Origin of the sequence: Janibacter terrae NBRC 107853 (genome assembly GCF_001591405.1) — a bacterium.
Lineage (GTDB): Bacteria > Actinomycetota > Actinomycetes > Actinomycetales > Dermatophilaceae > Janibacter > Janibacter terrae.
This window is the reverse complement of sequence record NZ_BCUV01000007.1, coordinates 57,064-113,162: the sequence shown is the minus strand read 5'-3', so window position 1 is coordinate 113,162 and position 56,099 is coordinate 57,064. Positions and strand designations below refer to the sequence as shown.

The 56,099-nt window shown below is 72.1% G+C and carries 54 protein-coding genes and 2 pseudogenes (2 of these 56 only partly in view); 37 read left to right on the top strand and 19 right to left on the bottom strand.

Annotation, left to right across the window (positions count from 1 at the left end; genetic code table 11):
• The 4 genes from JT1_RS10010 to JT1_RS09995 all read left to right on the top strand — a co-directional run.
• Positions 1 to 841 carry the 3' portion of an HpcH/HpaI aldolase/citrate lyase family protein gene (locus tag JT1_RS10010; RefSeq protein WP_068325717.1) on the top strand. It extends 230 nt beyond the left edge of the window, so 841 of the gene's 1,071 nt are visible here — the last part of the coding sequence; its start codon lies beyond the left edge, outside the window; it ends in the stop codon at positions 839 to 841.
• 3 nt (positions 842 to 844) lie between these two features.
• Positions 845 to 1,714 carry an HpcH/HpaI aldolase/citrate lyase family protein gene (locus JT1_RS10005; RefSeq protein ID WP_082807607.1) on the top strand — a complete coding sequence of 290 codons (870 nt, stop codon included), beginning with the start codon at positions 845 to 847 and terminating at the stop codon, positions 1,712 to 1,714.
• 168 nt (positions 1,715 to 1,882) lie between these two features.
• Complete coding sequence (locus JT1_RS10000) at positions 1,883 to 2,587, top strand: L,D-transpeptidase family protein (RefSeq protein WP_068325715.1); 705 nt, start codon at positions 1,883 to 1,885, stop codon at positions 2,585 to 2,587.
• Positions 2,588 to 2,753: 166 nt separating this feature from the next.
• On the top strand, positions 2,754 to 3,953 hold the full coding sequence (locus JT1_RS09995) for an acyl-CoA dehydrogenase family protein (RefSeq protein ID WP_068325713.1): 1,200 nt from the start codon (positions 2,754 to 2,756) through the stop codon (positions 3,951 to 3,953).
• Between the two features lie 53 nt (positions 3,954 to 4,006).
• Here JT1_RS09995 and JT1_RS18700 read toward each other — a convergent pair whose 3' ends face one another.
• Positions 4,007 to 4,495 (bottom strand): DUF7586 domain-containing protein, encoded by a 489-nt coding sequence (locus JT1_RS18700; RefSeq protein ID WP_218005582.1) that lies wholly within the window; start codon positions 4,493 to 4,495, stop codon positions 4,007 to 4,009.
• On the bottom strand, positions 4,432 to 5,373 hold the full coding sequence (locus tag JT1_RS09990) for a serine hydrolase domain-containing protein (RefSeq protein WP_218005581.1): 942 nt from the start codon (positions 5,371 to 5,373) through the stop codon (positions 4,432 to 4,434). The genes JT1_RS18700 and JT1_RS09990 overlap by 64 nt, the downstream gene beginning before the upstream one ends.
• Positions 5,374 to 5,452: 79 nt before the next feature.
• On the opposite strand from JT1_RS09990, the gene JT1_RS09985 reads away from it, so the two are divergent.
• The 3 genes from JT1_RS09985 to JT1_RS09975 all read left to right on the top strand — a co-directional run bounded on the left by JT1_RS09985 (position 5,453) and on the right by JT1_RS09975 (position 7,946).
• Entirely contained in the window at positions 5,453 to 6,040 is a 588-nt protein-coding gene (locus tag JT1_RS09985) for a YflT domain-containing protein (protein ID WP_068325711.1), read from the top strand.
• 18 nt (positions 6,041 to 6,058) lie between these two features.
• Positions 6,059 to 6,799 (top strand): PIG-L deacetylase family protein, encoded by a 741-nt coding sequence (locus JT1_RS09980; RefSeq protein ID WP_068325709.1) that lies wholly within the window; start codon positions 6,059 to 6,061, stop codon positions 6,797 to 6,799.
• Between the two features lie 160 nt (positions 6,800 to 6,959).
• A complete protein-coding gene (locus JT1_RS09975; protein WP_068325707.1) occupies positions 6,960 to 7,946 on the top strand; it encodes a hypothetical protein in 987 nt (328 codons plus the stop codon).
• 115 nt (positions 7,947 to 8,061) lie between these two features.
• On the opposite strand, the gene JT1_RS18935 is transcribed toward JT1_RS09975, so the two are convergent.
• From JT1_RS18935 to JT1_RS19155, 3 genes and pseudogenes are all read right to left on the bottom strand, one after another.
• A complete protein-coding gene (locus tag JT1_RS18935) occupies positions 8,062 to 8,226 on the bottom strand; it encodes an HNH endonuclease (protein ID WP_255218343.1) in 165 nt (54 codons plus the stop codon).
• Positions 8,227 to 8,265: 39 nt separating this feature from the next.
• Positions 8,266 to 8,550, bottom strand: a pseudogene (locus JT1_RS18930) (DUF222 domain-containing protein); the annotation flags it as partial.
• 64 nt (positions 8,551 to 8,614) lie between these two features.
• Positions 8,615 to 8,875, bottom strand: a pseudogene (locus tag JT1_RS19155) (DUF222 domain-containing protein); the annotation flags it as partial.
• 752 nt (positions 8,876 to 9,627) lie between these two features.
• Between JT1_RS19155 and JT1_RS09960 the strand changes: the two are divergent.
• Positions 9,628 to 10,143: a SigE family RNA polymerase sigma factor gene (locus tag JT1_RS09960; RefSeq protein ID WP_068329011.1), complete on the top strand. Its 516-nt coding sequence runs from the start codon at positions 9,628 to 9,630 to the stop codon at positions 10,141 to 10,143.
• On the top strand, positions 10,140 to 11,207 hold the full coding sequence (locus JT1_RS09955; RefSeq protein ID WP_068325700.1) for a hypothetical protein: 1,068 nt from the start codon (positions 10,140 to 10,142) through the stop codon (positions 11,205 to 11,207). Before JT1_RS09960 ends, JT1_RS09955 begins: the two co-directional genes overlap by 4 nt.
• 8 nt (positions 11,208 to 11,215) lie before the next feature.
• Here JT1_RS09955 and JT1_RS09950 read toward each other — a convergent pair whose 3' ends face one another.
• Together JT1_RS09950 and JT1_RS09945 are read right to left on the bottom strand one after the other, a co-directional pair.
• Entirely contained in the window at positions 11,216 to 12,313 is a 1,098-nt protein-coding gene (locus JT1_RS09950) for a MaoC family dehydratase (protein WP_255218303.1), read from the bottom strand.
• Between the two features lie 58 nt (positions 12,314 to 12,371).
• Positions 12,372 to 13,874 carry an aminopeptidase P family protein gene (locus tag JT1_RS09945; RefSeq protein WP_068325698.1) on the bottom strand — a complete coding sequence of 501 codons (1,503 nt, stop codon included), beginning with the start codon at positions 13,872 to 13,874 and terminating at the stop codon, positions 12,372 to 12,374.
• Positions 13,875 to 14,012: 138 nt separating this feature from the next.
• On the opposite strand from JT1_RS09945, the gene JT1_RS09940 reads away from it, so the two are divergent.
• The 5 genes from JT1_RS09940 to JT1_RS09920 all read left to right on the top strand — a co-directional run bounded on the left by JT1_RS09940 (position 14,013) and on the right by JT1_RS09920 (position 19,301).
• Positions 14,013 to 14,723: an SDR family oxidoreductase gene (locus JT1_RS09940; protein ID WP_068325696.1), complete on the top strand. Its 711-nt coding sequence runs from the start codon at positions 14,013 to 14,015 to the stop codon at positions 14,721 to 14,723.
• The gene (locus JT1_RS09935; protein WP_068325694.1) at positions 14,720 to 15,598 is read left to right on the top strand and encodes a 3-hydroxyacyl-CoA dehydrogenase family protein; all 879 of its coding nucleotides are present in this window, start codon (positions 14,720 to 14,722) and stop codon (positions 15,596 to 15,598) included. The genes JT1_RS09940 and JT1_RS09935 overlap by 4 nt, the downstream gene beginning before the upstream one ends.
• On the top strand, positions 15,595 to 17,142 hold the full coding sequence (gene paaZ / locus JT1_RS09930; RefSeq protein WP_068325692.1) for a phenylacetic acid degradation bifunctional protein PaaZ: 1,548 nt from the start codon (positions 15,595 to 15,597) through the stop codon (positions 17,140 to 17,142). Before JT1_RS09935 ends, paaZ begins: the two co-directional genes overlap by 4 nt.
• A gap of 120 nt (positions 17,143 to 17,262) precedes the next feature.
• On the top strand, positions 17,263 to 18,759 hold the full coding sequence (boxB, locus tag JT1_RS09925) for a benzoyl-CoA 2,3-epoxidase subunit BoxB (protein WP_068325690.1): 1,497 nt from the start codon (positions 17,263 to 17,265) through the stop codon (positions 18,757 to 18,759).
• Complete coding sequence (locus JT1_RS09920; protein ID WP_068325688.1) at positions 18,756 to 19,301, top strand: GNAT family N-acetyltransferase; 546 nt, start codon at positions 18,756 to 18,758, stop codon at positions 19,299 to 19,301. Before boxB ends, JT1_RS09920 begins: the two co-directional genes overlap by 4 nt.
• A gap of 28 nt (positions 19,302 to 19,329) precedes the next feature.
• Here JT1_RS09920 and JT1_RS09915 read toward each other — a convergent pair whose 3' ends face one another.
• The 5 genes from JT1_RS09915 to JT1_RS09895 are packed head-to-tail and all read right to left on the bottom strand — an operon-like array spanning position 19,330 to position 23,420.
• Complete coding sequence (locus JT1_RS09915) at positions 19,330 to 20,178, bottom strand: PaaX family transcriptional regulator (RefSeq protein WP_218005580.1); 849 nt, start codon at positions 20,176 to 20,178, stop codon at positions 19,330 to 19,332.
• Between the two features lie 12 nt (positions 20,179 to 20,190).
• Positions 20,191 to 20,604 (bottom strand): RidA family protein, encoded by a 414-nt coding sequence (locus JT1_RS09910; RefSeq protein ID WP_068325684.1) that lies wholly within the window; start codon positions 20,602 to 20,604, stop codon positions 20,191 to 20,193.
• On the bottom strand, positions 20,601 to 21,392 hold the full coding sequence (locus JT1_RS09905) for an SDR family NAD(P)-dependent oxidoreductase (protein WP_068329006.1): 792 nt from the start codon (positions 21,390 to 21,392) through the stop codon (positions 20,601 to 20,603). Before JT1_RS09905 ends, JT1_RS09910 begins: the two co-directional genes overlap by 4 nt.
• Positions 21,392 to 22,219, bottom strand: coding sequence for an enoyl-CoA hydratase family protein (locus JT1_RS09900; protein WP_068325682.1), 828 nt, complete (start codon positions 22,217 to 22,219; stop codon positions 21,392 to 21,394). Before JT1_RS09900 ends, JT1_RS09905 begins: the two co-directional genes overlap by 1 nt.
• Positions 22,220 to 22,229: 10 nt before the next feature.
• Positions 22,230 to 23,420, bottom strand: a complete 1,191-nt coding sequence (locus JT1_RS09895) for an acyl-CoA dehydrogenase family protein (RefSeq protein ID WP_068325680.1) — start codon at positions 23,418 to 23,420, stop codon at positions 22,230 to 22,232.
• Between the two features lie 78 nt (positions 23,421 to 23,498).
• Between JT1_RS09895 and JT1_RS09890 the strand changes: the two genes are divergently transcribed.
• Both JT1_RS09890 and JT1_RS09885 read left to right on the top strand, forming a co-directional pair.
• On the top strand, positions 23,499 to 25,865 hold the full coding sequence (locus JT1_RS09890; protein WP_068325678.1) for a bifunctional salicylyl-CoA 5-hydroxylase/oxidoreductase: 2,367 nt from the start codon (positions 23,499 to 23,501) through the stop codon (positions 25,863 to 25,865).
• Between the two features lie 56 nt (positions 25,866 to 25,921).
• Positions 25,922 to 27,559 carry an AMP-binding protein gene (locus tag JT1_RS09885; RefSeq protein ID WP_255218302.1) on the top strand — a complete coding sequence of 546 codons (1,638 nt, stop codon included), beginning with the start codon at positions 25,922 to 25,924 and terminating at the stop codon, positions 27,557 to 27,559.
• A 51-nt stretch (positions 27,560 to 27,610) separates the two neighbouring features.
• On the opposite strand, the gene JT1_RS09880 is transcribed toward JT1_RS09885, so the two are convergent.
• Entirely contained in the window at positions 27,611 to 28,468 is an 858-nt protein-coding gene (locus JT1_RS09880) for a PaaX family transcriptional regulator (protein ID WP_211596776.1), read from the bottom strand.
• Between the two features lie 170 nt (positions 28,469 to 28,638).
• On the opposite strand from JT1_RS09880, the gene JT1_RS09875 reads away from it, so the two are divergent.
• The 14 genes from JT1_RS09875 (at position 28,639) to JT1_RS09810 (ending at position 42,010) form a co-directional block, all read left to right on the top strand.
• Positions 28,639 to 29,823 (top strand): ABC transporter substrate-binding protein, encoded by a 1,185-nt coding sequence (locus JT1_RS09875; protein WP_068325674.1) that lies wholly within the window; start codon positions 28,639 to 28,641, stop codon positions 29,821 to 29,823.
• A gap of 33 nt (positions 29,824 to 29,856) precedes the next feature.
• Entirely contained in the window at positions 29,857 to 30,762 is a 906-nt protein-coding gene (locus tag JT1_RS09870) for a branched-chain amino acid ABC transporter permease (protein ID WP_068325672.1), read from the top strand.
• On the top strand, positions 30,759 to 31,721 hold the full coding sequence (locus JT1_RS09865) for a branched-chain amino acid ABC transporter permease (protein ID WP_068325670.1): 963 nt from the start codon (positions 30,759 to 30,761) through the stop codon (positions 31,719 to 31,721). Before JT1_RS09870 ends, JT1_RS09865 begins: the two co-directional genes overlap by 4 nt.
• Positions 31,718 to 32,533 carry an ABC transporter ATP-binding protein gene (locus tag JT1_RS18695; RefSeq protein WP_068325668.1) on the top strand — a complete coding sequence of 272 codons (816 nt, stop codon included), beginning with the start codon at positions 31,718 to 31,720 and terminating at the stop codon, positions 32,531 to 32,533. The genes JT1_RS09865 and JT1_RS18695 overlap by 4 nt, the downstream gene beginning before the upstream one ends.
• The gene (locus JT1_RS18690; protein WP_068325665.1) at positions 32,530 to 33,243 is read left to right on the top strand and encodes an ABC transporter ATP-binding protein; all 714 of its coding nucleotides are present in this window, start codon (positions 32,530 to 32,532) and stop codon (positions 33,241 to 33,243) included. The genes JT1_RS18695 and JT1_RS18690 overlap by 4 nt, the downstream gene beginning before the upstream one ends.
• Before the next feature lie 114 nt (positions 33,244 to 33,357).
• Positions 33,358 to 35,085 (top strand): 2,3-epoxybenzoyl-CoA dihydrolase, encoded by a 1,728-nt coding sequence (gene boxC / locus JT1_RS09850; RefSeq protein WP_082807604.1) that lies wholly within the window; start codon positions 33,358 to 33,360, stop codon positions 35,083 to 35,085.
• A gap of 5 nt (positions 35,086 to 35,090) precedes the next feature.
• Positions 35,091 to 36,674 (top strand): benzoate-CoA ligase family protein, encoded by a 1,584-nt coding sequence (locus JT1_RS09845; protein WP_068325664.1) that lies wholly within the window; start codon positions 35,091 to 35,093, stop codon positions 36,672 to 36,674.
• Positions 36,671 to 37,684 carry an NAD(P)/FAD-dependent oxidoreductase gene (locus JT1_RS09840; protein WP_068325662.1) on the top strand — a complete coding sequence of 338 codons (1,014 nt, stop codon included), beginning with the start codon at positions 36,671 to 36,673 and terminating at the stop codon, positions 37,682 to 37,684. The genes JT1_RS09845 and JT1_RS09840 overlap by 4 nt, the downstream gene beginning before the upstream one ends.
• A 23-nt stretch (positions 37,685 to 37,707) precedes the next feature.
• Positions 37,708 to 38,037, top strand: coding sequence for a ferredoxin (gene fdxA / locus JT1_RS09835; protein ID WP_068325660.1), 330 nt, complete (start codon positions 37,708 to 37,710; stop codon positions 38,035 to 38,037).
• Between the two features lie 8 nt (positions 38,038 to 38,045).
• Complete coding sequence (locus tag JT1_RS09830) at positions 38,046 to 38,903, top strand: amidohydrolase family protein (protein ID WP_068325658.1); 858 nt, start codon at positions 38,046 to 38,048, stop codon at positions 38,901 to 38,903.
• Position 38,904: 1 nt separating this feature from the next.
• The gene (locus JT1_RS09825; protein WP_068325655.1) at positions 38,905 to 39,426 is read left to right on the top strand and encodes a gamma carbonic anhydrase family protein; all 522 of its coding nucleotides are present in this window, start codon (positions 38,905 to 38,907) and stop codon (positions 39,424 to 39,426) included.
• Positions 39,427 to 39,463: 37 nt separating this feature from the next.
• Entirely contained in the window at positions 39,464 to 40,000 is a 537-nt protein-coding gene (locus tag JT1_RS18390; protein WP_068325654.1) for a DUF6158 family protein, read from the top strand.
• Positions 39,997 to 41,205 carry a 3-oxoadipyl-CoA thiolase gene (gene pcaF, locus JT1_RS09815; RefSeq protein WP_068325653.1) on the top strand — a complete coding sequence of 403 codons (1,209 nt, stop codon included), beginning with the start codon at positions 39,997 to 39,999 and terminating at the stop codon, positions 41,203 to 41,205. The genes JT1_RS18390 and pcaF overlap by 4 nt, the downstream gene beginning before the upstream one ends.
• A 19-nt stretch (positions 41,206 to 41,224) precedes the next feature.
• On the top strand, positions 41,225 to 42,010 hold the full coding sequence (locus JT1_RS09810; protein ID WP_068325652.1) for an enoyl-CoA hydratase/isomerase family protein: 786 nt from the start codon (positions 41,225 to 41,227) through the stop codon (positions 42,008 to 42,010).
• Positions 42,011 to 42,028: 18 nt separating this feature from the next.
• On the opposite strand, the gene JT1_RS09805 is transcribed toward JT1_RS09810, so the two are convergent.
• Positions 42,029 to 42,832, bottom strand: coding sequence for a GNAT family N-acetyltransferase (locus tag JT1_RS09805; protein WP_068325651.1), 804 nt, complete (start codon positions 42,830 to 42,832; stop codon positions 42,029 to 42,031).
• A 75-nt stretch (positions 42,833 to 42,907) separates the two neighbouring features.
• Here JT1_RS09805 and JT1_RS09800 point away from each other — a divergent pair, with 75 nt between their 5' ends.
• From JT1_RS09800 to JT1_RS09780, 5 genes are all read left to right on the top strand, one after another.
• Positions 42,908 to 43,753 (top strand): PHP domain-containing protein, encoded by an 846-nt coding sequence (locus JT1_RS09800; protein WP_068325650.1) that lies wholly within the window; start codon positions 42,908 to 42,910, stop codon positions 43,751 to 43,753.
• A gap of 38 nt (positions 43,754 to 43,791) precedes the next feature.
• Positions 43,792 to 45,105 carry a DUF2252 domain-containing protein gene (locus tag JT1_RS09795; RefSeq protein ID WP_068325647.1) on the top strand — a complete coding sequence of 438 codons (1,314 nt, stop codon included), beginning with the start codon at positions 43,792 to 43,794 and terminating at the stop codon, positions 45,103 to 45,105.
• A gap of 88 nt (positions 45,106 to 45,193) precedes the next feature.
• Positions 45,194 to 45,967 carry a ParA family protein gene (locus JT1_RS09790; RefSeq protein ID WP_068325645.1) on the top strand — a complete coding sequence of 258 codons (774 nt, stop codon included), beginning with the start codon at positions 45,194 to 45,196 and terminating at the stop codon, positions 45,965 to 45,967.
• Between the two features lie 7 nt (positions 45,968 to 45,974).
• Positions 45,975 to 48,059 (top strand): glycosyltransferase family A protein, encoded by a 2,085-nt coding sequence (locus tag JT1_RS09785; RefSeq protein ID WP_068325642.1) that lies wholly within the window; start codon positions 45,975 to 45,977, stop codon positions 48,057 to 48,059.
• Positions 48,056 to 49,759: a glycosyltransferase gene (locus JT1_RS09780; protein WP_068325640.1), complete on the top strand. Its 1,704-nt coding sequence runs from the start codon at positions 48,056 to 48,058 to the stop codon at positions 49,757 to 49,759. The genes JT1_RS09785 and JT1_RS09780 overlap by 4 nt, the downstream gene beginning before the upstream one ends.
• A 72-nt stretch (positions 49,760 to 49,831) precedes the next feature.
• On the opposite strand, the gene JT1_RS09775 is transcribed toward JT1_RS09780, so the two are convergent.
• Together JT1_RS09775 and JT1_RS09770 are read right to left on the bottom strand one after the other, a co-directional pair.
• Entirely contained in the window at positions 49,832 to 51,505 is a 1,674-nt protein-coding gene (locus tag JT1_RS09775; protein WP_068325639.1) for a glycosyltransferase family 4 protein, read from the bottom strand.
• Between the two features lie 56 nt (positions 51,506 to 51,561).
• Positions 51,562 to 53,106 (bottom strand): DEAD/DEAH box helicase, encoded by a 1,545-nt coding sequence (locus JT1_RS09770; RefSeq protein ID WP_068325636.1) that lies wholly within the window; start codon positions 53,104 to 53,106, stop codon positions 51,562 to 51,564.
• Positions 53,107 to 53,324: 218 nt separating this feature from the next.
• Between JT1_RS09770 and JT1_RS09765 the strand changes: the two genes are divergently transcribed.
• The gene (locus JT1_RS09765) at positions 53,325 to 54,026 is read left to right on the top strand and encodes a ferritin-like fold-containing protein (RefSeq protein ID WP_082807603.1); all 702 of its coding nucleotides are present in this window, start codon (positions 53,325 to 53,327) and stop codon (positions 54,024 to 54,026) included.
• A 105-nt stretch (positions 54,027 to 54,131) separates the two neighbouring features.
• Here JT1_RS09765 and JT1_RS09760 read toward each other — a convergent pair whose 3' ends face one another.
• The 3 genes from JT1_RS09760 to JT1_RS09750 all read right to left on the bottom strand — a co-directional run bounded on the left by JT1_RS09760 (position 54,132) and on the right by JT1_RS09750 (position 55,468).
• Entirely contained in the window at positions 54,132 to 54,401 is a 270-nt protein-coding gene (locus JT1_RS09760; protein WP_068325634.1) for a GlsB/YeaQ/YmgE family stress response membrane protein, read from the bottom strand.
• Positions 54,402 to 54,555: 154 nt separating this feature from the next.
• Positions 54,556 to 54,774 carry a DUF3107 domain-containing protein gene (locus tag JT1_RS09755; protein WP_068325632.1) on the bottom strand — a complete coding sequence of 73 codons (219 nt, stop codon included), beginning with the start codon at positions 54,772 to 54,774 and terminating at the stop codon, positions 54,556 to 54,558.
• Positions 54,775 to 54,814: 40 nt separating this feature from the next.
• On the bottom strand, positions 54,815 to 55,468 hold the full coding sequence (locus tag JT1_RS09750) for a TetR/AcrR family transcriptional regulator (protein ID WP_068325630.1): 654 nt from the start codon (positions 55,466 to 55,468) through the stop codon (positions 54,815 to 54,817).
• Between the two features lie 122 nt (positions 55,469 to 55,590).
• Here JT1_RS09750 and JT1_RS09745 point away from each other — a divergent pair, with 122 nt between their 5' ends.
• Positions 55,591 to 56,099, top strand: the beginning of a protein-coding gene (locus JT1_RS09745) for an ATP-dependent helicase (protein WP_255218301.1). The gene runs 2,665 nt beyond the window's last position; the window shows 509 of its 3,174 coding nt (coding positions 1–509); it begins with the start codon at positions 55,591 to 55,593; its stop codon lies off the right edge, out of view.

The window sequence follows — 56,099 nt, the reverse complement described above, 5'->3', positions numbered from 1 at the left end:
CGCCCGGGACACCGACTTCGGCGAGCACACGCAGCTGTGGACCCGCGTCAACTCCCTCGACAGCCCGTGGGTCCTCGACGACCTCACGACGCTCGTCACCGAGATCGGCGACAAGCTCGACGTCATCATGGTCCCCAAGGTCCAGGGCCCCGAGGACATCCACTACGTCGACCGTCTCCTCGCGCAGCTCGAGGCGAAGGGGGGCGTCCAGCGCCCGATCCTCGTCCACGCGATCCTCGAGACCGCGCGCGGCGTCGCCAACGTCGAGGCGATCGCGGGCGCGAGCCCGCGCATGCAGGGCATCTCGCTCGGTCCGGCCGACCTCGCCGCCGACCGCCGGATGAAGACCACCCGCGTCGGTGGCGGCCACCCCGGCTACCTCGTCCGCCAGGACCCGACGCGTGGTGACGACGGGACGCCCGACTACCAGGGCCAGCGCGCCGTCTTCCAGCAGGACCTGTGGCACTACACGATCGCGCGGATGGTCGACGCCTGCGCGACGCACGGGATCTTCCCCTTCTACGGCCCCTTCGGCGACATCAAGGACGTCGTGGCCTGCGAGGACCAGTTCCGCAACGCCTTTCTCCTCGGCTGCGTCGGCGCGTGGAGCCTGCACCCGGTGCAGATCGACATCGCCAAGAAGGTCTTCAGCCCCTCCGCGGAGGACGTCGCGCACGCACGCCGGGTCAAGGAGGCCATGCCGAGCGGCGGCGGCGCCGTGATGCTCGACGGCAAGATGGAGGACGACGCCAGCTACAAGCAGTGCATGGTGATCCTCGAGCTCGCCGAGCGACTGTCCGCCAACGACCCGGAGCTCGCGAAGCTCTACGCGGAGGCCTGAGCCGTGGCCGACAGCGCCTACACCCCCCGCCGCTCGGTCCTCTACATGCCGAGCTCCAACGCCCGCGCGCTGGACAAGGCCAAGACCCTGCCCGTCGACGCGCTGATCCTCGACCTGGAGGACGCGGTCGGTCCCGACGACAAGCCGGCCGCGCGCGAGGCCGCCTGCGCCGCGGTGCAGTCCGGTGAGTACGGCGACCGGGAGCTGACGATCCGGGTCAACGGGATCGGTACCCAGTGGCACGACGAGGACATCGCCGCCGCGTCGAAGGCCGGCCCGCACGGCATCGTCGTGCCCAAGGTCGACAGCGCGGACCAGGTGCGACAGCTCGTCGCCGCGATGGAGGCCGCCGGCGCCCCCGAGCACACCAAGCTCTGGGCGATGATCGAGACCCCCGCGGCCATCTTCAACGCCCGCGAGATCGCGCACGCCTCGGACCGCCTCGTCGCCTTCGTCCTCGGCACCAACGACCTGGTCAAGGAGCTGCAGGCGGCGCACGTGCCCGGGCGCACGCCCCTGGTCACCTCGCTGTCGCTGGCGCTGCTCGCCGGTCGCGAGGCCGGCATCGCCGTCCTCGACGGCGTGTACAACGCGGTCAAGGACATCGAGGGCTTCACCGCGGAGTGCGAGCAGGGCCGCGACATGGGCTTCGACGGCAAGACGCTGATCCACCCCGGTCAGGTCGAGGTCTGCAATGCCACCTTCGCGCCGAGCCAGGAGGCCGTCGAGGAGGCGCAGGGCATCCTGCAGGCCTGGGAGGACGGCGCCGGCACCGGTGTCGTGACCTTCAACGGCAAGATGATCGAGAACCTGCACGTCGACATCGCCCACCGCGTCCTCGCGACGCACGAGGCCATCGTCGCCCGCGGCTGATCCTACGACGGGTCCGTCACGGCTCGGACACGACACGCGCTCGCCGGTGTGGAAACCCTGTGGTTCCCACGCCGGCGAGCGCTATGTTTTCCTCCACCACCGCGCAACCGAGCGGACGTCCCGGGCGTCTGAGCCGGTACCAGCGCCCACTTCATCCAGGGGGAAACCATGGACAGCATCTCGCTCGATCGCCGCGACCTCTTCCGCGCCGCTGCCGCCACCGCCGTCGCCGGCGGGCTCGTCGTCACCGCCGGGGAGGACGCCCGCGCCGCTCGGCCCAGGACGCTGCGCCAGGGTGACACCGGCTGGTGGGTCCAGAACATCCAGCGACGCCTACTCGCCGCGCGCTTCTGGCTGCGCCGGGCGAACGGCGCCTTCGACGACACGACCCAGCAGGCCGTCATGGCCCTGCAGAAGGCGCACGGCCTGAGCCGTGACGGCATCGTCGGCCCCGACACGTGGGCGGCGATCTACAACCCGAGGACCCCCCGCCCGCGCACCCGCTCGGCCTGGGAGATCGACAAGACCCGCCAGCTGCAGATCGTCGCCCGCTGGGGCTGGGCCCAGTGGGTCTTCAACACGAGCACCGGCAACGGCGAGCGCTACTGGTCCTCCGCCTCCGGCCGCTACCTCTACGCGACCACGCCGTCGGGTACCTTCCGCTTCTACCGTCGGGTCAACGGCATGCGCATCGCCCCGCTCGGCGAGCTGTGGCGCCCGATCTACTTCAACGGCGGCATCGCCATCCATGGGTCCCCGTCCATCCCGGGCTACCCGGCCTCGCACGGCTGTGCCCGCCTGAGCAACCGCGCCATCAACTACATCTGGTGGAAGAACCTCGCCCCGAACGGGCGCGTGGTCAAGGTCTACTGACCCCGCACGGGCGAAGGGGGGAGAGCCGCGACTCTCCCCCCTTCGTCGTCCTCGGGGGCGGCGACCGACGTGGCCCAGCCCACCATGGACACCACGGCGTCCCGGGCGAGGTGCTGGGATACTGGCGCAGATCCCTGTTCCCCCGACGCAACGAGGTAGCACGCGCATGTCACGACTGCAGACGACCGACGGACTGACCGAGGAGCAGGTCGACCTGCTGGGCCTGGTCAAGGAGTTCGTCGACGAGCAGATCATCCCGGTGGCCCAGGAGCTGGAGCACGCCGACGAGTACCCGCAGAAGATCGTCGACCAGATGAAGGAGATGGGGATCTTCGGCCTGATGATCCCCGAGGAGTTCGGTGGCCTCGGCGAGTCCCTGCTGACCTACGCGCTCTGCGTCGAGGAGATCGCGCGCGGCTGGATGCCCGTCTCCGGCATCATCAACACCCACTTCATCGTGGCGTACATGATCCTCAAGCACGGCACCGAGGAGCAGAAGCAGCACTACCTGCCCAAGATGGCCACCGGCGAGATCCGCGGCGCCTTCTCGATGAGCGAGCCGGGCCTGGGGTCCGACGTCGCCGGCATCAAGACCAAGGCCGTGCCGGGCGAGGGTGACGAGTGGACCATCACCGGCCAGAAGATGTGGCTGACCAACGGCTCCACGGCCAACCTCGTCGCGGTGCTCGTCAAGACCGACCTCGGTCACGACGGTGCGCACAAGAACATGACGACCTTCCTCATCGACAAGACCGAGGGCTTCGGCGAGACCGCCCAGGGCGTCACCGTCCCCGGCAAGATCGAGAAGATGGGCTACAAGGGCGTCGACACGACCGAGCTCATCCTCGAGGGCCACAAGACCTCGACCGGCCAGATCCTCGGTGGCGAGCCGGGCAAGGGCTTCTACCAGATGATGGACGGCGTCGAGGTCGGCCGCGTCAACGTCGCCGCCCGCGCCTGCGGCCTGGCGATGCGCGCCTTCGAGCTCGGTGTCGCCTACGCGCAGCAGCGCGAGACCTTCGGCAAGAAGATCGTCGACCACCAGGCGATCCTCTTCCGCATCGCCGACATGGCGAGCAAGGTCGAGGCCGCGCACCAGCTGATGGTCAAGGCCGCCCGCCTGAAGGACAAGGGCGAGCGCAACGACCTCGAGGCCGGCATCGCCAAGTACATGGCGGCCGAGTACTGCGCCGACGTCGTGGGCCAGTCCTTCCGCATCCACGGTGGCTTCGGGTACTCCAAGGAGTACGAGATCGAGCGGATCTACCGTGAGGCCCCGATGCTGCTCATCGGTGAGGGCACCGCCGAGATCCAGAAGATGATCATCGGCAAGAGCATCCTCAAGGACTACCCCGTCAAGGGCTGAGTCCGCACGCCCCACGGCCGGTCACCCCTCGGGGTGGCCGGCCGTGACGCGTCTCAGGCGATCGGCCAGCCGCCCGCGTCCATCCCTCCGGGGATGACGGCGCCGGGCTCGTACGGGCGCCGGGTGAGGACCCAGGTGCCGATGTCGAGGTGGGTCGGGTCGCCCTGCGCGTCGCGCACCACGCGCATCGTCTCCCCGCGGAAGTAGTCCGCCAGCCCGACCCACGTGTCCTCGCCCGCCGGGCGGAAGCCGCTCGTCGGCAGCATCCCGGAGACGTGGTCGAGCCGGAGCCTGCCGTCCGGCAGCACCCGCAGGGTGCCCTCGGAGGTGCCCCAGAACCATGTGCCGGTGAGGGCGAGCAGGTCGGCCGGGACGGACGCCTGCGGGGTCCAGACGTCCGGCAGGACGGGCTCGCACGCGTCGAGCACGTCGAAGGGGTCCTCGACGTCGGTCACGGCGGTGGGGGTCGTGCAGTTCATCAGCAGGACGTGGCCGGTGCGGGTCTCCCGGTGCACGCGCACGCCGGCCTGGAAGCCGGGCATCGACCCGCCGTGGCCGACGAGCCGACGCCCCCGCTCGCGCCAGGTCTCGAAGCCGAGACCCTTGGCGACCTCCCGTCGCCCGGCCCGGTCGCCAGGGCGATCGGCTCGCACATCTCCTCGAGCGAGTCGGCCGATATGACGTCGCCGGTGTCGCCGGCGACGAAGGCCGCCCAGCGGCCGAGGTCGGGCACCGTCGACCAGAGCTGGCCGGCCGGCCCCATCGCGCGGGTGTCCTGCACGGCCTCGCTCAGGAGCACGTCGGCGTGCGGGTGGACGGCGTACCCGGTGGCGGAGGGCGTCACGGGGGCCGCCCCCGTGCGGGTCATGCCGAGCGGGGCGAGGACCTCGTCCGCGACGACCTCGTGCCACGCGCGACCGGTGAGCCGCTCGACGAGCTCCCCGAGCACCGCGAAGCCGAGGTTGGAGTAGTGCACGAAGCGCCCGGGCCGCTCCTGCGCCGCACCGGCCATCGCTGCGCGCAAGCCCTCGCGGTCGGTGCCGGGGGAGCGCTCCCACCAGGCGCCCGCAGGTTCGGCAGCGATGCCTCCCGTGTGCGTGAGCAGCGCGGCGATGCTCCGGTCGGCGAAGGGGGTCCCCGGCACGTGGTCGCCGACCGGATCGTCCAGGCGGAGCCGACCGGCGTCGCGCAGCCGCATCACGGCGACCGCGACGAAGGTCTTGGTGATCGACCCGATGCGGTACTGCACCTGCATCGGGTCGACGTCGGGAGCGAAGCCGCCTCTCGCACAGGCGTGCACGAGCGCGCCGTCGCGGACGACGGCGGTGACGAGCGAGGGGATCCGCCCACGGGCCTGGCGGACGGCGGTGATCCGGTCCAGTCGTCGGGTCGTCGCGGGCAGCAGCTGCGGGCCGGTCATGTCTCGACACCCTGCCAGACCCCCTTCGTCCCGTCGTGGGCCATTATGCCGCCGCGCGCCGGGGTGGGACAATCGGGGCATGAGCACCCAGCCGCAGATGTCCGCCCTCCTCGAGAACCAGCTCGGCCTCGACTACCCGATGTCGCTGGGGACGTACGACAGCTACCGCGAGGCGCAGCGGGCCGTCGACTACCTGGCCGACAACGAGTTCCCGGTGCAGGACGTCATGATCGTCGGCACCGACCTGAAGCAGGTCGAGCGCGTGCGCGGGCGGCTCACATCGGGCAAGGTCGTGCTCGGCGGCGTCCTCTCCGGCATCTGGATCGGTGTCTTCGTCGGCCTGATCTTCGCGATGTTCGAAGGGGGCGAAGGCCTCCTCGTGCGCATGATCTCGACGATGGCCATGGGCGCCGTCTTCGGGGCCGTGTGGGCGTGGCTGGGGTACCGCTCGACAGGTGGCCAGCGGGACTTCACCTCGGTCAGCCAGGTCGTCGCCTCCCGGTACGAGGTGCTGACCGAGCACAAGCACGTGCAGGCGGGCCGCGAGCTGATGACGAAGCTGGACCCGATGCGCGCCGCGCAGGAGCGGCTGCGCCGCAACCAGGAGCAGGCGCGCGCCGAGCACGAGCGGCAGCAGCAGCGCGGGGGTACCGACCCGGTGGCCTGACCCGTTAGCGTCAGTGCCATGAGCACGCAGCCCGAACTGGCCGTCCTCGACGAAGACACCTTCGACTCCGTCCTGTGCGTCGTCGCGCATCCCGACGACATCGAGTACGGCACCGCCGCCGCGGTCGCCAGGTGGACGGCGGCGGGCAAGCGGGTGCGCTACTTCCTCCTGACCCGCGGTGAGGCGGGCATCGACACCATGGACCCGGTCGACGCCGCCCCCGCGCGCGCCGACGAGGAGCGCGCGGGCGCCGCGGTCGTCGGCGTCGAGCAGGTCGAGTTCGGCGACCACCAGGACGGGGTTGTCGAGTACGGTCTGCCGCTGCGCCGCGACATCGCCGCGGCGATCCGGCGCGCCCGGCCCGACCTCGTCATCGGCACGACCTTCGACATCGCCTTCGCCGGCGGGTTCCTCAACCAGGCCGACCACCGCGCGGTCGGTCTCGCGACCGTCGACGCCGTCGCCGATGCCGGCAACCGCTGGATCTTCCCCGAGCTCGTCGCCGACGGGCTCGAGCCGTGGAACGTCAAGATGCTCGCGATCGGCGGCAGCCAGCGGCCCACCCACTACGTCGACGTCACCGGCCACCTCGACGACGCGATCGAGTCCCTCGAGGAGCACCGTCTCTACAACTCGGCGCTGCCCGACGAGTTCCCCAAGCCGCCCGAGCTGCTCGGCCGCATCCTCGGCGGTGGTGGCCAGGCCGTGGCCGACCCCGCGGTCGAGCATGCCCTCCTGCTCGAGGTCTACCCGAGGTAGCGGAACCCGTGCTCCCCGCGCTGCGTCCGAGGACCATGACGAAGGGAGCGACCGTGCGAGGTGTCGTGTGGGCGGGTGCGGTCGCCCGGGTCCGGACACGGGGCTGCGGCACCGACCTGCTGGCGGCTTGGAGGTCCGGCCGGTGGGAGGGGGTGACGCGATGAACGGGATGGGGACCGGGGGGGCGCTGCGGCTCGGCGCCGTGATCGCCGCGGGGCTGGCCGTCGTCGTCCCGGCCGGGTCGCGAGGGGACCCATCGCCCGTGCCGCTCACGTGCCCGGCGGCGTACACGGGCGATGAGCACGTGCCGAGCGGGTGGACGGGGCTGCTCGGACGCACGGGTGACCCGGACCTGCCGAGGGTCCACGGCCCGTCGGGCTTCGACCCCCACGACACGCTGGCCCCGCGCCGCACGCCGACCCGGGTCCTGGTCTGCAGCTACGCAGCCGGCCCCAACAGCGACATCACCCCGGCGCCCAACCCGCTGACGAGCACGTGGGAGGTGCAGGACGGGCTCGCCCAGGTGGCCACGGACCTCTCGTCGGTCCACGCGGAGGACGCGGAAGGGTGCACCGACGCCGGCGGCGACGTCACCCGGCAGCTCGTCGGTCTCGAGTACGACGAGACCGCCGTGTGGGTCTCCGTGACCGACGAGCCCAACGGGTGCATCCCGGCCTCCAACGGCAGCTTCCGCGGCAGGGGCGGGATCGGGCACCTCGTTGCGGAGGCGGTCGACGAGCGGGCCTGGGTGCACCCCACGCACGGACGCCGCCGGGTGTGCGGCGAGCCCATCGCGGACGGTCGGGACGAAGGGCGGACCGCGCTCGTCCCCGGGACGCCGAGCCGGGTGGCGATCTGTCGGTCTGACGACGAGGCGGCCGGGACCTTCGGCGTCCAGAGCGGGCTGCGGGGGCAGCTGCTGACGGAGCTCGCCACGCTCGACACCCGACCTGCCTCGGGCGAGGTCCCTGCCTGTGGCGAGGGCTCACGGCAGTACGACCTCGTGCTGCGGTACGGCCGCGGCGCCGACGTGGTGATCCGGGCGAGCATCGGGTGCGACCGCGACGAGGTGGGCAATGGTGACCTCGTGGCGACGGCGACCCCCGGGCTCGCCGCGCTGCTGGAGACCGCGACCACGCACCCGTGAGGTGGGGCAGATGACCGTCTGGGCGGAAGGCGGCGTGCCTGTGGCCCGGCCTGTGGGGGCCGGGTCCGGAGCCCTTCGAGGCTCCTTCGTCGCACCTCAGGACAGCGCGTGGTCGCTAGGTGTGCCAGGTGACGCCGCGGGGGGTGGTGGTGGCGGTGAGGTCGTGTTGGTGGACGTGGGTGTGGTGGCGTTCGCAGAGGAGGGCGGCGTTGGACAGGTCGGTGGCCCCGCCTCGTGCCCAGTGGGTGATGTGGTGGGCGTCGGTCCATTGCGGGGGCATGGTGCAGCCGGGGTAGGTGCAGCCGCCGTCGCGCAGCCACAACGCTTTGCGTTGGCCGGGGGTGAACAGTCGGGTGGTGCGGCCGAGCTCGAGGGGTTCGTGGTCGGTGCCCAGGATCGCGGGGATGATCCCGGCGGTGCAGGCGAGCTTGCGGACGGTGGTGGGGGTGAGGACCTGCCCGGTGGCGGTCAGGCCGCCGGCGTGCCCCCCCGCTGGGAGGGTCGAACGCGCTGGTCGGGACTCCGAAGGCCCGGCCGGTGGCGTCGGGGGCGTGGCCGGGCAGGTCCTGCCCGCAGGCGACGCAGCAACCGTCGGTGACCGCACTGGCGAGGGCGTGGAGGCTGATGGTCACCAGGATCTGGGCCTTGTCGGCCCGTGGGACGCCTTCGGGGGCGGCGACGCCGCGGCTGATGATCGACAGCAGCGCGTCGGCGCGGCGCCGGGCAGGGGTCCGCTCGTCCGGGGCGCCGTCGGGCCCTTTGACGGGTGCGGCCAACGCGGCCAGCGCGGCGTCGACGATGGCGGCGCCCTCGGGGTCGAGGTCGACGCGGTAGCGGGTCATCCCGCACGGGCCGGGGGCCTTGGTCAACGAGCGGGAGGCCTTGGCTGCGGCGTCCTCGTCGTCCAGGTCCTGCTCCGGGCGCAGCATCCGCCCGGTCTGGGTGATCGCGGCCGCGAGCTTCTTCTCGTCCAACCCGCCGACCCGGTCGGTGACCCGCCCTCCGGGGCCGGAGGTCACGACCTCGTCACGGGCGACCCCCAGCAGGATCCCCAGGTCCTCCTCGAGGAGGACCGGGTCGGCGACCCGGCGCACCGACTCGTGGAAGCGCACCAGCTGGTCGGCCTTGCCCAACGGCAGACGACCCTCGGAGACCGCGGCCCGCACCTCCTGCGTGGCCGGGCCTGCCGATGCCACCCGCACCACCTGCGCGACGTGCTGGGTCGAGGGGCGGGGCGCGCGGCGCCCTTCGCTGACCCCGACCCAGTCGTGCGCCGACCACGACGACTCGCCCGGCAGGCCCCGGCAGATGCCCTCGGCGACCAGCGCGACCTCGGCCGACTCCAGCAACTGACGCGCCTGCCCGATCGCCGACAACGCGTCCGCGATCTGCCCGTCAGCGGCCTGCCAGGCCGTGGACTCATCCGTGTACAGCAGCGCGCGCACCGCGTCCCGCAGGCCCGTCACGAGGCCCCGATCGCGGTACTGCACGTCCCCCACTGACATGACTCGATCATACGTTCGATGATGTGCATCACACGAGACTGACACGCCGTGTGGACAAGAACCTGCGATCGCGGGGTCTGTGGACCGGACCTGGGCTGCGCCGCGCATCCGGTGGTGCGACCGCGGCAACCGAACCGCCGGCCCAACCGGTATACCTCGTGGAGGAGGTGACCGACGTGCGCGAGCCAGAGGGTCTGCGCGAGTTCGTCGAGGCGAGCTCGCCCTCGCTGCTGCGCACGGCGCGTCGTCTCACCGGCGACGAGCACCTGGCCCACGACCTCGTCCAGGCGGCGCTGGCGCGGTGCTGGCCGAAGTGGGAGCAGATCCGCGACCGTTCGCCCGAGGCCTACGTGCGCACGACGATGGTGCGGCTGCAGGCGTCGTGGTGGCAGCGCCGATGGCGCGGCGAGGTGCCGACCGAGGTCCTCCCGGACGCGGGTTCGCTCGGCGGCGAGGAGGCCGTCGCCGACCGGGACCTGCTGGGTCGAGCGCTGCAGCTCCTGCCGGTCGGGCAGCGCCAGGTCGTCGTGCTTCGCTACGTCGAGGACCGCTCCGTCGACGAGGTCGCGGCCCTGTGCGGGATCGCGTCCGGCACCGTCAAGAGCCAGTCGGCCAAGGGCCTGGCCGCGCTGCGCCTGCTCCTCGACGACGAGGGACGACCGGCCCACGACGACGAGGAGGTCGCGCGATGAGCGAGCACGAGCTGGAGGAGCAGCTGCACCGATGGGGCGAAGGGGGGTCCGCCCACCGCGACGAGCCGGTCTCCTTCGCCGGGGTGCGGGCGCGCGTGCAGCGCCGTCGGCGCCAGCGCCTGGTGGGTGTGGCCGCCGCCGCTGCCGTCGCCGTCGCGGTGCCCTTGGGCTGGGCGGCCGTCGCCGGGACCGGCGGGGCGTCGACCGCTCCGGCGACGGAGCTCGACCGGCCGGCGTGCCCGCAGAAGGCGCCGCAGCGCAGGGGCGGTGGGCTGGGCGCGCCGACATCGTCAAAGGTCGATCCGGGAGCGCTCGTCCCGGACGGCGAGGTTGTCGCGGTGACGGTGTGCCGGTACGACAAGGTGCGCTTCGGCCGACAGACGACGTCGGCCCTGGAAGGTACGCGAACCCTCGACCACGATCTCGATGCCCTCGTCGCTGACCTGCGTGAGGTGGCCTCCTTGGAGGACGTCCAACGTGGAGGATGCCTGATCGGGTCGGCTTCCACGCCCTACCTCGCCCGCCTCGACTACCCGGACGGTCACGCATGGATCGCGGCGGGGGAGGACAACACCTGTGGGTACGCGTTCCGCGACACGACGAACGGTGTCGAGGTCTTCGACCACGTGGGCCACGAGCTTGCCCAGGCGTATCGCGATCGGGCATGGCCGGGCCTGCGTGGCTCGGCCTGCGAGGCGCCGACCGCCCTGCGGCGCGGCCAGGCCGACCAGCTGGTCCCGGGCGACCCGGTCGAGGCGACGGTCTGCTGGTCGGTGGGACAGGACGAGCGGCACGAAGAGATCGACGACGTCGACGCACTCGTCGAGGCGCTCCGAGCGGCCCCGGTGCGCGCCACCCACGACTCGAAGGGCCGACCCATCTCGGCCTGGAACGGCAGCTGTGGCTTCGGTGGCGACGAGCGCCAGCTCCTGCTGCGCTACGACTCCGGTCCCGACCACATGGTGTGGGTCCGGCCGCGCTGCCGTACGCAGCTCAACTCGGACTCCCTTCGGGCGCAGCTGACTCCAGAGCTGGCGACGATCCTCGGCGTCGACATCGACTGAGACCGGGCTCAGCGACGCGGCATGAGCACCGTGTAGTCGAGGTCGAGCACGACCTCGGGCAGGTATTTGCCGTCCTCACCCTTGTACGGGAAGTCCGCGCACGGGGTGTCCTTGGTCGCGACGGTGCGCAGGCGCAGCGCGGCGACGTCGGTGCGGCCGGGGATCTCGATGCGCTCGAGGACCTCGGACCAGGCGTAGACCGTGTCGCCGGCGAAGGTCGGGTTGGCGTGCGCGCCGGCGTTGATGGCGGCGATCATCTGCCCGTTGGCCAGGCCGTTGAAGGACAGGCCGCGGGCGAGGCTGATGATGTGGCCCCCGTAGATGAGCCGGCGCCCGATCCTGGACGAGGACTGGGCGTGCTGGTTGAAGTGGACCTTCGCGGTGTTCTGGTACAGCCGCGTGGCGAGCATGTGGTCCGACTCCTCGATGGTCATGCCGTCGATGTGGTCGATCCGCTCACCCACCTCGTAGTCGTCCCAGAGGAAGGGGGAGCCCGCCAGCTCGACGTCGTAGTCCCGCCCGGTGAGGTCGAAGGGGACGAGCAGGTCCTCCGCCGCGACCGCACCCGGCAGGTCGGGGACGACGGCCTCGGGGGCGGGGGAGGACGGGTCCTGCTTGTGGACCATGACCCAGCGGACGTAGTCGACGACCATCTCGTCGTGCTGATTGACGCCGACGGAGTTGACGTAGACGACGCCCGTCCTGCCGTTCGAGTTCTCCTTGAGCCCGATGACCGTCGAGGTCGTCGTCACCGTGTCACCGACGTGCAGCGGCGCCCCGAAGCGCCCGCCCGCGTAGCCGAGGTTGGCCACGGCGTTGAGCGAGATGTCGGGGACAGACTTGCCGAAGACGAGGTGGAAGGCGAGCAGGCTGTCCACGGGCATCCGCTCGAAGCCCATCGACTTCGCGAAGGTCGACGCGCTCGTCGCCGCGAAGCGCGAGCCGTAGAGACCTACGTACAGCGCGATGTCGCCGTCGGTCACCGTCCGCGGCGTGGCGTGCCGGATCTGCTGACCGATCGAGAAGTCCTCGAAGTAGTTGCCGGGGACCGTCTTGGTGGACATGATCGGGGCCTTTCGGTCGACGAAGGGGGATGCTGCGGTCATCCTCCCCCTTCGTCCCGGGCCGCGACGGCCGGTCCGGCTGTTGGCCCGGCCACACCACTCAGCGGGCCTGGACGTCCTTGATCCAGGCCTCGATCTCGTCGGCGGCGTGCGGCCAGCCACCGGAGAGGTTCAGGTGGCCGTCCGGCGTGACGACGACATCGTCCTCGAGGCGCACGCCGATGCCGCGGAAGCGCTCGGGGACCTTGAGGTCGTCGGCCTTGAAGTACAGGCCGGGCTCGACGGTCAGCACCATGCCGGGCAGCAGCTCGGCGTCCGAGTACTCCTCGCGGGTGGCGAGCGCGCAGTCGTGGACGTCGATGCCGAGGTGGTGGCTCGTGCCGTGGACCATCCACCGGCGGTGGTACTGGCCGTGCTCGGTGTCGAGGGTGTCCTCGACGGAGACACCCTCGGGGAGCAGGCCCCACGCGTGCAGGTGCTCGGCGATGACGCGGATGGACGCGGCGTGGATGTCGGAGAACTTCGCGCCGGGCCGGACCGCCGCGATGCCGGCCGCCTGGGCCGCGACGACGGCCTCGTGGATCTCGCGCTGGGCGTCGGTGAAGGTGCCGCTCACCGGCAGCGTGCGGGTGATGTCGGCGGTGAAGAGCGAGTCCATCTCGACGCCGGCATCGAGGAGCAGGAGGTCGCCGTCCCGGACGTCGCCGTCGTTCTTGATCCAGTGGAGCGTGTTGGCGTGGTCACCGGCGGCGCAGATCGAGTCGTAGCCGACCCCGTTACCCTGGTGGCGGGCGTGCAGGCCGAACATCCCCTCGACCCAGCGCTCCCCGCGCCCCCGCTCGGCGAGCGTCGGCAGCTCCCGGATCACGGCCTCGAAGCCGACGCGGGTCGCGTCGACCGCGGCCTGCATCTGCTCGATCTCCCAGTCGTCCTTGACCATGCGCAGGTGCGACAGCGCGTGCGCGAGGGCGGCGTCGCCCTCGGCGAGCGTCTCCTGCTCCGCACCGCCCTGGGTGCGCACGGTGTCGAGGCGGGCGGTCAGGTCGCGGTCGGCGTCGCGGACGAGGCGCACGGTGACCTGCCCCGCGTCCTTGCCGACGGCGTCCTCGAGCTGGTCGACGTGGCGGCCGGTGAGGCCGAGCTCGTCCTCGACGTCCTCGATCGAGGGGCGCGCGCCGACCCAGAACTCGCCGTAGCGGCTGTCGGCGAAGAACTCGTCGGAGTCGCGGGGCGCGAGCGGACGGAAGTAGAGGACCGACTCGTGGCCGGCGTCGTCGTCGGGCCCCCCGAGGGGCTCCATGACGAGGACCGCGTCGGGCTCGCGGTCGGCACCCAGCCCGGTGAGGTGGGCGAAGGCGGAGTGCGGCCGGAAGACGTAGTCGCTGTCGTTGCTGCGGACCTTGAGCCCGCCCGCGGGGATGACGAGGCGCTCGCCGCGGTGGGCGGCGGAGACGGCCTCGCGACGCACGGCTGCGCGGGTGGCGGCCTCGGTCAGCCCGGTCCGGTCCTGCAAGCGCGGCGCCCAGTCCTCGGCGACGAAGGCCCGGAACTCGTCCGTCGTCGGCCGCTTGCGGTTCTCTGCCTGCTGCTGCTCCTCGCTCATCGGGACATCGTCTCACCACGCGCGACGCAGGACGAAGGGGACGGGGCGCGACCCCCTTCGCCGGCGGAAGTTCTACACGACTACTAGCGTCGCGACATCGATGTGTGGCATGTTGGTCGACGACGAAGGGAGTCGACGATGACCACTGCCCTGGTGCTGGGCGGAGCCGGCGGGATCGGCGCCGCCGTGACCCGCCGCCTCGCGGCCGACCACGACGTGACGATCACCCACCACGGCCACCCCGAGCGCGCGGACGCGCTCGTCGCGGAGCTGGGGGAGCGGGTGCGCTCGATCGCAGCGGATGCGACGACCGAGGAGGATGTGGTCGCGGCCTTCGACGCGGCGCAGGAGCGTGGTGAGCTCACCGTCGTCGTCGACTGCGTCGGCGGCTGGGACTACCCGCGGATCACCGAGCTGACCCGCGAGCAGATCGACGCCTCGCTCTCCCTCAACCTCGTCTCCGCCCTCCTCGTCCTGCGCGAGGCGACCGCCCGGGTGGCCGACGGCGGACGCATCGTCATGGTCTCCAGTGCCGCCGCCCGGGTCGCCCCGGCACGGCAGAGCACCTACGCCGCGGCCAAGGCGGGGCTCGAGGCCGCGAGCCGGGTCGCCGCGAAGGAGGTCGCCGGGCGCGGGGTGACGGTCAACGTCGTGCGCCCCGGCGCCACCGACACCGAGTACCTGCGCTCGATCACGAGCGACAAGGCCATCGACGCGATGGCCGCGAGCAACGCGATGCGCCGTCTCGGCACCCCCGAGGACATCGCGGGGGCGATCGCGCTCCTGCTCTCCCCGGACGCCGGGTGGATCACCGGCGACATCATCGACGCCACGGGAGGCCTGGCATGACCGACGGACACATCCCCGACCGGACCGGGGTGGTGGGCGGTGGCCAGATGGGCGCCGGCATCGTCCACGGGCTGCTGCTCGCCGGCAGCGAGGTCGTCCTGCTCGAGCGCGACGACGCGGCGGCGCAGGGGGCGGTGGCGCGGGTCCAGCGCTCCTGCGACAAGAGCGTCGAGCGGGGCAAGATCGCCGACGCGGCCGAGCCCATGGGGCGCCTCACGACGACGACCGATGCCGCCGACCTCGCCGGATGCGGCCTCGTCATCGAGGCCGTCCCCGAGGACGAGCAGCTCAAGCGCGACACCCTCCAGCGCGTCGAGGCGGTCATCGCCGACGACGCGGCGCTGGCCACCAACACCTCGAGCATCTCGCTCGACGCGCTGGCGACCTCCCTGCGCCACCCCGAGCGACTCCTCGGGCTGCACTTCTTCAACCCCGTGCCCGCGAGCCGTCTCGTCGAGATCGTCATCGCGACGGCGACCGACGAGGTCTGGCGCGAGCGGGCGGTCGAGTGGGTGCGCGAGGGCCTGGGCAAGACGCCGGTCGTCGTCGCGGACTCGCCGGGTTTCGCCAGCAGCCGTCTCGGTGTCGCGATCGGCCTCGAGGCGATCCGCATGCTCGAGGCCGGCGTCGCGTCGGCGGAGGACATCGACGCGGCCATGTCGCTCGGCTACGGCCACCCGATGGGCCCCCTTCGCCTCACCGACCTCGTCGGCCTCGACGTGCGTCTGGGCATCGCCCGCTACCTCGAGCGCGAGCTCGGTCCCCGATTCGCCCCGCCGCAGCTGCTCATCGACCTCGTCGAGCAGGGCCACCACGGCCGCAAGACCGGACGCGGCTTCTACGACTGGAACGACCCCAAGGAGCAGACAGCATGAGCGAGACCCTGCAGAGCTATGTCGCCGGCCGATGGGTCGCCGGCAGCGGTGAGGGCCGCGAGGTCCGTGACGCCGTGACCGGCGAGACCGTCACCCGGGTGACGAGCGAGGGCATCGACCTCGGCGCCGCCGTGGCCCACGCCAGGACGAAGGGGGGTCCCGCCCTGCGTGCGATGACCTTCCACGAGCGGGCCGCCGCGCTCAAGGCCGCCGCGGCCGCGGTGCAGGAGGGCAAGGACCGGCTCTACGAGCTGTCCGCCCGCGCCGGCTGCACGACCCGCGACGCGGCCGTCGACGTCGACGGCGGCATCGGTACCGCGATGGTCTACTCCTCGCTGGGCCGCAAGGGGCTGCCGGAGGGCACCGTCATCGTCGAGGACGACTTCATCCAGCTCGGCAAGGAGGGCGTCTTCGGCGGGCGGCACGTGCTGACGAGCCCGCACGGGATCTCGCTGCAGATCAACGCCTTCAACTTCCCGGTGTGGGGCATGCTCGAGAAGCTGGCGCCCGCACTCCTCGCCGGCGTGCCGACGATCGTCAAGCCCGCGACGCCGACGGCCTACATCGCCGTCGAGGCGGTGCGGATGATGGTCGAGTCCGGGGCGCTGCCCGAGGGGGCGCTGCAGGTCGTCGCCGGCTCGATCCCCGGGCTCTTCGACGAGCTCGGCGGCCAGGACCACATCGGCTTCACCGGCTCCGCCGACACGGCCGCGAGCCTGCGCGCGGATGCCGCGGTGACGCGTCGCTCCGCGCACTTCAACGCCGAGGCCGACAGCCTCAACGCCTCCGTCCTCGGCCCCGACGCGGCGCCGGGCGAGCCGGAGTTCGACCTCTTCGTCAAGGCGCTCGTCACCGAGATGACGGTCAAGGCGGGGCAGAAGTGCACGGCCATCCGCCGCGCCCTCGTCCCCGCCGAGCGGGTCGACGCCGTCGCGGAGGCCGTCGCGCAGCGGCTGGGCGGCATCGGCATCGGTGCGCCCGGTGCAGAGGGCGTCCGGATGGGCGCGCTCGTTGGCACCGCCCAGCGTGACGACGTGCGCGATGCCGCCCGTCGCATCGCCGGGGCCGGCACCGTCGTCTTCGGCGACGTCGACCGCGTCGACGTCATCGGCGCCGACGCCGAGCGGGGGGCCTTCATGTCGCCCGTCCTCGTGCGGGTGGACGACGCCGACCGCAGCGAGCCGCACGAGGTCGAGGCCTTCGGCCCGGTCAGCGCGCTCATGGGTTACCGCGACCCCGAGCACGCCGTCGCGCTGCTCGCCCGGGGCGAAGGGAGCCTCGCCGGCTCCGTCGTGTCGGCCGACGCCGACTTCGTGACCCAGGTGGTCACCGGTGCGGCCCCCTTCCACGGCCGCGTCCTGGTGCTCGACCGCGACAGCGCCCCGGAGTCCACCGGCCACGGCACGCCCATGCCGCAGCTCGTCCACGGCGGTCCCGGCCGCGCCGGCGGCGGCCAGGAGGAGGGCGGCCTGCGCGCCGTCCACGCCCACCTGCAGCGCACCGCCGTGCAGGGCAGCCCGGCCGTCCTGGGCCGGCTCGGCTGAGGCGCGGGGGACCCCCTTCGTCCCCCGCTCGGCGAAAAACGTTCGACAAACTCTTGTCGTACCGACAGATAGCCTGTAGAACATAAGTGACCTCGCAGTGACGCGACCCAAGGAGATGGCATGACGACCACCGACGACCGCATCGGCTCCGCTCCCGACCCCTCGGGGCCGACGAGCCCGATCGACTACAGCCAGCGGATCCCCAACAACGTCAACCTCAACGACAACCGTCGCCTGCAGCGCGCGCTCGAGGGCTGGCAGCCGAAGTTCCTCGACTGGTGGCGCAACCTCGGCCCCGAGCTGCCGACCAAGGACGTCTACCTGCGCACCGCGGTCGCGGTCGGCCGCGACGGCTGGGCGCACTTCGAGCACGTGCCGATGGAGGAGTACCGGTGGGGCATCTTCCTCGCCGAGGGCGACCCGGACCGCACGGTCAACTTCGGCAAGCACAAGGGGGAGAAGGCCTGGCAGGAGGTCCCCGGTGAGTACCGGGCCGACCTGATGCGCCTCATCGTCATCCAGGGCGACACCGAGCCGGCCTCCGTCGAGCAGCAGCGGGTCCTCGCCAACACGGCGCCCTCGATCTACGACATGCGCAACCTCTTCCAGGTCAACGTCGAGGAGGGCCGTCACCTCTGGGCGATGGTCTACCTGCTCCACGCGTACTTCGGTCGTGAGGGACGCGAGGAGGCCGAGCAGCTCCTCAAGCGCAACTCGGGTGACTACGACAACCCGCGCATCCTCGGTGCCTTCAACGAGGAGACCACCGACTGGCTGCAGTTCTTCATGTTCACGTACTTCACCGACCGGGACGGCAAGTACCAGCTCGGCACCCTCAAGGAGAGCGGCTTCGACCCGCTGGCCCGCACCTGCGAGTTCATGCTCAAGGAGGAGGCCCACCACATGTTCGTCGGCACCACCGGCGTGCAGCGCACGGTGGAGCGCACCGCCGAGGAGATGGCCAAGCACGGCACCGACGACGTGTGGGAGCACGGCGTCATCCCGCTGAGCGTCATCCAGAAGTACCTGAACTTCCAGTTCTCCGTCTCCATGGACCTCTTCGGGTCGGAGCAGTCGACCAACGCGGGCAACTACTACACCTCCGGCCTCAAGGGCCGCTGGCAGGAGACCCGCCGCAAGGACGACCACACGCTGCTCGACGGCGAGCGGGAGATGTCCTACGTCGAGGACGGCGAGATCCGCACCAAGACGGTCCCGATGATCTCGGCGCTCAACCTCGACCTGCGCGACGAGTACGTCGCCGACTGCGCCAACGGCGTCAACCGGTGGAACCAGGCGCTCGAGGACGCCGGTCTGGACGAGCGCCTGTATCTGCCGCACGAGGGCTTCCACCGCCAGGTCGGCGTCTACGCCGGTCACCACGTGAGCCCCGACGGCGAGGTCCTGGACGACGCGACGTGGGAGGCCCGCAAGGACGAGTGGATCCCGAGCGAGGAGGACCGCGCCAAGGTCGCCGCCCTCATGGTCCCGGAGTACGAGCTCGGCAAGTTCGCCAGCTGGATCGCCGAGCCCCCGACGGGCATCAACGGCCAGCCGGTCGAGTACGACTACGTCCACCTCTACGAGCAGGGACTGCGCGAGGAAGGCCTGTCGTGACCTCTCTGACCTGGGAGCACGAGGCCCGACCCGTCTGGGACGCGGACAAGGCGCGCATCGCCGCCTCCGCCCCGGACGGTGCCCTCGTCCTCGACTTCGCGGACGGGGCCGAGCTCCCGGGCGACTGGTTCGTCGCCCGGGACGGCGCCGAGGTCGTCGGCCTGGGCGTCCTGGACACCACGTGGGGCGGTGACGCCGAGATCACCCTGGCCGTCGACGCCGCACGCCAGGGGCAGGGCGTCGGCTCCTGGGTCATGGAGCACCTCGAGCAGGAGGCCCGCTCGCGCGGGATCAACTACGTCTACAACACCGTCCCCGACGCCCACCCGCAGCGCGACGACGTGCACGACTGGCTCCTCGTCCGCGGCTACCGCGGCAACGAGGGCGACGCGTCGCTGCGCAAGCGGGTCGGTGCCGTGGAGGAGGAGGCCACGGCCGCGCCACGGTCCGTGCCGGCCACGACGGCGCCGCCGGCCGACTCGCGTTCGCAGGGTGAGGAGGAGAGCGGCGACTACGTCGACGTGGAGAAGCACCGCTACTGAGACGGCGCAGTACGAGCGCAGGTGTCGATCACCCGCGCACCTGCGGGTCGAAGGTCACCTCGGGAGCCTTCGTCGCGGCATGTCGGCGAGCGGGCAGCGCTATCCGGTCGCGCAGCTCGAAGAAGATGTCGGCGGCTTCGACCCCACGCCAGTCATCGGGTAGCAGGTCTCTCGGAAGTCCCGGATCGAGGTACGGGAGTCTGCGCCAGCTGGTGAGCAGCCCGACGTAGTCGACGAAGGCCGTGGCGTCGTCCTGGGTCGAATCCCTCCACGCATCCAGGGTCGATCGGTACGTCCCCACGATCTCCGAGTGCATCAGGTCCAAGGTCTCCAGGTCCCACCAGCGAGCCACCTGCTCGGGCAACGGGCGGAAGCCCAGGTGCTCGGACCGGAAGAGGTCGAGGTACTCCGCCAGGCCGGCCTCGTCGAGGGTCTCGCGGGTGAGACCCTCGACGTGAGCCGGCGCGATCCACGCGCCTGCCGAGACGGTGCCGAACCCCAGCTGGGTCAGCAGGCTGCGCAGCTTGTGTCGCTGGTCGCGCTCGGACTCGGGCACGCTGAAGACTGCGAGGAGCCACTGGTGGTCGCCCTCGGCTCGCGGCCGAGCGAAGATGCGCCGGTCCCCTTCGAGCAACACGTCGCGGGCCCGCTCGGAGAGTGTGTAGCCCGCGAGACCGTCCCACTTCTCGGGGACCAGGAGGCCGCGCTGCTTCAGCCGTGAGACTGCCGAGCGGACTGCCTGGCCGTCGACGCCCACCTCACCGAGCAGCTGGATCAACGACCGGACGCTCAGCCAGCCGCCGGTCTCTCGGGCGTAGAGACCGTAGAGGGTGAAGATCAGGGCGCGTGGGGGACTCGTCCCGAGGGTGCGCGTCACCTGCACCAGCCCCTACTCACCGGATCGGTCGGGCAGCTGGGCCACGCCCTGCACCTCCACGAGCGCCTCGACATCCCAGAGTCGGGCCACACCGATGCCAGCCATCGCGGGGTAGTGGGCTCCCACGAGACGCTTCCACACCCGACCGATGTCACGGGATCGTGCCTTGTAGTCGTCCATGTCGACGATGTAGACGGTCATCGACACGAGGTGCTCAGGTGTCCCGCCAGCGGCCTCCAGGGCGGCGAGGAGGTTGGTCAGGGCCCGCTCGAACTGCTCCACGACGTCGTCGCCGACGATCATCCCGTCCGCGTCGAGCGCGGTCTGGCCGGCGAGGTGGACCGTGGCCCCACCGGTCACGCGGACCGCGTGGGAGAACCCCGCGGCCGGCGCGAGGTGGGATGGGTTGATCCGCTCGGGACTCATGACTGGACTGCTCCTCCGTCGACGTTGATGCCTTGGGCGTTGATCGCGCCGTTGGCCACGCAGAGCGCCACGACGTCGGCGACTTCCTGGGCCGTCACCAGCCGCCTGATCGGCTGCTTGCGCTCCAGCAGCCGCCGGACCTCCTCCTGGGACCGGGCGCTCCGCTCGGCGATGTCGGCCACCGACTGGTCGGTCATCGGGGTGTCGACGTAGCCGGGGCACACCGCATTGACCGTCACCCCGGTGCTGGCGAGCTCGGCCGCGGCCGACCGGACGAGGCCGAGGACACCGTGCTTGCTGGCGGTGTAGGCCGCGACCTGCTTGTCGCCGACCTTGGCTGCGATCGAGGCGACCACGACGACCCGGCCCCACCCGCGCTCGAGCATGCCGGGCAGCGCTCGCCGCAGGCACCGGAACGGTGCGGTGAGGTTCAGGTCGAGCATGCGCTGCCAGTCCTCTTCGGTGGTCTCGGCCAAGGGGGCGCCGATGCCGTTGCCGGCGCTGAGCACCAGTACCTCCACCGGCCCCCAGGTCTGCTCGACGGTCCGGTAGGCCGCGTCCAGCTGCTCGCTGTCGGTGACGTCGGTGGGCAGGACCAGCGATTCCCCGGGCAGGGTGGCCGCGGCGTGGGTCAGGGCTGCTTCGCTCCGGGCGAGCAGCGCGACCCGCATCCCGTCGCGAGAGAGCCGCTGGGCAGCCGCGAGGCCGATCCCCGTGCTGGCCCCGGTGACCAGGGCGACCCGGCCGCTGAGCGGCCTGGTGGTGGTCTCGACTGCGCCGTCGCTCATCAGCGTCCCGTCCACTGCGGGGGGCGACGTGCGTTGAAGGCGGCGTGGAACTCGGTGTGGTCCTGGGTGGTCATCAGCAGTGCCTGCGTCGAGGCATCGAGCTCGACGGCCGCAGCGAGGCTCATGTCGAGCTCCCGGGTGATCAGCGACTTGGTCTCGGCGTAGGCCAACGTCGGACCGTCGGCCAGGCGTCGGGACAGGTCCTGGACCGCGTCGTCGAGCTCGGGGTCCTCGACCAGCCGGCTGACCAGTCCGTACCGGTCTGCGGTCTCGGCATCGATGGTCTCGCCCAGCATGAGCAGCTCGGTGGCGCGGCCCGCGCCCACGATCCGGGGGAGCAGGTAGGCGGCGCCCATGTCTCCTCCGGAGAGTCCGACCTTGGTGAACAGGAAGGCGAACTTGCCCGACCGGGCCACGACTCGGAAGTCGGCGGCCAGTGCCAGCACCGCACCCGCTCCGGCGGCGATGCCCTGGACGCCGACGACGATCGGGATCGGGCACTCTCGCATGGCCCTGATGACGTCGCCGGTCATCCGCGTGAACCCGATCAGGTCACGGGCGTCCATCTGGATGAGCTCGCCGATGATCTCGTTGACGTCCCCGCCGCCGCAGAAGCCCCTCCCTTCGCCACGGATGACGAGTACCGACACGTCCTCACGGGTGGGCAGCTCGTGGAGCAGGTCGCGCAGGTCGGCGTAGCTCTCGAAGGTCAGCGCATTCATCTTCTCCGGACGGTCGAGGGTCACGGTGGCGACGCCGTCGGCGACCTCGAAGCGGAAGTGTCGCCACTCCTGGGTGAACTCGGCTGATGCGCGGAATCGGGTCATCGCGTGCTCCTCATGGGCGCTCGTCGGTGTGGGTGGTCCGAGCCTCTCGGACGAGAGCTCGGCCGATGATGGTGCGTTGGACCTCCGAGGCGCCTTCGTAGATCCGGGGCGCGCGGACCTCGCGGTAGAGGTGCTCCAGCAGATGGCCTCGCTGCAGGGCGCGGGCACCGTGCAGCTGCACTGCCTGGTCGACGACCCGCTGAGCGGATTCGGTGGCGTACAGCTTGGCCATGGCGGCCGCCTTGGTGACATCCGCGGCGGGGGCCCCTGAGTCGTAGGCGGAGGCCGCCGCGCGGACCAGCAGTCGCGAGGCCTGGACCTGCGTGGCCATCTCAGCGAGTGCGTGGGACACCGCCTGCTGCTCGTGCAGCGGGCCGCCGTGGACCTCACGCTCGATCGACCAGCGGACTGCGCTCTCCAGCGCTGCCTGGGCCATGCCGACGGCGAAGGCGCCGACGCTCGGGCGGAAGAGGTCGAGGGTGCGCATGGCTACCCGGAAGCCCGCGTCGACCTCGCCCAGCACGTCCGCACGCTCCACCCGGACACCGTCGAAGGTGAGCCGACCGATCGCGTGGGGTGTCAGCAGGTCGAGGTGCTCGCCCCCGAGACCTTCGGCGTCGCCCGACACCGCGAAGGCGGTGACCCCCCTGGCGCCTGCATCGGAGGTGGTCCGGGCGAAGACGGTGTAGACGTCGGCCTCTGGCGCGTTGGAGATCCAGGTCTTCTCCCCGAACAGCCGCCAGCCGTCGCCATCCGGCTGGGCGCGCAGCGCAAGGGCCGCGGCATCGGACCCTGCGCCCGGCTCGGAGAGGGCGAATCCGGCCACCACCTCGCCGGTGATGACACCGGGGAGCCAACGCTCGGCCGTCTCGCGGGCGCCGGACTGGAGGATCGGGTAGCTGCCGAGCCCCTGCAGGGCGAGGGCGGTCTCGGCCGCGGTGTCCACGCCGGCGAGGGTCTCGCGCAAGACGCACAGCTGCATCGCTGCCGCATCGTGCGGGGCTTCCTCCGGCTCGCCTCCGAAGAGACCGCGGAGGAGGCCGAGGTCACCGAGCCGGCGGAGCAGTCGTCGGTCCACATGTCCCTGCTCGCCCGGCTCGTGGCTCTGCCGGAGGTCGCGGCCGGAGAAGTGGGTGCGCGCGAGGTCGCGAACGCGGTCGGCGTACTCGTGCTGATCAGCAGTCAGACCGAAAGACGTCATGACGGCGACGCTATAACGCATTGACAACGACCGTCAACGTTCCAATACACTGAGTCCGATCACACGAAGGGACATCGCATGCGCATCGCTGTCGTCGGTGGCGGGCCGGGTGGGCTCTACTTCGCCCTGCTGGCCAAGCAGCTGGGGCCGGACCACGAGATCACCGTCTGGGAGCGCAATGCCGCCGATGACACCTTCGGGTTCGGCGTGGTCTTCTCCGACGAGACGCTGGGTGGCATCGAGCACGCCGACCCGGCGATCCACGAGGCGATGAAGGCCGAGTTCGCGCTCTGGGACGACATCGACGTCCACTACCGCGACGAGGTCATCACCAGTGGTGGGCACGGCTTCGCGGCGCTCTCCCGCAAGCGGCTGCTGCAGATCATGCAGGCGCGCGCAGCCGCGGTCGGTGTCGCCGTCCACTTCGAGACCGCGGCCCCCGACGTCGAGGAGCTGTCGCGCACCCACGACCTCGTGGTGGCCGCCGACGGACTCAACTCGCCGATCCGGGAACGTTACTCGGACACGTTCGGCCCGTCACGGGACGTGCGGGACTGCAAGTACATGTGGTTGGCGACCGACAAGGTCTTCGACGCCTTCAAGTTCTACATCCGCCAGACACCCCACGGGGTGATGCAGATCCACGGCTACCCCTTCGACGCCACCGGCAGCACGTTCATCGTGGAGATGAACTCGCGGGTGTGGGAGCGGGCGGGGTTCAGCCACGGCGACTTCGGGCCGGGCGAGTCCGACCTGGCCTCGATCGAACGGGTGCGCGAGCTCTTCGCCGAGGAGCTCGAGGGTCATCAGGTCATGTCCAACAACTCCAAGTGGATCACCTTCACCACGATCCGCAACGAGCAGTGGCGCCATCGCAACATCGTCCTGCTCGGCGATGCCGCCCACACCGCTCACTTCTCCATCGGGTCCGGCACCAAGCTGGCGATGGAGGACGCGCTCGCCCTCGCGGCCTGCCTGCACGAGCAGACCGACCTCGACGCGGCCCTGACGGCGTACGAGGCGGAGCGCAAGCCGGTGGTGCAGTCGACCCAACGAGCAGCGCAGGCGAGCCTGGAGTGGTTCGAGAACCTCGGGCAGTACACCCACCAGGAGCCGCTGCAGTTCGCGTTCAACATCCTCACCCGCAGCCGCCGGGTCACCCACGACAACCTTCGGGTGCGTGACCCGGAGTTCGTCCAGCGGCTGGACGAGTGGTTCGCCGAGCACGAGCAGCGGCGCGGCCACGGCTGCGGGGACCACCGGCCGCCGATGTTCCAGCCCTTCGTGCTCGGCGGGCCGGGCAAGGGCGAGCTCGAGCTGCCCAACCGCGTCGTCGTCTCACCGATGGACATGTACAAGGCCGTCGACGGGATGCCGACGGACTTCCACTTCGCGCACCTCACCGGCAAGGCGCTCGGTGGTGCGGGACTGGTCATGACCGAGATGGTCTGCGTGTCCCCGGAGGGGCGGATCACCCCCGGCTGCACCGGCTTGTGGACTGACGCGCAGGCTGCCCGGTGGCGCCGGATCACCGACTTCGTCCACGCAGAGACGCCGACGAAGGTGGGCCTGCAGCTCGGGCACTCGGGGGCCAAGGGGTCGACGAAGCTGATGTGGGAAGGGATCGACGAGCCGCTGGACGTCGGCAACTGGGACGTCGTCGCGGCCTCCCCGCTCGCCTACGACCCGGACCGCAACCAGGTCCCGCGCGAGCTCGACCGAGCGGGTATGGACGAGATCCGCCAGCAGTTCGTCTCGGCGGCCCGGCGCGGGGCCGAGGCCGGCTTCGATCTGCTGGAGCTGCACTGTGCGCACGGCTACCTGCTCTCCGGTTTCCTGTCGCCGTACACCAACCGGCGCACCGACGAGTACGGCGGCGACGTCCACGGCCGGCTGCGCTTCCCCCTCGAGGTCTTCACCGCCATGCGCGAGACATGGCCCGAGGACCGGCCGATGACGGTGCGGATCTCGGCGACCGACTGGGTCGAGGGTGGGATCTCGACCGAGGACACGATCGCCGTTGCCGAGGCCTTCTCCGCCGCCGGCGCCGCAGCCATCGATGTCTCCACCGGCCAGGTCACCTCCGCTGAGAAGCCGGCCTTCGGCCGCTCGTACCAGACCCCCTACGCCGACGCGATCCGCAACCGAGTGGACATCCCCACCATCGCCGTCGGGGTGATCTCGTCGTGGGACGACGTCAACTCGCTCGTGCTGGCCGGGCGGACCGACCTGTGCGCCATCGGCCGAGCGCACCTCTACGACCCCAGCTGGACCCTGCATGCGGCCGTCGAGCAGGACTACGACGGCCCGGGGGCGAGCTGGCCGGACCCGTGGCGGGCCGGCCGCCGCAAGCCGCAGACCGGACGCTCCGACGGACCGAAGCCCCGTCTGGAGCTCGTCAGGCAGGGCGGTCCGGCGACCGCCCACCGCAGGTGGCGACCGTGACCTCCCGTCGCGCAGCCACACGCATCTCGCCACGTCCCTGCGAGTGAGGAGACCCCGTGCCCACGTCAATGACCCCGTCCCCGGAGACGCTGTCCCCGTCGGCCCACACCGACACCTTCTGCCGCGACAACCTGCCCGATCCTGCCGACTGGCCCGAGATCGTGCTCGGACCCGACACCAGCTACCCCGATCGGTTGAACTGCGCCACCGCCCTGCTGGACGACGTCATCCGAGAGCACGGTGGGGACCGTCCGTGCCTGCTCAGCCCCGATGGTGAGGAGTGGTCCTACGAGGAGCTGCGCACCACGGCCAACCGGATCGCGAACCTGCTGGTCGAGGATCTCGGTCTCGTGCCCGGCAACCGGGTGCTGCTGCGCGGCCCGAACAACCCGTGGACGGTGGCCTGCTGGTTCGGCGTCCTCAAGGCCGGCGGTGTCGTCGTCGCCACGATGCCGTTGCTGCGCGCGGGAGAGCTCGCCGCCGTGGACGAGATCGCTCGGATCGACCTGTCACTGTGCGACCACCGGTTCCTCGACGAGCTGCAGGCGGCGGGGACTTCGGCGCCCGTCGTCGCCTACGGCGGGTCGTCGGCCGACGACCTGTGCCAGAGGATCGCCGAGGCATCCACCGAGCACGACGACGTGGTCACCGCTGCCGACGACGTCGCCCTGCTGGCCTTCACCTCCGGGACAACCGGCCGGCCGAAGGCCACGATGCACTTCCACCGCGACGTGCTGGCGATCGCCGACACCTTCTCGCGCCACGTGCTGCAGCCCACCCCCGAGGACCGGTTCACCGGGACACCCCCGATCGCCTTCACCTTCGGCCTCGGTGGGGCAGTGGTCTTCCCCCTGAGAGTCGGCGCGAGCACGCTGCTGGTGGAGAAGGCGACCCCGGCGGAGCTGGCGGGCCACATCGAGACCCACGGCGTCACGATCTGCTTCACGGCACCGACGGCCTACCGGGCGATGGTCTCCGGAGGGCACACCGGTTCGCTCGGTTCGCTGCGCCGGGCCGTGTCCGCGGGCGAGCACCTGGACGAGGCGACGTGGCGGACCTTCCACGAAGGCACGGGGATCCGCATCATCGACGGCATCGGGTCCACCGAGATGCTGCACGTCTTCATCGCGGCGGCCGACGACGACATCCATCCGGGCTCGACCGGTGTCGAGGTGCCGGGGTACACCGCCAGGGTCGTCGACGAGGACGGCCGGACGGTCCCCGACGGCACCCCCGGCCGGCTCGCCGTCAAGGGCCCGACCGGGTGCCGCTACCTGGCCGATCCCCGCCAGCAGGTGTACGTGGAGAACGGCTGGAACATCACCGGCGACACCTTTGTCCGCGACGACGAGGGGTACTTCTGGTACCGGGCCCGCAACGACGACATGATCATCTCCTCCGGGTACAACATCGCCGGACCCGAGGTGGAGGAGGCGGTGCTCTCGCACCCGGACGTCTCCGACTGCGCCGTGGTCGGGCAGGCCGACCCGAGCCGGGGCCAGCTGGTCGTCGCCTACGTCGTGCTCCGGGACGGGGCGCAGGCCGGCCCGGAGCTGGCTGCCGCCATCCAGGACCACGTCAAGAGCCGAATCGCTCCCTACAAGTACCCGCGCCGGGTGGAGTTCATCGACGCGCTGCCCCGCACGGCCACCGGCAAGGTGCAGCGGTACAGGTTGCGCGACCAGACCGCATGACGTGTCGCCCTCGTCGTGGCGGGGTTCGGGACCACCTCCACCCGCGGCGGGTCAGGTGCGTTCGCCGGCCGCGGTCTCCATGCGCTCCCACTCGCGCTGGGCGAGCCGGTGCCAGCGGTCCCGACGGGTGTGGAAGAGGGTCGCGGCCTGCGGTCCGGGCCAGTCCGGCGGGAGCAGCTCGGCCGGGAGGTCCGGGTCGACGAAGGGGAAGGCGCGCCAGGCCTGGATGAGCTCCACCTGCGCGACGAAGGCCGCGTCGTCGCCGGCGACCTCCCGCTCGCCGAAGTCGTCGGCGAAGTCCCGGTAGCGGGCGCGCACCTCGTCGAGGTCCCAGGCCGCGTCGATGAGCGCGGTCGGGTCGGTGCCGGCGGCCCGGCGGCCGACCCACGCGAAGGCCCGGTCGCCGAGGTCGAGGTCGGCGAGGGTGTGCTGGACCTCGGTCTCCTTGTCGGCGTCGGGGATGATCCACAGCCCCGGGGTCGGGCAGCCCAGGCCCAGCCAGGTCATCCGGGTGCGCAACCGGTGCCGCGTGCTGCGTTGCGACTCGGGGACGGCCGCGGCGACCACGAGCCACTGGCCGTCCCAGGCGCGCGGGCGACGCAGGAAGCCGTAGATCCGGTCGGTGCCCTCGGCGAGCAGGGCGCGTCCGTGCTCGGTCAGCTGCCACCGCACCCGGCGGCCGTGCCGTTCCGACTCGATGATCCCCTGGCTCGCCGTGCGGGCGATCGTCTGCCGCGCGGACTTCTCCTCGACGCCCAGGGCGCCGAGCGCGGACACGAGCGTGCCCGTCCACGCCGCCCCGTCGCGGGGGTGGACGAACTCGCCGAGGATCGTCAGCAGGAGCGAGCGAGCGCTTGCCGGGGTCGATCGATCGCCCACCTCGGTGGGGGCCTGCAGATTGGTCGTCACTCGTCCTCCTCGGGGTGAAGCAGACCTTAACCCAATTTGCTACGAAATTGTTTCGAGGCGCCTATTGACTGTAGAACAATTCCCCACCATTCTCGGTGTCACCGACGACGGGGTCGGATCCCACCGACCCGTCGTGCCCTCAATGACGAGACCGCACCCCTGGAGTCCCGATGCGCGCCACCCGTACCCTCCCGCTGGCCCTCACCATGACCTTCGCCCTCACCGCCTGCGGTGGGTCGGCCCTCTCCGGCGGAGGGGGTGACGAAGGCGGCGACGACGACAAGGTCAAGATCGCCCTCCTCGTGCCGCAGTCCGGCGTCTACGCGCCCCTCGGCAAGGACATGGAGGCCGGCTTCCGCCTCTATCTCGACGAGAACGACAACAAGCTCGGCGGCAAGGAGGTCGAGCTGACCGTCGTCGACGAGGGGTCCGGTCCCGAGGACGGCGTCCCCGCCGGCACCAAGCTGGCCCAGGACGAGTCCGTCGACGCCGTGGTCGGCATCGTCAACTCCGCCGTGGCGCTCGGCCTGACCGACTCCTTCACCGAGGCGAAGAAGCCGCTCATCATCACCAACGCCGGCGCCAACGACATCACCGGCAAGTCCTCCTCCCCGTACGTGTGGCGGACCAGCTTCTCCAACGGTGAGGTCAGCGAGGCCATCGGTGCCCACGTCGCCAAGGAGGTCGGTGACGGCAAGGTCTACCTCGTCGGTCCCGACTACGCGGCGGGCCAGGAGTTCCTCGCCAGCTTCAAGAAGTCCTTCGAGGGCGCGGGCGGCAAGGTCGCCGGGACCCAGATGACCCCCTTCGGCAAGACGACGAACTTCCAGCCGTACCTGCAGAAGGTCCGCAACGCCAAGCCCAAGGCGGTCTTCGCGTTCTACGCCGGCGCCGAGGCGGTCACCTTCGTCAAGCAGTACGACCAGCTCGGTCTGCACAAGGACATCCCCTTCTACGCCACCGGCTTCCTCACCGAGGGCGGCGCCCTCACGGCGCAGGGCAAGTCCGCGGAGGGCATCTTCACCTCGCTGCACTACTCCTCGGAGCTGGACAACCCGAAGAACAAGACCTTCGTCAAGGCCTACACCGCCGCCAACAAGGTGCCGCCGACGGTCTACGCGATGCAGACGTACGACGCCGGCGCCGTCCTGGACAAGGCGCTCGACAAGGGCACCAGCGGCGACCAGATCGTCGAGGGCCTGAAGGCGACCGGTGAGGTCGACAGCCCCCGCGGCCCGTGGTCCTTCTCCGACACGCAGGGCCCGGACCAGACCTACTACCTGCGCAAGGTCGAGAAGAAGGGTGACGCCTGGACCAATGTCATCGAGAGCGAGCTCACCAAGCCCTCTTCCTGACCCGTCCGCCCCACCCACTGCTGGGAGATCCACGTGACCGCACTGACGGCCAACTTCATCACCGACAACGGGGTGACGATGATCGACGGGCTCGCCACCGGCGTCCTGCTCTTCGTCATCGCCCTCGGGCTCTCGCTCGTCTTCGGCGTCATGGACGTGCTCAACCTCGCCCACGGAGCGATCTACCTCGTCGGCGCCTACGTCGCCGTCGCGCTGATCGGCGGGGGATCGACCATGACGCTGGTCGCCTTCGGCGGCGCCGTGCTGCTCGCGGCACTCATCGGCGGCATCGGCGGGTGGGGGCTGTCGGCGATGGTCCGACCGGTGGCCCACCGCGGCCACCTGGACCAGGCCCTGCTCACGCTGGGCATCGCGCTCGTCGTCTCCGACCTCGTCTCGATGCGGTTCGGCAACGACGTGCGCTCCATCCCGGCGCCGCAGGGCCTGGACGGGAGCGTGACGATCTTCGGGCAGTCCTACCCGCTCTACCGGTTGGTCGTCATCGTCGTCGGCGCCCTCCTGGCAGTGGCGGCGCTCTACGTCATCGAGCGCACCCGCGTCGGCTCGCTCGTGCGGGCCTCGGTCGTCGACCCCCAGATGGTCTCCGCCCTGGGGGTCGACACCAAGCGCCTCGTGACCGGCGTCTTCGCCGTCGGTGCGGCACTGGCCGCGGCCGGCGGCGTCATCGGCGGGCCGATCCTCTCGGCCTACCCGGGCCTGGACAACCGGATCCTGCTGCTCGGTCTCGTGGTCGTCGTCATCGGTGGCCTCGGCTCCGTGAGCGGGGCCCTCGTCGGGGCCCTCGTCATCGGCCAGATCGAGACCCTCGGCGTCTCGCTCCTGCCGGACCACGCGTCCTTCCTCGTCTTCGGCGCGATGGGCCTGGTCCTGCTCCTGCGACCCCAGGGCCTGCTCGGCACCAAGGAGGCGGCGGCATGAGGGACAAGCTCCCCGCGCTCCTCGCGGTCATCGTCGTCCTGCTCCTCGCGGCCGTCCCGCTGATCTTCCCGGCCGACACGGCCAACACGCTGAGCAGGGTGCTCGCGCTGGCTCTTCTTGCCGTGAGCCTGGACCTGCTCGTCGGGGTCTCCGGCATGCCCTCGCTCGGGCACGCGGCCCCCTTCGGCGTCGGTGCCTACACGGCCGCGCTCGTGGCCCGTGACATCGATGCCTTCGCCCCCGTGGCGCTGCTCGCGGCCGTGGTGACCGGAGGCGTCTTCGCCCTCGTCACCGGGGTGCTCATGGTGCGCACCAAGGGCACCTACTTCCTCATGCTCACCCTCGCGATCGCCGAGCTCGTGCACGTCCTCGCGCAGCGCTGGAGCGGCCTGACCGGCGGGACCAACGGGCTCTACGGGATCCCGTCGATCACCCTCGCCCCCGGCGGTGAGCCGGTGACGCTCGCCGGCGTCCGGTACTGGTGGGTGCTGCTCGTCTTCCTCGTCGGCTTCGCCGTCGTCTGGTGGACGTCGCGCTCGACCCTGGGTCGCTCCCTTCGCGGCCTGCGGGACAACGAGGAGCGGATGGGCTCGCTCGGCTACTCCACCTTCCGGCTCAAGCTCGTCGTCTACGGCATCGCCGGGGCGGTCGCGGGCGCGGCCGGGTCCCTGTGGGTCGCGCAGAACCGCTTCGTCTCCCCGGAGGACCTCGCCTTCGAGGTCTCGGCCATGGCGCTGCTCGCGGTCGTCGTCGGCGGCCGCGGCCGCCTCTGGGGCGCCGTGCTCGGCGCGGCCCTGGTGACGATCGTGCGCGACGACATCGGCGCCTCCCTCGGGGGTCGCGGACCGCTGCTGCTCGGTCTCGTCTTCATCGCCGTCGTCTACCTCCTGCCGCACGGTTTCGCCGGCACCAGCTGGCGCCGGCTGCTCGTCCGACGATTCCAGGAGAAGAAGGCATGACCGTGCCGACCACCGTTGTCCCGGCCCTCTCCCTGCGCGGCGTCACGAAGAAGTACGGCGCGCTCGTCGCCGTCGACGACGTGAGCCTCGACGTGGCGAAGGGGGGACGCCACGCCCTCATCGGCCCCAACGGAGCCGGCAAGTCGACCCTCTTCAACCTCGTGGCCGGCGGGCTGCCCGTCACCTCCGGCCAGGTCCTCCTCGCCGGGGAGGACGTCACCCGCCGCTCCGCGGCCTGGCGGGCGCGCCGCGGGCTGGGCAAGACCTTCCAGCACAGCTCGCTCTTCCTGTCGATGAACCCGCTCGACAACGTCGCCCTCGCGGCCCAGCGGGTCGCCGGCAAGGGGATGTCGTGGCTGACCTCGTCCCACCGACGCAACAGCGAGATCGACGACCTCGCCGAGCAGTGCGTCGCCGACGTCGGGCTCGCCGACCGGTCGCACATCATGACCGGCAACCTCAGCCACGGCGAGCGACGCCAGCTCGAGGTCGCGGTGGCCCTGGCCACGCGGCCGCAGCTGCTCCTGCTCGACGAGCCGGCCGCCGGCATGTCGCCCGCGGAGAGCCAGCGCTTCGCCGAGCTGGTCCACTCGCTGCCCGAAGACCTGACGGTCGTCATCATCGAGCACGACCTCGAGCTCGTCTTCCGGCTCGCCGACCGGGTGAGCGTGCTGCACCTCGGCGCACTCATCGCCGACGGCCCCGCGGACGAGGTGCGCGAGGACCCCACCGTCCAGCAGGCCTACCTGGGGGAGGACTCCCTCGAGGAGCTCTTCCACGAGGCACCCACCACCGAGGAGGCGGCCCGATGAGCGGCACCGGAGCAGACCTGAGGATCGCGGGCGTCGAGTCCGGCTACGGGGGCAGCACCGTCCTCACCGGGGTCGACCTGCACGTGGCGGCCGGCGAGACCGTGGCGCTGCTCGGGCGCAACGGCGTGGGCAAGACGACCCTCATGTCGACGATCATGGGGTTCGTCCCGACCCTCGCCGGCAGCATCCACGTCGGCGACGAGGACATCACCCGGATGCCGACGCACCGCAGGGCGGGTGTCGGGCTGGCGATCGTGCCCCAGGGGCGGCGGGTCTTCGCGCCGCTCACGGTGCACAACAACCTGCGCATCGCCGAGGGCAAGCACTCGGGGGAGTGGACGCTCGAGCGCGTCTACGAGCTCATGCCGCGGCTGCGCGAGCGACGCGGCAACCGGGGCGACCAGCTCTCCGGCGGCGAGCAGCAGATGCTCGCGATCGGGCGGGCGCTGCTGCTCGGCCCACGCGTGCTCCTGCTCGACGAGCCCTCCGACGGGCTCGCGCCGGCCATCGTGCAGCAGGTCATGGGCATCGTCTCCGAGCTCGCCCAGGAGGGCATCACGGTCCTCGTCGTCGAGCAGGACCTGCGTGCGGCCTTCTCCGTCGCCGACCGCGTCGTCGTCATGGAGAAGGGCCGCATCGTCCACGACAGCACCACCCACGAGTTCCGCGGGGACGCGGCGCGGGCGCGGCGGCTGCTCGGCGTCGGGTGAAAAAAGTGCTACACGCTCTTGACGTAGCGTGGGTGCGATGTAGAAGATAGGGACGTACCCCGACGTCGTGGTTCCTTCCGCGACGTCCGATCGGCACCGACGGAAGGTTTGACCGTGAGCGAGACCACCATCGACCAGGCCGCGGCCCCCGGGACGAGCGCGGAGCCCGCGTCCGCCCCGCCGGTCGTCGAGTTCCGCACCTCCCCGGAGCGCTACCGCCACTTCACCGTGGAGTACGACGGCGACGTCGCCACGGTGAAGCTGGCCGTCGACGAGCAGGGCGGCCTCGTCCCCGGCTACGAGCTGAAGATGAACAGCTACGACCTGGGCGTCGACATCGAGCTCTACGACGTCGTCCAGCGGATGCGCTTCGAGCACCCGGAGGTCAAGGCGGTCGTCATGACCGGTGGCCTGGAGCGGATGTTCTGCGCCGGCGCCAACATCCGGATGCTCGCGGCCTCGCCGCACAGCTGGAAGGTGAACTTCTGCAAGTTCACCAACGAGACCCGCAACGGCATCGAGGACGCGACCGCCAGCTCCGGCCAGAAGTGGATCGCGGCCCTCAACGGCACCGCGGCCGGTGGCGGCTACGAGCTCGCCCTGGCCTGCGACGACATCGTCCTCGTCGACGACAACAGCTCGACGGTCTCCCTGCCCGAGGTCCCGCTCCTGGGTGTCCTCCCCGGCACCGGCGGCCTGACCCGGGTCGTGGACAAGCGGCACGTGCGCAAGGACCGCGCCGACCTCTTCGCGACGAAGTCCGAGGGCTACCGCGGCAGCACCGCCGTCGAGTGGGGCCTCATCGACGCGACGATCCCGCGCGGTGCCTGGGACGAGGAGATCAGCAAGCGGGCCCACGCCGCGGCCGCCGAGTCCACCCGTGGTGGGCAGGCGGGCGAGGGTGTCGAGCTCCCCGAGCTGGAGCGCACGATCGACGGCGACGTCATCTCCTACAGCCACGTCGCCGCGACCCTGGACCGCGCCGGCCGACGGGTCGACATCACCGTCTCCGCACCGACCGAGGCGCCGCCGGCGGACGCCGAGGCCGCCCGGGCGCAGGGGGTCGACTACTACCCGCTCGCCCTGGCCCGCGAGCTCGACGACCTCATCCTGCACCTGCGCACCAACGAGCTGCAGCTGGGCACCTGGGTCCTGCGCACGAGCGGTGACCAGGAGCTCGTCCTCGCCCACGACGCCAAGCTCGAGGAGTGGTCCGAGCACTGGTTCGTCAACGAGGTGGTGCACTACCTCAAGCGCACGCTGAAGCGTCTCGACGTCACCTCGCGCAGCCTCATCGCGGTCATCGAGCCCGGCTCGGCCTTCGTCGGCACGCTCCTGGAGCTCGCGCTCGCCGCGGACCGCCAGTACATGCTCGAGGGTGTCTACGAGGACGTCGACCCCGACGCGACCCCGGCGACCATCCGCCTGACCGACGTCAACGACGGCCGCTACCCGATGGGCAACGGGCTCACCCGCCTCGAGTCGCGCTTCTTCGGTCGCGAGCAGGACCTCGAGACCGCGCGCGCCGCCAAGGGCACCGACCTCGACGCCGCCGCCGCCGACGCCGCCGGGCTCGTCACCACCGCCCTCGACGACATCGACTTCGAGGACGAGCTGCGCATCGTCCTCGAGGAGCGGGCCGCCCTCAGCCCCGACGCCCTGACCGGCATGGAGGCCAACCACCGCTTCGTCGGCCCCGAGACGATGGAGACCAAGATCTTCGGTCGGCTCACCGCCTGGCAGAACTGGATCTTCATCCGCCCCAACGCCTCCGGCCCGGAAGGCGCCCTGCGGCGCTACGGGTCCGGCCAAAAGGGCGAGTACAACCTGGAGAGGGTCTGAGGCGCATGTCGGACGCCGGCTTCAACGCTGCAGCCTGGCTCGTCGACCGGGTCGCCGTGGAACGCGGTGACCACCCGGCCGTCGAGACGCCCTCGCAGACGGTGACGTACACCGAGCTCGTCGAGCTCACCGGCCGCGTGGCCGCGGGACTGCGGTCCCTCGGCCTGCGCCGGGACGACCGGGTCGTCTTCGTCGCCAACGACGACATCGCCCTCTTCACGGGCATCCTCGGGGCCATCCGCGGCGGATTCGTCGCGGTCCCGGTCTCGACGATGTACGGCCCCGCCGAGCTGGCCGAGATCATCGGCGACTCGGGCGCCGTCGCCCTCGTCGCGAGCGACACCTTCGCCGAGCCGGCGGCCCGGGCCGCGGCCGCGTGCCCGGAGCTGCGCCAGGTCATCTGGGACGGCGACCCCGGCGAGGCCGCCGCTGCGGCCCAGGGCGTCGAGCAGCTCTCGTTCGATCAGCTGCTCGAGCGCGGGGCGGCCGCCGACGCGGCCGGGCGCGAGCCCGTGCCCGCCGGACCGGACGCCTGGGCCCTGTGGCTCTACACGTCCGGCACGACGGGCAAGCCCAAGGGCGCGATGCACCGGCACGACAACATCCGCATCGTCACGCAGACCTACGGGACCCAGGTCCTGGGCATCACCGAGGACGACCGCTGCCTGTCCGTGGCCAAGCTGTTCTTCGCCTACGGCATCGGCAACTCGATGTTCTTCCCGCTCTCGGTGGGGGCGACCGCCGTCCTCAACCCCGAGCGCCCCACCCCGACCGGCATGGCCGAGCGGGTCGTGCAGGGCCGGGCGACGCTCTTCTTCGGGGTGCCGACCTTCTACGCCGGGCTGCTGGTCAGCGACATCCCCGACGACACCTTCGCCGGTGTCCGCCTCGGGGCCTCGGCGGGCGAGCCGCTGCCGCCCGGGGTTCAGGAGCGGATGCTCGCGCGCTTCGGTCTCGAGATCCTCGACGGGATCGGCTCGACCGAGTGCCTGCACATCTTCCTGTCCAACCGCCCGGGAGAGATCCGCATGGGCACGACCGGCCGGGCCGTGCCGGGCTACGACCTCGAGATCCGTGACCTCGACGGCACGCTCGTCGAGGACGGCGAGCCGGGCACGCTCTTCGTGCGCGGCGCCTCCTCGGCGCTGGGGTACTGGCGCCGGGCGGAGGCCACGCGCACCGTCTTCCAGGGCGAGTGGGTCAACACGGGTGACACCTACGTGCGCGACGCCGACGGCTACTACACGTGCATGGGCCGGGCCACCGACCTGCTCAAGGCCGGTGGCATCTGGGTCAGCCCGACCGAGGTCGAGGACCGACTGCTCGCCCACGACGCCGTGCTCGAGTGCGCCGTCGTCGGCCAGGAGGACGCCGACGGTCTCGTCAAGCCGGTCGCCGCGGTCGTCACGCGCTCCGCGGTGAGCGCGGAGGACCTCGACGCCTGGTGCCGCGAGGGGCTGGCGCCCTTCAAGCGGCCCCGTCACGTCTACTTCGTCGACGAGCTGCCCAAGACCGCGACCGGCAAGATGCAGCGGTTCAAGGTGCGTGCCCTCGTCAAGGAGCTGCAGGCCAAGGAGGCCGTCTCATGACCACCACGACCGTCGACCTGCTCATCGTGGGCGCGGGACCCGTCGGGCTCTTCGGGGCCTACTACGCGGGCGTCCGCGGCCTGAGCACCGCCGTCATCGACAGCCTGAGCCAGGTCGGTGGGCAGGTGAGCGCGATGTACCCGGAGAAGCAGATCTTCGACATCGCCGGCTTCCCGGCCGTGTCCGGACGCCAGCTCATCACCAACCTCGTCGAGCAGGCCGCGCCGTACGCCCCGACGTACCTGCTGGGGCAGGAGGCCCAGCAGCTCGAGCACGTGCCGGGCGAGGACGGCCGCGAGCGTCTCGTCGTCACGACGAGCACCGGGGACCGCATCGACGCGGGTGCGGTCGTCGTCACCGGCGGCATCGGCACCTTCACGCCGCGCACGCTGCCCGCGGGCGAGGACTTCCTCGGCCGTGGCCTCGAGTACTTCGTGCCGAGCTCGGCGGAGTACGCCGGCCAGGACGTCGTCATCGTCGGCGGCGGCGACTCCGCGGTCGACTGGGCCAACATGCTGCACCCGATCGCGCGTAGCGTGACCCTCGTGCACCGCCGGGACCAGTTCCGTGCCCACCACGCGTCGGTCGAGCAGATGCAGGCCGCGCCGGTCGAGGTCGTGCTCAACGCCCAGGTCACCGAGACCGTCGGCGACGGGACGCTCCAGTCGGTGACGATCACGCCGAAGGGGGAGGAGCCCCGGTCCCTCCCGTGCACCCGCCTCGTCGCGGCCCTCGGGTTCACCGCGAACCTCGGCCCGCTGCGCGAGTGGGGAGTCGAGCTGCACGACAACCGGCACCTCGTCGTCGACCCGGCCATGCGCACCAACGTCGCGGGCGTCTTCGCCGCCGGTGACATCACCGACTACGACGGCAAGGTGCGGCTCATCGCCGTCGGCTTCGGCGAGGTGGCCACGGCGGTCAACAACGCGGCCGTGCACATCGACCCCGACGCGCAGCTCTTCCCCGGTCACTCGACCGACAACCAGCCCGCGGTCCCGCAGCCCGCCTGACACACCGCAGAGAGGACATCGACATGCCGTACGTCATCGCCGGCCACTGCCTCGACGTCATGGACACCTCGTGCACCGAGGAGTGCCCCGTCGACTGCATCTACGAAGGGGAGCGCAAGCTCTACATCAACCCCAAGGAGTGCATCGACTGCGGCGCCTGCGAGCCCGTGTGCCCGGTCGAGGCGATCAGCCAGGACCGTCGGGTGCCCGAGGACATGGCCGAGCACATCGAGGACAACCGACGCTTCTTCACCGAGGTCCTGCCGGGCCGTGACGAGCCGCTCGGCGCCCCCGGTGGCTCGCACAAGACCGGTGCCATCGGGGTCGACACCCCGATGGTCGCCGACCTGTAGAGCGCGCCGTGCTCGACGGTCACGTCCTCGTGGACGCCCACGTCCACCTGCCCGTGCTCTCGACGCTGTCGTCGTCGTGGATCGACTGGGCTCGCCAGTTCGGCCCCGACGGGGTGCTCGAGCGGGCCTGGGACGGCGAAGGGATACCCCGTCCCGCCGCCGTCGACGAGCTCTTCGCCGAGCAGGGGGTCGACATCGCGATCCTCTTCTGCGAGTACAGCCCCAAGGCCACCGGGATGCAGCTCTTCGACGACCTGCTGCCGGTCGTCGAGCACAACCCGGCGCGCTTCCGGCCGATGGCCAATGTCAACCCGCACCTGCACCACCCGATCGGCGACGAGGTGCGGCGCCAGCTCGGCCACGGTGCGGCGGGCCTGAAGCTGCACCCCGTGCACGGCGGCTTCACCTGCGACGACCCGATGCTCTACCCCGCCTACCAGGTCCTCGTCGAGGAGGGGGCGCCGCTCGTCGTCCACTGCGGCACCTCGACCTTCGCCGGGTCGTCCAACCAGTACGCGGACCCGAGCCATCTGCTCGCCGTGACCCGGGACTTCCCGGAGCTGGACATCGTGCTCGCCCACGGCGGTCGAGGCTGGTGGTACGAGCAGGCCGCCTTCATGGCGATGAGCAACCCCCGCGTGTGGATCGAGCTGTCCGGGCTGCCGCCCAAGCGGCTCCCGCAGTACTACGCCGCGGCGGGACTGGAGCGGCTCGCCAAGAAGATGATCTTCGCGACCGACTGGCCCGGCGTGCCCGGCGCCGACGTCAACGCCCGCGCCGTCGCCGACCTGGTGCCCGAGGCGGACGTCGCTGCGGTCCTCGGGGGCAACGCCGTTCGTCTCTACCGTGGGCTGGAGGTGCAGTGAGGTGGCGGTCTACGCGCTCGGTGAGCTCACCCCGCACATCCCCGACTCCGCCTTCGTCCACCCGGACGCCGTCGTCATCGGCGCGGTGACGCTCGGCGAGCAGGCCTCCGTGTGGCCGACCGCGGTGCTGCGGGCCGACTTCGGCCGGATCGTCGTCGGCGACCGGACCTCGGTGCAGGACGGCACCGTCGTGCACTGCATCGAGGAGCAGGCCACCTCCATCGGCGCCGACTGCGTCGTCGGGCACAACGTCCACCTCGAGGGCTGCACCGTCGGCGACCGGTGCCTCGTCGGCTCCGGGTCCGTGGTGCTCAACCACGCGAGCGTCGGCGACGGGTCGGTCATCGGGGCCGGTGCCGTCGTCACCCAGCACACGGTCGTCCCGGCCGGGTCGATGGCCGTCGGCGTCCCGGCCCGGACCCGACCCGTCCCCGCCGAGGCCACCGAGTGGGTGCGCTTCGGGGTCGGCGAGTACCTGACCAACTCCGCCCGCTACCGCGACCAGCTGCGCCGGCTCGACTGACGCACCGCCCGACCGACACACCACGAAGGGATCGATCATGAACGACGCAACCCAGGGTGTCCCTGCCGCCGAGCTGAGCGACGAGGAGCTCGAGGCCCAGGGCACCCGAGCCCACGAGACCCGCAACTGGGTCTTCCTGCACGGCAGCGCCGAGCAGTTCGCCCACCACACGGCCCGCATGCTCGAGCTCGAGCGCGAGTACGTGCGCCGTTTCCCCAAGCGCACCTGGCAGGGCAGCGGCGGCGCGCCGACCGACCTCGCCCAGACCGCCGCGTCGTGGCGCGAGACGGTGCGCGGCGTCATCGCCCAGCTCGAGGCGCTCGTCGAGCTGCCCGACCCGCAGACCCCCGCGGGGTCCGGCGACGACGACCCGGTCCGGGCCTTCCTGCAGCGGCTCGCCGACAACGGCGGTCGGCTCAACAAGCTCGAGGCGCACCAGGCCGCCCGCGAGGTCGGGCTCGACCCCGCCGTGCGCGCCGACCTCTACAAGGCCGACCCCCAGCTCGTCGCCACCGAGGGCACCGACCGCGTCCTCACCGACGCCGGCCGTGCCCGGCTGGCGGGGGAGGCATGAGCCGGATCCGGCACGCCTACCTCGTCGACGGGGTCCGCACGCCGATCGGACGCTACGGCGGTGCGCTGTCGGGCGTGCGCCCCGACGACCTCGCGGCGCACGTCGTGGCCGAGCTGCTGGACCGGCACGTGGGCCTCGACCCCGCCCGTATCGACGACGTGGTCCTCGGCAACGCCAACCAGGCGGGCGAGGACAACCGCAACATCGCGCGCATGGCCGCGCTGCTCGCCGGCCTGCCCGTCAGCGTGCCGGGGACGACGATCAACCGGTTGTGCGGCTCGGGCCTCGACGCCGTGGGCTACGCCGCCCGGGCCGTCGTCGCCGGTGACGCCGACCTCGTCGTCGCCGGCGGTGTCGAGAGCATGAGCCGGGCCCCCTTCGTCCTGCCCAAGGCCGAGACCCCCTTCGCCCGCGGCATGACGGTGGAGGACACGACGATCGGCTGGCGCTTCGTCAACCCGCACATGGAGCGGATGTACGGCACCGACCCGATGCCGCGGACGGCGGAGAACGTCGCGGTCGACCACAAGATCTCCCGCGAGGACCAGGACGCCTTCGCGCTGCGCTCGCAGGAGCGGGCCGCGGCCGCGATCGCCTCGGGCCGGCTGGCGCGCGAGATCGCGCCGGTGAGCGTCCCGCGGCGCAAGGCCGACCCGGTCCTCGTCGACACCGACGAGCACCCGCGCTCCACGTCGCTGGAGGCCCTCGGCGGGTTGCGCCCCCTCTTCGAGGGCGGCACCGTCACCGCCGGCAACTCGTCGGGGGTCAACGACGGCGCCGCCGCCCTCCTCGTCGCCTCGGAGGCCGCCGTCGAGGAGCACGGGCTCACGCCGCTCGCCCGCGTCGACGCGGTGACGGCGATCGGCGTCGAGCCGAGGGTCATGGGCATCGGTCCGGCCCCGGCCGTGCAGCGCCTGCTGGCGCGCACCGGTGTCGCGCTCGAGGACGTGGGTGTCATCGAGCTCAACGAGGCCTTCGCGTCGCAGGGCCTGGCGGTCCTGCGCGAGCTCGGGATCGCCGATGACGACCCGCGGGTCAACCCGCACGGCGGCGCGATCGCCCTCGGCCACCCGCTCGGCATGAGCGGCGCGCGGATCGCGCTCTCGGCGGCGATCTCGCTGGCCGACGACGACCTCGACCACGCGATCGCGACGATGTGCATCGGGGTGGGCCAGGGGATCGCGGCGCTCATCTCCCGCCCGTGACCCCTGATTGGATGACCCCATGACCGACTCACCGCTCATCACCACCGTCCGCCACGACGCCGGCGTCGTCGAGGTCGTCCTCGACCGTCCGGAGGCGATGAACGCCGTCTCCACCGCGATGGCCGGTGCGCTGACGACGACCGGCGCCGTGCTGCGCGACGACACCTCGGTGCGCGCGGTCGTCGTGACGTCGAGCCACCCCAAGGCCTTCTGCGTCGGCGCGGACCTGAAGGAGCGCAACGGGTTCAGCGACGACGACCTGCGGGCCCAGCGCCCCGGCAACCGCCGGGCCTACCGTGCCCTGCTCGACCTGCCGGTGCCGACGATCGCGGCCGTCGACGGTCACGCCCTCGGCGGCGGCTGCGAGATCGCGCTCGCGTGCGACCTCGTCGTCGCCGGTCCGCGGGCGAGCTTCGCGTTGCCCGAGGTGGGCGTCGGGGTCATCCCGGGTGGCGGCGGGACGCAGCTGCTGACCCGTCGCATCGGCTGGTCGCGCGCCGCGGACCTGATCTTCACCGCACGCCGGGTCGACGGCCACGAGGCGCTGCGCCTGGGCCTGGCGGACCGGTGCGTCGACGACGCGCGCGCTGAGGCGCTCGCCCTGGCCGCCACGATCGCCGAGCACTCGCCGGTGGGCGTGCGCAACGCCAAGGCGGCGATGCGCGGCGGGCTCGACCTCACCCTCGACGAGGGCTTCGACCTCGAGGACGCCCGCTGGCACGACACCGCCTTCAGCGCCGACCGGGCCGAGGGAGTGCGCGCCTTCGCCGAGAAGCGCAAGCCGCGGTGGCCCGGCCTCGACTGACCGCAGGGGGCGGTCCGCTCAGTCCTGCTCGGTGAGCCCCGGGGCGGCCTCGCGCCACTGGGCGTGGGTACGCGCCACGAACGCCTCGCCGCGGTGGGTCGCGTGGTCGTCGGCGATGAGCCGGCAGGTCGGGTCGTCCTGCGGCAGCAGGCTGACCACGGCGTCGGCCGTGTCGGCCAGTCGGCACTCGCCGTGCTCGAGGGCCGGGCAGGTGCGTCCGGCGTCGTTGACCGGGCCCTGGCACTTGCGCACCTCCACGCCCGCCTCCCACAGCGCCTCGACCTCGGGGGTGTCGAACAGGGTGCGGGTCTCGATGAGCACCTTGCGCGCGGCGCGCCCGGTCGGCCACGGGGGCATGAGGTCGTCGGTCGCGAGGTCGAAGACGACCTCGCCCTGCTCCACCGGCGCGGCGATCGCCGCGCTCGTCGTCCGCAGCAGGCGCAGCATCCCGCGGTTGTCCGTGCGCACGACGGCCCGGAGCGTGAGGAGGCCGTCGGCGGCCGCCCGTTCCCGCAGCGCGCCGAGCATCCGGGTGCCCAGACCGCGGCCCTGCTGGCTGTCGGCCACGGCCATCGCGAGCTCCGGTGGCTCGTCCTCGCTCGTCCGCTCGTACCGGGCCTCGGCGACGACGACCCCCGCGCGCAGCGCGACGAGGGAGGTGGTGCCCGGGCGCAGCACCGCGAGGTCGGCGATCTCGTCGGGTGCGACGGCGTGGGAGAAACGCAGTCGGGCAGACGTGGGCGAGAGCTCCGCGAGGAGACGCGCGATGCCCCCTTCGTCCCGGGGTGTGGCCGCCCGGATCATGAGCTCGTCCTGCGCCATGGCTCCTCCTGCGAGCAGTCTACGACCGGCGCCGCAGCCGAACCGGGTGTCGGTGCCCGGGCATAGGCTGACGGCGTGATCGACCTCCACGCGCACTCCTCCCAAAGCGACGGCACCGACGCGCCCGCCGACCTGCTCGCGCAGGCCGCAGAGGCGGGTCTGACGACCCTCGCGATCACCGACCACGACACCACCGCCGGGTGGGACGAGGCGGCTGCAGCCGCCGCTCGCCGCGGGGTCGCGCTGGTGCGCGGGGCCGAGCTCTCGACCCGGCACCGGGGCAAGTCCGTGCACCTGCTCGCGTACCTCTTCGACCCGGCCGACGAGCCCTTGTCCGAGGAGATGCGCCGGATGCGCGAGGACCGCGTGCCGCGGCTGCGGCGGATCGTCGAGCACATGGCCGACGACGGCTTCGGCGTCACCTGGGAGGACGTCCTCGAGCAGGTCGAGCCGGGCGCGGCGCTCGGGCGACCGCACCTGGCCGACGCGCTCGTCGCCAACGGGGTCGCGGCCGACCGCAACGAGGTCTTCACCCGTTGGCTGCACAACGGCTCGGTCTACTACGAGCCGCACTACGCCGTCGAGACCGCCGAGGCCGTGCGGCTGGTCCTGGCCGCCGGTGGGGTGCCCGTGGTGGCGCACCCCTTCGCCACCAAGCGGCAGCGCTCGCTCGACGCCGACGACGTCGCCGGGCTCGCCGCGGCCGGGCTCGTGGGCATCGAGGCCGACCACCGCGACCACGACGACGCCGGTCGCGCGCTCGCGCACGAGCTCGCCCGGCGCCACGAGCTCGTCGTCACGGGGAGCAGCGACTTCCACGGTGACGGCAAGGACAACCGCCTGGGGGAGAACACCACCGCGCCCGAGTCCCTCGAGCGCATCGTGGCGGCGTCCTCCGGCACCGTCCCCGTCCTCGCCTGAGGCAGCAGATCCCCAGCAGGAGGGCATAGCGTCGCGGCATGACCGATCAGCAGCGTCAGCAGCTCGTCATCGACACCCTCGAGGCGGCCTTCGCCGACCTCATGGAGGCCTCTCCCGCCGCGTTCCGGGTGAAGTTCCGCAAGATGGCCGACCACCCCTTCGCCTTCTACCGGGGGACCGCCTGCCTCTTCCACCGCGACCTCGCCGGCACGGAGGAGCCCTGGGCCGACGAGCGGACCGGACGGGTGTGGATCCACGGTGACCTGCACGTCGAGAACTTCGGGACGTACATCAACTCGCACGGCGAGCTGGTCTTCGACGTCAACGACTTCGACGAGGCCTACATCGGCCCCTTCACCTGGGACCTGCGCCGCTTCGTCGCCGGGCTGGCCGTCATGGGGTGGCGCAAGGCGCTGCCCGAGCAGGCGGTGCGTGACCTGGCCACCACCTACCTGACCAGCTACATCGAGCGCGTCCACCAGTTCGTCGGCAAGAGCGACGACTCCGAGTTCGCCCTGCGGCTGGGCAACACGCAGGGCGCGATCCACGCCACCCTGCAGCTGGCCCGCCGCAGCAGCCGCGTCGGGATGCTCGACTCGATGACCGAGGTGCACGACGCCGGCCGGCGGTTCCTCGACGGGCCCGGCGTGCGCCGCCTCGAGGAGGACGAGCGCGAGCTGGTCCTCGAGGCCTTCGCGGGCTACCTCGGCACCATCCCCGAGGCCAAGAGAATGGAGCGGGAGAACTTCTACGCCGTCAAGGACGTCGTGGGCCGCTCCGGGTTCGGCATCGGCAGCGCGGGTCTGCCCGCCTACAGCGTGCTGATCGAGGGGTTCAACGAGGCCCACGAGAACGACATCGTCCTGTCGATGAAGCAGGCCAACCACCCGGCGCTGGCCGACGTGGTCGACGAGCCGCGCATGCGTGACCTCTTCGCCCACGAGGGTGAACGCACCGTGGTCAGCCAGCGGGCGCTGCAGGTCCACGCCGACCCGCTCCTGGGGTTCACGAGCGTGCGGGGTGTGGGCTACGTCGTCGACGAGGTCTCGCCCTACGAGCTCGACCTGTCCTGGTCCGACCTGCACGAGCCCGACGACATCGCGATGGTCGTCGCCGACCTCGGCCGGGCCACGGCCAAGATCCACTGCGTCTCGGACGCCGACAGTGACCACACCGTCGTCGACTTCCAGACGGAGGAGGCGATCGCCCGGGTCATCGAGGGCCGCGAGGAGGATCTGGTCCGGGACCTCGTGGACTTCGGCATCGACTACGCGGCGCGGGTGCGCTCCGACCACGCCCTCTTCGTCGAGGCCTTCCGGGAGGGACGGATCGGCTCGGTGCAGGCCGTCTGAGGCCCCAGGGGCGCGTCGCGGTGGCGCCGCGGCGGAGCCCGGGTGAGAGGATGAGCGCGGCATCGACTCCCATCGAAAGGCGTCACACGTGGCACGGGCGAAGAAGGCAGCCATCATCGCTGTCGCGAACCAGAAGGGCGGCGTCGCCAAGACGACGTCGGTCGCGTCCATCGGTGCCGCGATGGCCGAGCTCGGTCAGCGGGTCCTGCTCGTCGACCTCGACCCGCAGGCGAGCCTGACCTTCAGCCTCGGGGTCGATCCGGACGCCGTGGAGCTGTCCGTCAACGAGGTCGTCCTCGGCCAGGCCGAGATCGGCGACGCGATCCTCGAGGCGGGGGAGGGCATCGACCTGCTGCCCTCGACGATCGAGCTCGCCGGCTCCGAGGCCCAGCTGCTGACCCGCCCCGGGCGCGAGTTCGTCCTCCAGTCCGTGCTCGAGGACGTGCGCGGGGACTACGACGTCATCCTGCTCGACTGCAGCCCGAGCCTGGGTGTCCTCACCCTCTCGGCGCTGACCGCCGCGACCGGCCTGATCATCCCCATGCAGGCCGAGATGCTCAGCCACCGCGGCGTCGGCCAGCTGCTCGACACCGTCAAGGACGTCAAGAAGCTGCTCAACAAGAAGCTCAAGACCATCGGGATCCTGCCGACGATGTACGACGGACGCTCCAACCACGCCCGCGAGGTCCTCGACGACCTCGGGACGCGGTACAAGCTGCCGGTCCTGTCGCCGCCGATCCCGCGCACCGTCCGTTTCGCCGAAGCCCCCGCCGCCGGTCGGTCCATCCTCGACACCGCGCGCAGCAGCAAGGGCGCCGCCGCCTACCGCGAGGTCACCGAAGCGATCCTCGCCGCGATCTGAGCCGCCCGTGCCCACCCTGCAACGCGCCCGTAGCCTCGCCGTCGGTGGCCTCCGCGCCGTCCTCACCGGGGACCCCGCCGCCCGCCGACGGGTGATCGACCCCCTTCGCGCCCGCGTCCGACCGACCCCGCTGCGCGGGCTCGACCCGCTCGTCGCCGGCTACGCCCGCGGCGCCGAGCAGATCGGCGTCGACGACCTCGTCGCCACCGGGCTGCGCACCCGCTCGACCCTGCTGCGCGAGGTCGCGCGGACCCTCGCGGAGCGCACCGGCGCGCCGACCTGGCGGGCGGGCTACGCGGAGCTGCTGACGACGAGCGGGGACGAGGAGCTCGTGCGGGAGGGCTCGGCGATCCTCCGCGAGCTGATCGAGCAGGGGCACGCTGCGAGTCTCACGACCCGCCAGGCGCTCCTGCACGCTCACACCCTCCTGCTGCGCCAGACCGCTGCCGGTGAGGGGGCCGACGTGCTGCGCGCCCACCTGCCGCTGCTCACCCAGCTCTCCGAGGACGAGCGGCTGGACCTCGAGACCGACCTCGCGCACCCGTCGATCACCGGCGACGAGGCCGCGTGGTGGCGCCTGCTCACCCGCCGCTGGCGGGACGCCGGTGCGCTCGTGCCGCGCCTGCTGGGCCAGGCCGAGCTCGCTGCGGTCATCGGCGAGGAGACGGCCGCGCAGTTCCCCGGCGGCGCTCCTGCCTACGACCGTGTCGGGGCCGACCCGGACGAGCTCGCGACGCTGAGGGCCGGTGTCGCACAGCGGGTCTCGGCAGCGGTGGGCCGCACGGTCACCGAGGACGAGCTGCCGACCGTCAGCGTCATCGTCACGGCGCACCGGCCGGGCCCGTGGCTCGCGACCGCGATCCGCGCCCTGCGCGACCAGACCTGGCCGCACCTCGACGTCGTCGTCGTCGACGACGCCTCCGGCCCCGAGCACACGGCCGAGATCGCCCGCATCGCCGGCCTGCACCCGACGTCGCGCATCATCACCCGCGAGCGCAACGGTGGCGCCTACCGTGCCCGCAACCTCGGCATCCGGGAGGCGAAGGGGGAGTACCTCGCCTTCCTCGACGCCGACGACTGGAGCCACCCCGAGCGCATCGAGCGCCAGGTGACGCCGCTGCTCGCCGACCCGGACCTGCCCGCGACGCACGGCATGACCATCCGGCCGAGCGACGACCTGACGCTCGTGTGGCTCGGCTACCCGTCGACGCGGCTCAACGCCTCGGGGCTCGTCCTGCCGCGTGCGACGATCGACCGGGTCGGCTCCTTCGACGACGTGCGCAAGAGCGCCGACAGCGAGTACGACGCGCGCATCGCCGCCGTGACCGGTATCGAGCCGCTCCTCGTCGAGCCCCCGCTGCAGCTGACCAGGCTGCGTGCAGGGTCCTTGTCCCGCAGCGACTTCGGCGTCGGGTGGGGGGTCGGCGCACGCATGGCCTACCGCTCGGCCTACAAGGTCTGGCACCGCCGCCTCGCGGTGGAGCGCGAGCGCGGCAGGCCCCTCACCGACCTCGACTGGGCGACCCGGCACGGCGAGTCCGACCCGGCGCGGGAGCGCGCCGAGGGGCGTCCCTTCGCGGCGCCCCACGTGTGGGTGTCGACGAGGCCCCACGCCCCCTTCGACGTCCTCGTCGTCGACGACGCGGCGGACCCGATGGCCGACGCCGGCGACCTCGTGGGCGCGATCGAGCGCCTGCGCGAGCTCGACGTGCGGATCGCCCTGCTGCACCGCGAGAACCCGGCGCGCCTGCGCCTGTACCGCAAGCCGCTGCTCGCCCCGGTCCGCCGGCTGCTCGACACGTGCGACGACGTGCTGCAGGTGCACCCCGAGGAGCGCGTCGAGGCGGCGGTGACCTGGGTGCGCCGCGCCGAGTCGCTGTCCGTGGGGCGCCCGGCGCCCGACGTCGTGACCGGTGACGTGGTCGTCACCGAGCCCGTCGGCACGCGGACGCACCGCGTGGACCCGGCGTGGACCCGGGTGGCCGTCGAGACCGAGCTCGCGACGTGGGGTGTGCCGGAGGGCGCGGCGACGTGGCTGCCCGAGCACGCGGGCGAGGCCCGGGTGCACCACCTGCTGCGGGAGCGGCGATGAGCGCGCTCGGCGGCTCCGCCAAGGCTGTGCGCGCCGCCGTCCGGGACGCCACGGCCGGGCCGCGGGCCCGTCGCGAGGCGGTCCGGCGCCTGTCCCGGGTCAACGCCCCTGCTGCCGGGACGGCACCGAGCCGGGCCACCCTGCGCGTCGACGTGCACGCCTCCGAGCGGGTGCGTGCGGGCCTCGCGGACGAGTGGACCCTCACCGCCGTCGACCCCGACGCCGTGCTCGTCGAGGTGGACGCGCGGTCGGCGGTGACCCTCGAGGCCCCCTTCGCCGGGCAGCGCGCCGCCGTCCTCGCGGCCACCGTCCCGGTGCTCGTGTGGGTCACCGGGAGCGCGCGGGTCGCGGCCGACGCGGTCGAGCGGCTCGTCGCCGGTGCCACCGTCCCCGTGCACGTCTGCGTGGACGACGAAGGGAGCCTCCCGGACTGGGCGGCCCGGCTCGGTCGCGAGGTCCACCTCCTGCCGCCCGCCGCCGCCACGCGCATCCACTCGCCGGCAGCCGTCGGCGCGACCCGACGTCGCGAGCAGGTCGTCGCGCTGGTCGGCGACGCCGGCTACGACCGGGGGCGGCTGGCCCCGGTGCAGCCGCAGCGGCTCGACCTGCTCGGCGGGGACGACGCCGCCACCGACATCCCCGGGGACCGTCCGGTGCTCGGCCGGTACCGGGCGGCGGCCTTCGTCGCCGACCGTCCCGCGACGCCGTGGCAGGTGCTCGAGGCCGCAGCCGCGGGCACCGCCCCCATCGCGACCCCCGCGGTGCTCGACCGGTTGCCGGACGCCGTGGCGGCCGAGACCGCCCGCGTCGAGGACGACACCCAGCTGGCCCTGCACGCCCGCGCCCACCTGTGGCAGGACGAGCTCGTCGACCGGGCCGGCCTGCGGGCCGGTCGCGAGGTGCGGGCCGCGCACGGCTTCGTCCACCGCGCTGCCGACCTGGAGGCCCTGCTCGAGCGGCCTCGCCCCCTGCGCGGGGTGCGGGGGACCCCCTTCGACCGCAGCGTGAGCGCCGTGATCTCGACCAACCGCGCCCACGAGCTCGGCACCGTCGCCGACAACATGGCCCGCCAGTCGCTCCTGCACTCCGGCGAGGTCCAGGTCGTCCTCGTCCTGCACGGGCTCGACGTCGACGAGGCAGAGGTGCGCGCACGCTTCCGCGACAAGGGGATCGACGAGATGACGGTCGTGGCCGCGGATGCCTCGCTCACCCTCGGCGCCTGCCTCAACCTCGGCATCGACGCCTCCGACGGTGCCCACGTCGCCAAGATCGACGACGACAACTTCTACGGCCGGCACTACCTGGTCGACCTCGTCGACGCGCTCGAGTACTCCGGCGCGGGGATCGCGGGCAAGTGGGCGCACTACACGTGGCTGCGCAGCACGGGTGCGGTGATCCTGCGGTTCCCGGCGAGCGAGCACCGCTTCGAGCGGCTGGTCCAGGGCGGGTCGATCCTCATGCGCGGCGACGTGGCCCGCGACCTGCGCTTCTCGGACCTGCCACGGGCGGTCGACACCGACCTGCTCGACCGGGCACAGGCCGCCGGCGTGCGGACCTACTCCTCGGACCGCTTCGGCTATGTCAGCATTCGCGGCACCGATCGGCACGCGCACACGTGGACGGTCGAGGACGCGTCCTTCATGAACAAGTCGAGCACGGTCGTCTTCTACGGCGACCCGCGCGAGCACGTCGACGTCTGAGCCCGCCCGCGACACTCGGGTGATGGCTCCAACAGGGGCTCGATAGGCGCCATCGCCCGAGTCTCGGCGGGCTCAGCCCCGGTGGGAGCCGAGCACCTGCTCGTAGATCTCGCGGTAGCGAACGCCGTTGGCCTCCCAGGAGCGCTCGGTCTCGACCCAGGCCCGCCCGGCCGCGGCCAGCTCGGCCCGGCGCGCCGGGTCCCCGGCCAGGCGCACGAGGGCCTCGGTGAGCGCCTCGGCGTCCCCGACGGCGAAGGACTCGCCGCGCTCGCCGTCACCGGTGATCTCGGTCAGGGCCGGCAGGTCGGACACGAGCACCGGCAGGCCGGCGGCCATGGCCTCGAAGGGCTTGAGCGGCGTGACCAGCCGCGCCGCCCGCTCGTCCACGCGGGGGACGACGAAGACGTCGACGAGGGCGTAGTGGTCGAGGACCTCCTCGTGGGGGACGCGGCCGGTGAAGACGACCGCGTCGCCCGCGCCGACCGCCGCGGCGTGCGCCTCGATCTCGGCCCGGCGGGTGCCGTCGCCGACGATGAGCGCGACCGCGTCGACGCCCCGCCCGCGCAGCGCGACGGCGGCGTCGACGAGCAGCTCCTGGCCCTCGCGGTAGTGGTCGAGGTTGGAGACGTAGCCGAAGACGAACCGCCCGACGAGGCCGTACTGCTCGACGAGGTCGTCACGGCGCGGCCGGGGGGCGAAGGCGCTCGCGTCGACGCCGTTGGGCACGACGTGCACCCGCACGGCGGGGATCCCGCGGGCGATGATGTCCGAGCGCATCGACTCGCTGAGCGTGATGACCGCGTCGGCCGCTGCCATGCAGCGGGTGTCGGTGTCGCGCCGGCGACGGTAGGTCTCGGCCGACTCCGCCCGGTCGAGGTCCTGGCTCCAGATCGCCTCGAAGAACCCGCGCACCTCGTAGACCCAGGGGATGTCGAGCGCGTCGGCGACGGCCCCGCCGACGAGGGCCGCGTCGTAGCCGCGCGAGCCGGAGTGCACGTGCAGCAGGTCGGGGGCCTCCTCGGCGACGACCGGCAGCAGGTGTGCCGCGTAGGCCTCGAGGTGGGCGTCGACGGTCTCCGCGCCCGGGACGTCGGCCCGCAGCAGGTGGCGGTGCCGGATCCCGTGGACCTCCTCGGTCGCGGGCGTGCCGGCGTCGCCGGGGAAGTCGAGCGCGGTGATCGCCACCGGCTCGACCCCGGACGCGACCTGCGCGGCGAGGTTGTATCGGGTGCGCACTGAGTAGCCCGACTGCCGGTGGGGCAGAGCGATCTTCAGCAGGTGGGCGACGCGGAGGGAGGGTTCCCTCCCTTCGCGCTCCTGCACGGTGCGCGCGGCGCGCACGGCGGTCGGGTCGAGGTGCGGTGACCAGTCGGGGTCGGTCTCCCGGAGGCGACCGGTCACCTGGGCCAGGGCGGCCTCGAGCCGGGTGCGCGCCGGCCGCGCGAAGCGCGGGGTCACCGCGAGCTGCTGCCGCGTGATCGTCTGCTGCAGGCTCGGCTCGCCGGCGCGCGAGGCACTGCGGCGGGCCTGGTCGAGGAAGGCGGAGTCCGTGCCGAGTGCCGGCAGCTCGCTGCGGACGAGCTCGACGGCCGCCGCGTGGTCGCGGGCCTCGGTCAGCGTCGCGACGCGCGCCGTGACGTCAGCGGCGCTCGACCCGTCGGACGCCGTCGGCCGGGGCCGCAGGCGCTGCAGGGTCGAGTAGGCACGGCGGGCGGCGCCTCGGGCGAGTGTCTTGGGGTCACGCACCCGGGCAGCCTAGTTCGCCGGGGCGAAGGGGGACGGGAGGCCGTCCCCCTTCGCCATCAGCCTGCGTCCTGGGCCTGGCCCGACTGGCCGCCGTGCGTGCGACGACGGTTGCGGCGACGGCGCGGACCGCCCTCGCCGTCGGCCTTGGCCTCGCTGCGCCGGCCCTCGCCGCCCTGGTCCTCGCGGCGCTCGCTGCGGCCGCCGTCACGGGAGCCGCTGCGGCCACCGCCAGAGCCACCGCGACCGCCACCGGAGCGGCGCCCGCCGGACTTGCCGGTCTCGCCGAGGTCCTCGATGCGCTCCGCGTCCAGGCCCTCTCGGGTGCGCTGGGCGCGCGGCAGGCGGCCCTTGGTGCCCTCGGGGATGTCGAGGTCGCTGAAGAGGTGCGGGCTCGAGGAGTAGGTCTCGACGGCCTCGGGGATGCCGAGGTCGAGCTGGCGGTTGATGACCGCCCACTTGGTCTCGTCGTCCCAGTCGACGAAGGTCACTGCGATGCCGGTGTTGCCGGCGCGGCCGGTGCGGCCGATGCGGTGGACGTAGGTCTTCTCGTCGTCGGGGCACTGGTAGTTGATGACGTGGGTGACGTCGGTGACGTCGATGCCGCGGGCGGCGACGTCGGTGGCGACGAGGACGTCGACCTTGCCGTTGCGGAAGGCGCGCAGCGCCTGCTCGCGGGCACCCTGCCCGAGGTCACCGTGGATCGAGGCGGCCGCGAAACCGCGGTCGGTGAGCTCGTCGGCGACCTTGGCGGCGGTGCGCTTGGTGCGGGAGAAGATGATCGTCAGGCCGCGGTCCCTCGCCTGCAGGATGCGGGCGATCATCTCGACCTTGTCCATCGCGTGCGCGCGGTAGACGAACTGCTCGGTCGCCTTGACGGTGTGGCTGTCGGCCTCGCCGTCCTCGCTCATCGCGCGGATGTGCGTCGGCTGGGTCATGTAGCGGCGGGCGAGCGCGACGATCGCGCCGGGCATCGTCGCGGAGAAGAGCATCGTGTGCCGGGCCGGCGAGGTCATCGCCATGATCTTCTCGACGTCGGGCAGGAAGCCGAGGTCGAGCATCTCGTCGGCCTCGTCGAGCACGACCGTCTTGGTGTTGGACAGGTCGAGGTGCTTCTGCTGGGCCAGGTCGATGAGGCGACCGGGGGTGCCGACGACGACGTGGACACCCTTCTTGAGCGCCTCGATCTGCGGCTCGTACGCGCGGCCGCCGTAGACGGTGAGGACCTTGATGCCGCGGCGCTTGCCGGCGCGCTCGAGGTCGGCGGCGACCTGGCTGGCGAGCTCACGGGTCGGCGCGACCGCCAGGGCCTGCGGGCGGGGGTCGTCGGTCTCGGTGTCGACGCGGTCGAGCATCGGGACGCCGAAGCCGAGCGTCTTGCCGGTACCCGTCTTGGCCTGACCGATGATGTCGTGCCCGCCGAGCGCGACCGGGAGGGTCATCGCCTGGATCGGGAAGGGGTGGATGATCCCCGCGTCGGCCAGCGAGGCGACGATGTCGGGGTGGACGTCGAAGTCGCCGAAGGTCTGCTGCGCGGCCTCGGGGGCCGTGCCCTCGATGTCGGGCGTCGCCTGGACGTCCTCGGGCGTGGTGGTCTCGGACATGGGGTCTCTCGATCAGCGTGGGACGGCGAGATGCGCCGCTCAGGTGGCACGGGCCGATCGGAGGTCTTCAGTGCGATCCGCCACGAAGGGGGCGACCGCGCCGGACGTCTCGTCCGGGCAAGAGGTGGATGCCGACCGGGCACCGCTGGTCCCGATCATGCTACCCGCCGGTGGGCCGCGGAGCCGAAAAGCACCCGGCCGCGCACTAGGCTGGCCGGATGAGCGAGCCGGCCCTCCCTTCCTCCTCCGCCGAGCCGTCGCACCGTGAGGGGGCGGGGACGATCGACCTCCTCGGCGTGATCGCCTACGGCGCGATCTCCGGTTTCACCCGCATCGCCGCCGACTCCGAGATGGCCGACGACCTCGCCCTCAAGCGCGCGCTGGCCGGCATCGCGGTCAAGGAGTTTCGCAACCACGAGCTGCTCAGCGACCACATCGTCGCGCTCGGCGGCGACCCGATCGCGGCGATGGAGCCCTTCCGCGAGGCCTTCGACGCCTACCACGCACGCACCCATCCGCAGGACCTGCTCGAGGGCCTGGTCAAGGCCTACATCGGTGACGGGATCGCGTCGGACTTCTTCCTCGAGGTGGCCCGCTACGTCGACCCGACGTCGCGCGCGATCATCGAGCAGGCGGGCGGCAGCCACCGGGACGTCGACGTCATCGTCTCGGCCGTGCGCCGCGGCATCGCGCAGGACCCGAGGCGGGGCGGGCCGCTCGCGCTGTGGGGGCGCCGTCTCGTCGGCGAGGCCCTCACCCAGGGGCAGGTCGTCGCCGCCCAGCACGAGTCGCTCAGCGACCTCGTGCTCGGTCTGGGCCCCGATCGCCCGGGCGCCTCCCTCGAGGAGGTCGGGCGCCTGATGCAGCGGCTCACCGACCGCCACCAGCTGCGCATGGGGCGGCTCGGCCTCGCGTCCTGAGGCGCGCGCCCGGAGCACGCGAAGGGGCCCCGCCTAGATGGCGGGGCCCCTTCGGTGCCGGCGTCCTTCGAGACGGTTGCCGAGCAACCTCCTCAGGACGGCGCGTCAGACCTGCTTGCGGCCGACGAGCATGCCGTAGATGACGATCAGGATCGCGGCGGCGATGATGCCGAGGATGAACGCGATCCAGTCGATGCCACTCGTGTTGTCGTTGCCCGACAGCGCGGTGTAGGCCCACGAGCCGATCAGGGCACCCACGATGCCGAGGATCACGGTGACGAGGGTGGAGATGTTCTGCCGGCCCGGCAGGACGAGACGGGCCAAGGCGCCGATGATGGCACCGACGATGATCGTGACGATGATGGTCCACAACATGCTGATCAGCTCCTTCTTGCGCCCGACAGGGGTGAGCGGGCGCGCTCAGGTAGCCCCGTGTGGGCTCTCCGTGACCAACATAGACTCCTGAGGCTGCTGGGGCGACTGTCAGGAAGTGACGATCTCGCTGCGGTGGATGCTCACCGCGTGACAATCAGGCCCCGAAACCGACCCGGCCACGGGTGGGCTCACCGACGTCGACGTACCCGAGGGCACCGGCGGGGACCATGACGCGACGGCCCTTGTCGTCGGTGAGCACGAGCGGTCCGCCGTCGAGCGCGGCGCGCACGGCGGTCTCGATCTCGGTCTCGGAGCCCTCGGCCTCGATGACGACCTCACGGGCCACGTTCTGGATGCCGATCTTGACCTCCACGGTCACTCCTTCGGTGTCGGGGGATGACGGTGACATCGTGTCACCCGGGGGTGTCAGCGGCCCTGTCGGGGTCGCCCATGCGGTTGATCGGGAAGGACCCCATGCCGCGCCACGCGAGGTGGCCCGCGGCCTGCTGGGCGACCTCCCTCGGGAACTGGCTGCCGTGCGCCAGCCACGTGCGGGCCATGACCTGCGCGGCACCGGCCATCGCCAGACCGAGCATCTCGGCGAGCTCCTGCGGCAGCGGGGTGTCCTCGGTGATGCGCTCGGCGATCGCCTCGCCGAGCTGGGCCTCGAGGGCGTCGATGCGGTGCCGCACCTGGGGCTCGTTGGTCAGGTCCGACTCGTAGATGAGGCGGAAGGCGCCGCCCTGGTCGGCGACGAAGCTGAAGAAGGCGGCGACGGTCGCGTAGACGCGCTCCTCGTGGTCGGTGCTGGAGCCCAGGGCCTCGAGCACCAGCGCCTCGAGCGTGTCGCACTGGACGTCGAGGAGGGCCAGGTAGAGCTCGAGCTTGCCGGGGAAGTGCTGGTAGAGCACCGGCTTGGAGACGCCCGCCTGGTCGGCGATGTCCTCCATCGCAGCCGCGTGGTAGCCCCGCGAGACGAAGACGGTGAGCGCGGCCTCGAGCAGCTGGGCACGGCGCTGCGCTCGGGGCATGCGCTGCACTCGCGTGCCGGGCGCGTGGGAGCTCATGGGTCCTCCGGGTGTCGATGACCGCCACGTGGCGGGGCTCACCAGCCTACCTGCGGGTAGTGCCGACCCCGGCCCCGGATGCGCCACCGGTCGTTGTCGGCCCGGGGTGGTGGGATGGGGGCGTGACCGAGCAGCTCCCCACCGTGCACCTGCGACCGCCGACGACGAAGGGCGGTGCCGTCGCCCCATCGCTCGACGCCGACCAGACGTCCGCGGTCGGCGCGCGCGGTGACGTCGTGCGGGTCCTCGGTGCGCCCGGGACGGGCAAGACGAGCGTCGCCGTCGCCGCCGTGCTCGACCGGGTCGCGCAGGGGGAGTGCGCCCCCGACGAGGTCCTCCTCGTCGCCGCGACCCGGCTGGCCGCGGCCGAGGCCCGTGACGCCGTGACGGCGGGCCTCTCCGGGGCGACGACCGAGCCGATGGCGCGCACGATGCAGTCGCTCGGCTTCGCGGTGCTGCGCCAGCACGCGGTCCTCGCCGGTGCCCCGGCGCCGCGGCTCCTCTCCGGCGCGGACCAGGACCTCGTGCTCGGCGAGCTGCTCGACGGGCACCGCGAGTCCGGCGCCGGTCCACGGTGGCCGGAGGACCTCGCCGAGGCACTCACGACGCGCGGGTTCCGCGAGGAGCTGCG

Coding starts and splice junctions, on each gene's coding strand:
- JT1_RS10000 (WP_068325715.1), top strand. CDS start 1,883: ATGGACAGCATCTCGCTCGATCGCCGCGACCTCTTCCGCGCCGCTGCC.
- JT1_RS09995 (WP_068325713.1), top strand. CDS start 2,754: ATGTCACGACTGCAGACGACCGACGGACTGACCGAGGAGCAGGTCGAC.
- JT1_RS18700 (WP_218005582.1), bottom strand. CDS start 4,495: ATGCCCGGCTTCCAGGCCGGCGTGCGCGTGCACCGGGAGACCCGCACC.
- JT1_RS09990 (WP_218005581.1), bottom strand. CDS start 5,373: ATGACCGGCCCGCAGCTGCTGCCCGCGACGACCCGACGACTGGACCGG.
- JT1_RS09985 (WP_068325711.1), top strand. CDS start 5,453: ATGAGCACCCAGCCGCAGATGTCCGCCCTCCTCGAGAACCAGCTCGGC.
- JT1_RS09980 (WP_068325709.1), top strand. CDS start 6,059: ATGAGCACGCAGCCCGAACTGGCCGTCCTCGACGAAGACACCTTCGAC.
- JT1_RS09975 (WP_068325707.1), top strand. CDS start 6,960: ATGAACGGGATGGGGACCGGGGGGGCGCTGCGGCTCGGCGCCGTGATC.
- JT1_RS18935 (WP_255218343.1), bottom strand. CDS start 8,226: ATGCCCCCGCAATGGACCGACGCCCACCACATCACCCACTGGGCACGA.
- JT1_RS09955 (WP_068325700.1), top strand. CDS start 10,140: ATGAGCGAGCACGAGCTGGAGGAGCAGCTGCACCGATGGGGCGAAGGG.
- JT1_RS09950 (WP_255218303.1), bottom strand. CDS start 12,313: ATGACCGCAGCATCCCCCTTCGTCGACCGAAAGGCCCCGATCATGTCC.
- JT1_RS09945 (WP_068325698.1), bottom strand. CDS start 13,874: ATGAGCGAGGAGCAGCAGCAGGCAGAGAACCGCAAGCGGCCGACGACG.
- JT1_RS09940 (WP_068325696.1), top strand. CDS start 14,013: ATGACCACTGCCCTGGTGCTGGGCGGAGCCGGCGGGATCGGCGCCGCC.
- JT1_RS09935 (WP_068325694.1), top strand. CDS start 14,720: ATGACCGACGGACACATCCCCGACCGGACCGGGGTGGTGGGCGGTGGC.
- paaZ (WP_068325692.1), top strand. CDS start 15,595: ATGAGCGAGACCCTGCAGAGCTATGTCGCCGGCCGATGGGTCGCCGGC.
- boxB (WP_068325690.1), top strand. CDS start 17,263: ATGACGACCACCGACGACCGCATCGGCTCCGCTCCCGACCCCTCGGGG.
- JT1_RS09910 (WP_068325684.1), bottom strand. CDS start 20,604: ATGAGTCCCGAGCGGATCAACCCATCCCACCTCGCGCCGGCCGCGGGG.
- JT1_RS09905 (WP_068329006.1), bottom strand. CDS start 21,392: ATGAGCGACGGCGCAGTCGAGACCACCACCAGGCCGCTCAGCGGCCGG.
- JT1_RS09900 (WP_068325682.1), bottom strand. CDS start 22,219: ATGACCCGATTCCGCGCATCAGCCGAGTTCACCCAGGAGTGGCGACAC.
- JT1_RS09895 (WP_068325680.1), bottom strand. CDS start 23,420: ATGACGTCTTTCGGTCTGACTGCTGATCAGCACGAGTACGCCGACCGC.
- JT1_RS09890 (WP_068325678.1), top strand. CDS start 23,499: ATGCGCATCGCTGTCGTCGGTGGCGGGCCGGGTGGGCTCTACTTCGCC.
- JT1_RS09875 (WP_068325674.1), top strand. CDS start 28,639: ATGCGCGCCACCCGTACCCTCCCGCTGGCCCTCACCATGACCTTCGCC.
- JT1_RS09865 (WP_068325670.1), top strand. CDS start 30,759: ATGAGGGACAAGCTCCCCGCGCTCCTCGCGGTCATCGTCGTCCTGCTC.
- JT1_RS18695 (WP_068325668.1), top strand. CDS start 31,718: ATGACCGTGCCGACCACCGTTGTCCCGGCCCTCTCCCTGCGCGGCGTC.
- JT1_RS18690 (WP_068325665.1), top strand. CDS start 32,530: ATGAGCGGCACCGGAGCAGACCTGAGGATCGCGGGCGTCGAGTCCGGC.
- JT1_RS09845 (WP_068325664.1), top strand. CDS start 35,091: ATGTCGGACGCCGGCTTCAACGCTGCAGCCTGGCTCGTCGACCGGGTC.
- JT1_RS09840 (WP_068325662.1), top strand. CDS start 36,671: ATGACCACCACGACCGTCGACCTGCTCATCGTGGGCGCGGGACCCGTC.
- fdxA (WP_068325660.1), top strand. CDS start 37,708: ATGCCGTACGTCATCGCCGGCCACTGCCTCGACGTCATGGACACCTCG.
- JT1_RS18390 (WP_068325654.1), top strand. CDS start 39,464: ATGAACGACGCAACCCAGGGTGTCCCTGCCGCCGAGCTGAGCGACGAG.
- pcaF (WP_068325653.1), top strand. CDS start 39,997: ATGAGCCGGATCCGGCACGCCTACCTCGTCGACGGGGTCCGCACGCCG.
- JT1_RS09810 (WP_068325652.1), top strand. CDS start 41,225: ATGACCGACTCACCGCTCATCACCACCGTCCGCCACGACGCCGGCGTC.
- JT1_RS09805 (WP_068325651.1), bottom strand. CDS start 42,832: ATGGCGCAGGACGAGCTCATGATCCGGGCGGCCACACCCCGGGACGAA.
- JT1_RS09795 (WP_068325647.1), top strand. CDS start 43,792: ATGACCGATCAGCAGCGTCAGCAGCTCGTCATCGACACCCTCGAGGCG.
- JT1_RS09780 (WP_068325640.1), top strand. CDS start 48,056: ATGAGCGCGCTCGGCGGCTCCGCCAAGGCTGTGCGCGCCGCCGTCCGG.
- JT1_RS09770 (WP_068325636.1), bottom strand. CDS start 53,106: ATGTCCGAGACCACCACGCCCGAGGACGTCCAGGCGACGCCCGACATC.
- JT1_RS09765 (WP_082807603.1), top strand. CDS start 53,325: ATGAGCGAGCCGGCCCTCCCTTCCTCCTCCGCCGAGCCGTCGCACCGT.
- JT1_RS09760 (WP_068325634.1), bottom strand. CDS start 54,401: ATGTTGTGGACCATCATCGTCACGATCATCGTCGGTGCCATCATCGGC.
- JT1_RS09750 (WP_068325630.1), bottom strand. CDS start 55,468: ATGAGCTCCCACGCGCCCGGCACGCGAGTGCAGCGCATGCCCCGAGCG.